Annotated in this window: 46 protein-coding genes (2 of these 46 running past the window's edge); 18 read left to right on the top strand and 28 right to left on the bottom strand. The window is 71.1% G+C overall.

Annotated features, from left to right (window positions below; all coding sequences use genetic code 11):
• The 4 genes from IG08_RS0120900 to IG08_RS0120885 all read left to right on the top strand — a co-directional run.
• A protein-coding gene (locus IG08_RS0120900; RefSeq protein WP_043454787.1) for a DUF4389 domain-containing protein crosses the window boundary here: on the top strand, positions 1-452 show its 3' portion. Its footprint begins 202 nt before the window's first position; only the last 452 of its 654 coding nucleotides appear in the window; its start codon lies beyond the left edge, outside the window; the stop codon is at positions 450-452.
• Between the two features lie 149 nt (positions 453-601).
• A complete protein-coding gene (locus IG08_RS0120895; protein ID WP_030604518.1) occupies positions 602-1,660 on the top strand; it encodes an NAD-dependent epimerase/dehydratase family protein in 1,059 nt (352 codons plus the stop codon).
• Between the two features lie 165 nt (positions 1,661-1,825).
• Positions 1,826-4,741, top strand: a complete 2,916-nt coding sequence (locus tag IG08_RS0120890; RefSeq protein WP_043454816.1) for a glycosyl hydrolase 115 family protein — start codon at positions 1,826-1,828, stop codon at positions 4,739-4,741.
• A gap of 146 nt (positions 4,742-4,887) precedes the next feature.
• Positions 4,888-5,673, top strand: coding sequence for a helix-turn-helix transcriptional regulator (locus tag IG08_RS0120885; RefSeq protein ID WP_030604514.1), 786 nt, complete (start codon positions 4,888-4,890; stop codon positions 5,671-5,673).
• A 1-nt stretch (position 5,674) separates the two neighbouring features.
• Here the strand turns inward: IG08_RS0120885 and IG08_RS0120880 are convergent, their stop codons facing one another.
• The 4 genes from IG08_RS0120880 to IG08_RS0120865 form a co-directional block, all read right to left on the bottom strand.
• Positions 5,675-7,156 carry an MFS transporter gene (locus IG08_RS0120880; protein WP_030604512.1) on the bottom strand — a complete coding sequence of 494 codons (1,482 nt, stop codon included), beginning with the start codon at positions 7,154-7,156 and terminating at the stop codon, positions 5,675-5,677.
• 190 nt (positions 7,157-7,346) lie between these two features.
• Positions 7,347-8,813, bottom strand: coding sequence for an alpha-amylase family protein (locus IG08_RS0120875; protein ID WP_030604509.1), 1,467 nt, complete (start codon positions 8,811-8,813; stop codon positions 7,347-7,349).
• Complete coding sequence (locus tag IG08_RS0120870) at positions 8,810-11,533, bottom strand: MGH1-like glycoside hydrolase domain-containing protein (RefSeq protein ID WP_030604504.1); 2,724 nt, start codon at positions 11,531-11,533, stop codon at positions 8,810-8,812. Before IG08_RS0120870 ends, IG08_RS0120875 begins: the two co-directional genes overlap by 4 nt.
• Positions 11,534-11,678: 145 nt before the next feature.
• Positions 11,679-15,056 carry a pyruvate carboxylase gene (locus IG08_RS0120865; RefSeq protein ID WP_030604496.1) on the bottom strand — a complete coding sequence of 1,126 codons (3,378 nt, stop codon included), beginning with the start codon at positions 15,054-15,056 and terminating at the stop codon, positions 11,679-11,681.
• A gap of 159 nt (positions 15,057-15,215) precedes the next feature.
• Here IG08_RS0120865 and IG08_RS0120860 point away from each other — a divergent pair, with 159 nt between their 5' ends.
• Complete coding sequence (locus IG08_RS0120860) at positions 15,216-16,037, top strand: DUF1684 domain-containing protein (RefSeq protein ID WP_030604494.1); 822 nt, start codon at positions 15,216-15,218, stop codon at positions 16,035-16,037.
• Between the two features lie 3 nt (positions 16,038-16,040).
• Here IG08_RS0120860 and IG08_RS0120855 read toward each other — a convergent pair whose 3' ends face one another.
• From IG08_RS0120855 to IG08_RS0120790, 14 genes are read right to left on the bottom strand one after another with little or no spacing between them, the layout of a single operon-like run.
• Positions 16,041-16,838, bottom strand: a complete 798-nt coding sequence (locus IG08_RS0120855; RefSeq protein ID WP_030604491.1) for a DUF427 domain-containing protein — start codon at positions 16,836-16,838, stop codon at positions 16,041-16,043.
• Complete coding sequence (locus tag IG08_RS0120850) at positions 16,835-18,061, bottom strand: cysteine desulfurase-like protein (RefSeq protein WP_030604487.1); 1,227 nt, start codon at positions 18,059-18,061, stop codon at positions 16,835-16,837. Before IG08_RS0120850 ends, IG08_RS0120855 begins: the two co-directional genes overlap by 4 nt.
• 13 nt (positions 18,062-18,074) lie before the next feature.
• Positions 18,075-19,247, bottom strand: a complete 1,173-nt coding sequence (locus tag IG08_RS0120845; protein ID WP_030604485.1) for a cytochrome P450 — start codon at positions 19,245-19,247, stop codon at positions 18,075-18,077.
• Positions 19,244-20,734 carry an MFS transporter gene (locus IG08_RS0120840; protein WP_234342926.1) on the bottom strand — a complete coding sequence of 497 codons (1,491 nt, stop codon included), beginning with the start codon at positions 20,732-20,734 and terminating at the stop codon, positions 19,244-19,246. The genes IG08_RS0120845 and IG08_RS0120840 overlap by 4 nt, the downstream gene beginning before the upstream one ends.
• Positions 20,735-20,782: 48 nt before the next feature.
• A complete protein-coding gene (locus tag IG08_RS0120835; protein ID WP_030604479.1) occupies positions 20,783-21,604 on the bottom strand; it encodes a TauD/TfdA dioxygenase family protein in 822 nt (273 codons plus the stop codon).
• Positions 21,601-22,890, bottom strand: coding sequence for an LLM class flavin-dependent oxidoreductase (locus IG08_RS0120830; protein ID WP_052424807.1), 1,290 nt, complete (start codon positions 22,888-22,890; stop codon positions 21,601-21,603). The genes IG08_RS0120835 and IG08_RS0120830 overlap by 4 nt, the downstream gene beginning before the upstream one ends.
• Entirely contained in the window at positions 22,887-23,924 is a 1,038-nt protein-coding gene (locus IG08_RS0120825; protein WP_030604473.1) for an NtaA/DmoA family FMN-dependent monooxygenase, read from the bottom strand. Before IG08_RS0120825 ends, IG08_RS0120830 begins: the two co-directional genes overlap by 4 nt.
• Before the next feature lie 13 nt (positions 23,925-23,937).
• Positions 23,938-24,723, bottom strand: a complete 786-nt coding sequence (locus tag IG08_RS0120820; protein ID WP_030604472.1) for an ATP-binding cassette domain-containing protein — start codon at positions 24,721-24,723, stop codon at positions 23,938-23,940.
• A complete protein-coding gene (locus IG08_RS0120815; RefSeq protein WP_030604471.1) occupies positions 24,720-25,508 on the bottom strand; it encodes an ATP-binding cassette domain-containing protein in 789 nt (262 codons plus the stop codon). The genes IG08_RS0120820 and IG08_RS0120815 overlap by 4 nt, the downstream gene beginning before the upstream one ends.
• Positions 25,505-26,359: an ABC transporter permease gene (locus IG08_RS0120810; RefSeq protein ID WP_030604469.1), complete on the bottom strand. Its 855-nt coding sequence runs from the start codon at positions 26,357-26,359 to the stop codon at positions 25,505-25,507. Before IG08_RS0120810 ends, IG08_RS0120815 begins: the two co-directional genes overlap by 4 nt.
• Positions 26,356-27,306: an ABC transporter permease gene (locus IG08_RS0120805; RefSeq protein ID WP_030604467.1), complete on the bottom strand. Its 951-nt coding sequence runs from the start codon at positions 27,304-27,306 to the stop codon at positions 26,356-26,358. The genes IG08_RS0120810 and IG08_RS0120805 overlap by 4 nt, the downstream gene beginning before the upstream one ends.
• 7 nt (positions 27,307-27,313) lie before the next feature.
• Complete coding sequence (locus IG08_RS0120800; RefSeq protein WP_030604465.1) at positions 27,314-28,864, bottom strand: ABC transporter substrate-binding protein; 1,551 nt, start codon at positions 28,862-28,864, stop codon at positions 27,314-27,316.
• Positions 28,865-28,893: 29 nt separating this feature from the next.
• Positions 28,894-30,192 (bottom strand): O-acetylhomoserine aminocarboxypropyltransferase/cysteine synthase family protein, encoded by a 1,299-nt coding sequence (locus IG08_RS0120795; RefSeq protein ID WP_030604462.1) that lies wholly within the window; start codon positions 30,190-30,192, stop codon positions 28,894-28,896.
• Entirely contained in the window at positions 30,189-31,214 is a 1,026-nt protein-coding gene (locus IG08_RS0120790) for an isopenicillin N synthase family dioxygenase (RefSeq protein WP_030604460.1), read from the bottom strand. Before IG08_RS0120790 ends, IG08_RS0120795 begins: the two co-directional genes overlap by 4 nt.
• A 557-nt stretch (positions 31,215-31,771) precedes the next feature.
• On the opposite strand from IG08_RS0120790, the gene IG08_RS0120780 reads away from it, so the two are divergent.
• From IG08_RS0120780 to IG08_RS0120755, 6 genes are all read left to right on the top strand, one after another.
• A complete protein-coding gene (locus IG08_RS0120780) occupies positions 31,772-33,133 on the top strand; it encodes a bifunctional o-acetylhomoserine/o-acetylserine sulfhydrylase (RefSeq protein WP_078655675.1) in 1,362 nt (453 codons plus the stop codon).
• Positions 33,130-34,299, top strand: coding sequence for a homoserine O-acetyltransferase MetX (metX, locus tag IG08_RS0120775; RefSeq protein WP_078655674.1), 1,170 nt, complete (start codon positions 33,130-33,132; stop codon positions 34,297-34,299). The genes IG08_RS0120780 and metX overlap by 4 nt, the downstream gene beginning before the upstream one ends.
• A gap of 90 nt (positions 34,300-34,389) precedes the next feature.
• On the top strand, positions 34,390-35,760 hold the full coding sequence (locus tag IG08_RS0120770) for a hypothetical protein (RefSeq protein WP_030604450.1): 1,371 nt from the start codon (positions 34,390-34,392) through the stop codon (positions 35,758-35,760).
• A 48-nt stretch (positions 35,761-35,808) separates the two neighbouring features.
• A complete protein-coding gene (locus IG08_RS0120765; protein WP_030604448.1) occupies positions 35,809-37,074 on the top strand; it encodes an AAA family ATPase in 1,266 nt (421 codons plus the stop codon).
• Complete coding sequence (locus IG08_RS0120760; protein ID WP_030604445.1) at positions 37,071-38,306, top strand: vWA domain-containing protein; 1,236 nt, start codon at positions 37,071-37,073, stop codon at positions 38,304-38,306. Before IG08_RS0120765 ends, IG08_RS0120760 begins: the two co-directional genes overlap by 4 nt.
• Before the next feature lie 77 nt (positions 38,307-38,383).
• Positions 38,384-38,764 carry a VOC family protein gene (locus IG08_RS0120755; RefSeq protein ID WP_030604442.1) on the top strand — a complete coding sequence of 127 codons (381 nt, stop codon included), beginning with the start codon at positions 38,384-38,386 and terminating at the stop codon, positions 38,762-38,764.
• A gap of 73 nt (positions 38,765-38,837) precedes the next feature.
• On the opposite strand, the gene IG08_RS61435 is transcribed toward IG08_RS0120755, so the two are convergent.
• From IG08_RS61435 to IG08_RS0120725, 6 genes are all read right to left on the bottom strand, one after another.
• A complete protein-coding gene (locus tag IG08_RS61435; protein WP_106980989.1) occupies positions 38,838-40,682 on the bottom strand; it encodes a serine/threonine-protein kinase in 1,845 nt (614 codons plus the stop codon).
• Positions 40,683-40,751: 69 nt separating this feature from the next.
• The gene (locus IG08_RS0120745) at positions 40,752-41,618 is read right to left on the bottom strand and encodes a MurR/RpiR family transcriptional regulator (RefSeq protein ID WP_030604435.1); all 867 of its coding nucleotides are present in this window, start codon (positions 41,616-41,618) and stop codon (positions 40,752-40,754) included.
• 5 nt (positions 41,619-41,623) lie between these two features.
• Entirely contained in the window at positions 41,624-42,556 is a 933-nt protein-coding gene (locus IG08_RS0120740; protein ID WP_030604432.1) for an ABC transporter substrate-binding protein, read from the bottom strand.
• A gap of 58 nt (positions 42,557-42,614) precedes the next feature.
• Complete coding sequence (locus IG08_RS0120735) at positions 42,615-43,289, bottom strand: ABC transporter permease (protein ID WP_030604429.1); 675 nt, start codon at positions 43,287-43,289, stop codon at positions 42,615-42,617.
• Positions 43,286-43,951, bottom strand: coding sequence for an ABC transporter permease (locus IG08_RS0120730; RefSeq protein ID WP_030604427.1), 666 nt, complete (start codon positions 43,949-43,951; stop codon positions 43,286-43,288). The genes IG08_RS0120735 and IG08_RS0120730 overlap by 4 nt, the downstream gene beginning before the upstream one ends.
• Positions 43,948-45,060, bottom strand: a complete 1,113-nt coding sequence (locus IG08_RS0120725) for an ABC transporter ATP-binding protein (RefSeq protein WP_030604424.1) — start codon at positions 45,058-45,060, stop codon at positions 43,948-43,950. The genes IG08_RS0120730 and IG08_RS0120725 overlap by 4 nt, the downstream gene beginning before the upstream one ends.
• A 184-nt stretch (positions 45,061-45,244) precedes the next feature.
• On the opposite strand from IG08_RS0120725, the gene IG08_RS0120720 reads away from it, so the two are divergent.
• The 3 genes from IG08_RS0120720 to IG08_RS0120710 are packed head-to-tail and all read left to right on the top strand — an operon-like array spanning position 45,245 to position 48,668.
• Positions 45,245-46,246 (top strand): ornithine cyclodeaminase family protein, encoded by a 1,002-nt coding sequence (locus IG08_RS0120720; protein WP_030604421.1) that lies wholly within the window; start codon positions 45,245-45,247, stop codon positions 46,244-46,246.
• Positions 46,243-47,769 carry an HAL/PAL/TAL family ammonia-lyase gene (locus IG08_RS0120715; RefSeq protein WP_030604419.1) on the top strand — a complete coding sequence of 509 codons (1,527 nt, stop codon included), beginning with the start codon at positions 46,243-46,245 and terminating at the stop codon, positions 47,767-47,769. Before IG08_RS0120720 ends, IG08_RS0120715 begins: the two co-directional genes overlap by 4 nt.
• The gene (locus IG08_RS0120710; RefSeq protein ID WP_030604416.1) at positions 47,766-48,668 is read left to right on the top strand and encodes an amidohydrolase family protein; all 903 of its coding nucleotides are present in this window, start codon (positions 47,766-47,768) and stop codon (positions 48,666-48,668) included. Before IG08_RS0120715 ends, IG08_RS0120710 begins: the two co-directional genes overlap by 4 nt.
• On the opposite strand, the gene IG08_RS0120705 is transcribed toward IG08_RS0120710, so the two are convergent.
• Entirely contained in the window at positions 48,652-50,313 is a 1,662-nt protein-coding gene (locus IG08_RS0120705; protein ID WP_030604413.1) for a urocanate hydratase, read from the bottom strand. The genes IG08_RS0120710 and IG08_RS0120705 overlap by 17 nt on opposite strands.
• A gap of 22 nt (positions 50,314-50,335) precedes the next feature.
• Here IG08_RS0120705 and IG08_RS0120700 point away from each other — a divergent pair, with 22 nt between their 5' ends.
• From IG08_RS0120700 to IG08_RS55895, 4 genes are read left to right on the top strand one after another with little or no spacing between them, the layout of a single operon-like run.
• Complete coding sequence (locus IG08_RS0120700; RefSeq protein ID WP_052424805.1) at positions 50,336-51,064, top strand: GntR family transcriptional regulator; 729 nt, start codon at positions 50,336-50,338, stop codon at positions 51,062-51,064.
• Between the two features lie 2 nt (positions 51,065-51,066).
• Positions 51,067-51,963, top strand: coding sequence for a 3-hydroxyacyl-CoA dehydrogenase family protein (locus tag IG08_RS0120695; RefSeq protein WP_052424804.1), 897 nt, complete (start codon positions 51,067-51,069; stop codon positions 51,961-51,963).
• Positions 51,960-53,480 (top strand): HAL/PAL/TAL family ammonia-lyase, encoded by a 1,521-nt coding sequence (locus IG08_RS0120690; protein WP_030604406.1) that lies wholly within the window; start codon positions 51,960-51,962, stop codon positions 53,478-53,480. Before IG08_RS0120695 ends, IG08_RS0120690 begins: the two co-directional genes overlap by 4 nt.
• A 39-nt stretch (positions 53,481-53,519) precedes the next feature.
• Positions 53,520-54,074: a cupin domain-containing protein gene (locus tag IG08_RS55895; protein ID WP_158812263.1), complete on the top strand. Its 555-nt coding sequence runs from the start codon at positions 53,520-53,522 to the stop codon at positions 54,072-54,074.
• Here IG08_RS55895 and IG08_RS0120680 read toward each other — a convergent pair.
• The 3 genes in view from IG08_RS0120680 to IG08_RS0120670 are tightly spaced (at most 32 nt apart) and all read right to left on the bottom strand, a layout consistent with a single transcriptional unit that may run on beyond the window.
• On the bottom strand, positions 54,040-55,266 hold the full coding sequence (locus tag IG08_RS0120680) for a cytochrome P450 (RefSeq protein WP_030604400.1): 1,227 nt from the start codon (positions 55,264-55,266) through the stop codon (positions 54,040-54,042). The genes IG08_RS55895 and IG08_RS0120680 overlap by 35 nt on opposite strands.
• A 32-nt stretch (positions 55,267-55,298) precedes the next feature.
• Positions 55,299-55,511, bottom strand: a complete 213-nt coding sequence (locus IG08_RS0120675) for an MbtH family protein (protein ID WP_030604398.1) — start codon at positions 55,509-55,511, stop codon at positions 55,299-55,301.
• On the bottom strand, positions 55,508-57,141 hold the end of the coding sequence (locus IG08_RS0120670; protein WP_030604389.1) for a non-ribosomal peptide synthetase. 2,248 nt of this gene lie beyond the right edge of the window; only the last 1,634 of its 3,882 coding nucleotides appear in the window; its start codon lies beyond the right edge, outside the window — the gene reads right to left on this strand; it ends in the stop codon at positions 55,508-55,510. Before IG08_RS0120670 ends, IG08_RS0120675 begins: the two co-directional genes overlap by 4 nt.

The following is a 57,141-nucleotide window of genomic DNA, read 5'->3' as shown; positions in this document are numbered from 1 at the left end:
GCCGCTACCCGCGCCCCCTGTTCGACTTCACCGTCGGCGTGCTGCGCTGGAGCTGGCGGGTGGACTACTACACGTACGCCGCTCTCGGCACCGACCGCTATCCCCCGTTCACCCTCGCCGACGTCCCCGACTACCCCACCCATTGGGACGTGTCCTATCCCGAGCAACTGTCCCGCGGACTCGTCCTGGTGAAGTGGTGGCTCCTGGCCATCCCGCACTACCTGATCCTGAACCTCGCGGGAGGCGGTATCCGTGCGCTCACCGGCCTGTTGGCCCTGTTCGCCGGGGTCTCCCTGCTCTTCACCGGGCAGTACCCGCGCGGCATCTTCGACCTCGTGATCGGGCTCAACCGCTGGACGCTGCGCGTGGCCGCCTACGCGGCCCTCCTGACCGACGAGTATCCGCCGTTCCGGCTCGACCAGGGCGGGGAGGAACCGCTGGCGCATCCCTGAGGAACCGTGAGTTCGTCAGAACCGTGGGCTCCACGATGTCACTCCGATTCCGTGTTCCCTTCCGGCCGGGGCATGCGCCACGCTGACCCCGGCGCGCGGATCTTCGCGCCCTCGGAGGGGAACGGTGCCCCGGATGGAGGAGTGACGTCATGGGTGGAGGCGGGGAGTTGCCCGTTGTGGTGACCGGCGGCAGCGGCTTCGTCGGCAGTCATCTGGTCCGGCGGCTGCTGGAGCGCGGCTATCGGGTGCACACCACCGTGCGCAGCCTCGCGCACACGACGAAGGTGCGGCCGCTGCGGGAGATGCAGGAGGAGTTCCCCGGCCGACTGACGTTGTTCGAGGCCGACTTGCTCACCGAGGGCTCCTTCGACGAGGCGCTGGAGGGCTGCCGGATCGTCTTCCACGTGGCGTCCCCGTTCTTCATGCCGGAGAAGATCAAGGACGGCCAGAAGGACATGGTCGACCCGGCGCTGCTCGGCACCCGCAACGTCCTGGGGAGCGTGGAGCGGACGCCGACCGTGGACAAGCTCGTGTTCACGTCCACCGTCGGCGCCATCTTCGGCGACTACGCCGACGTCGACGACATGGACGACCGCGTGCTGTCGGAGAGGTACTTCAACACCACGAGCACGGTGGCGAACAACCCGTACCACTACGCCAAGACGGTCGCGGAGCGAGCGGCCTGGGACGCGGAGGCAGCCCAGGACCGCTGGCGCATGGTGTCCGTCAACCCCGGCCTGATCCTCGGCCCTTCGCTCGCGCCCGCCTCGGAGTCCGGCAGCCTGTTCCTGCTGGAGGAGCTCTTCAAGGGCTACTTCTTCTACGGCGCCCCGGACTTCAGCTTCACGACGGTGGACGTACGGGACGTGGCCGACGCGCACATCGCGGCCGCGGAGAACCCCGACGCGAAGGGGCGTTACATCCTCGCGGCCGAGACGATGACGTCCTTCCACGACATGGCGCGCATCATCCGGGCCCGGTACCCCCGCGGTCTCCGCATCCCGCGCACCGCGCTCCCCCACTGGCCGGTACGCATCCTGGGCCCGGCCTTCGGTCTCACCCAGGACTACATCCGCAAGCACCTCGGCATCCGCTTCCGGGTGGACAACAGCAGGAGCGTGCACGAACTGGGCCTCACCTACCGCCCGGTCGAGGAGACCGTCCTCGATCACTACGAGGCGTGGCGGGGGCAGCGGAAGGTGAGCTGAGTCCCCGGCGCACGAGTCTGGACGCCCCGGGAAGGCCTCCCCTAGGGTCGGCGAGAAAGCGCTTTCTGGCCTGACCATGCCAACCCGCAGAGGGAGCGTCTCGTGCCGCACCACGAACAGCAGGGCCCGTCGCAGCCATGGACCCGCAAGTCGTTCCTCCGGGGATTGGCCGCCGTCGGAGTGGCCCCGTTACTCCCCGGCCTCCTCCCGACGACCGCCCACGCCGCCGCGGAGGACCGGCCCGACTTCCCACTGGTGCAGGCCGGCACCGCGGTCGACGTGTTCGTGGACGCGGCGGACGACCCCGCCGTGATCCGCGCGGCAGGCGACCTCCAGGCCGACATCGAGCGGGTCGGCGGAGCGAGACCGTCGCTGCTGCACACCCTGCCGGAGAGCGCCGCGCTGCTGGTCCTGGTGGGCACCATCGGTGCGAGCCCGGTCATCGACCGGCTCGTCGCGCAGGGGCGTCTGGACGTCTCGCGCGTGAAGGGCCGTTGGGAGGCGTCGGTGACCCAGACAGTCGACCGTCCGGTACCCGGGGTGGACCGCGCCCTGGTCATCGCGGGAAGCGACCGGCGCGGCACGATCTACGGCATCTACGACACCTCGGAGCGCATCGGCGTCTCCCCCTGGTACTGGTGGGCCGACGTCCCGGTCGAGCGCCGCGACACCGTGACGGTGCCCGCGGGGCCGTTCAAGCGCCAAGAGCCGTCGGTCCGTTACCGCGGCATCTTCATCAACGACGAGCAGAACCTGACCACTTGGTCCCACCGCACCCAGGAGCCGGACAAGAACATCGGCCCCGAGACGTACAAGCGGGTCTTCGAGCTCCTGCTGCGTCTCAAGGCCAACTACCTGTGGCCGGCCATGCACCCGTACTCCGACTTCTTCAACAAGTACCGGGAGAACCCCGAACTCGCCGACCAGTACGGCATCGTCGTCGGCTCCAGCCACCCCGAGGCCCTGTTGCGCAACGGTGTCCACGAGTGGGCGCCGTGGGCCGAGGAGCACCCGAACGCCGACGGCAGCCTGCCGGTCTACGACTACACGGTGAACCCCGCCGTCATCTCCGACTACTGGAGGGCCCGGGCGAGACAGAACGCAGCCTACGAGGGCAGCTGGACGCTCGGCATGCGCGGCCTGCACGACAGCGCGCTGGAAACGAAGTACGCCACCACGATCCCCGAGAAGGTCGTGGTGATGAACGACATCATCGCCGACCAGCGCCGGATCCTGGCCGAGGAGGTCGGTGCCGCGGCCGAGCCGCAGATCTTCATCCCGTACAAGGAGGTCCTGGAGCTGTACAACGCGGGCGTCCAGGTCCCCGACGACGTCACGCTGATCTGGCCGGACGACAACCACGGCAACATGCGCCAGCTGCCGAACGCGGCGGAGCGTGCGCGCTCCGGCGGCAACGGGATCTACTACCACCTCTCCTACTGGGGCCGCCCCAAGAGCTACCTGTGGCTGGACACCACCCAACTCGCCAAGGTCTGGCAGGAGTTACGGCGGGTGTACGAGCACGGCACCGACCGGATGTGGATCTTCAACGTCGGTGACGTCAAGTCGATCGAGACCGGGCTGTCCTTCGCGATGGACATGGCCTGGGACGTGGACCGGTGGGAGGCCGACGAGGTCGAAGACTTCCTGGCCGAGTGGGCCGGGCGGCAGTTCGGGCGGCGCCACGGCCGGGAGATCGCGTCGATCCGGACCGAGTACTACCGCCTCACCGCCGAGCTGCGCCCGGAGTTCATCGGCACTGGCATCGTCTCCGTGATCCACCACGGCGACGAGGCGGGACGCCGGATGGCGGCCTACGACCGACTGCTCCAGCACGTCCGGGCGGTGGGCGCCGAGCTGCCCGAGGCCTACCGGGACGCCTTCTACGAACTGATCGAATACCCGGTGCACGGCGCATACTTGATGCACCTGAAGTACTACTGGGCGGACCGCAACGCGCTCGCCGTCCGGCAGGGCCGCGGCGCCGGGACCAACCGCTTCGCCGACCTCGCGGAGGCCGCGCATGCGGCGGAGGTGGCGATCACCAAGCGGTACAACACCGAGGTGGCGGGCGGCAAATGGGACGGATTCATCAATCCGTACCCCTCCCAGATCCCGAAGGCACCGGGTCGCCCCGCTGTCACGCGGATCGCCCGGCAGGAGACCTCCGGGCTGGGCGTGGCGGCCGAGGGAAACGAGACAGGGACCGCCCGGCCGCTGTCCTTCTCCTCCTACACGCAGGACCGGCGTTTCATCGACGTCTTCAACACCGGTTTCCTGAGCGTGGATTGGGCCGCAGAGGCCGGTCAGCCCTGGGTACTGCTGAGCACGACCGGCGGCTCACTCACGGAGCAGAAGCGGGTGTGGGTGGAGGTCGACTGGGCCCGCGTTCCGGAGGGCACGCAGGACGCCGTGGTCTCCTTCACGGGTTCCGGGCAACGTGTCGAGGTGCCGTTGCGCGTGGTCAACGACGGTGAGCGCGGGCGCAGTCGAGCCCGAGGCTTCGTCGAGGCCAACGGGTATGTGTCGATCGACGCCGGGCACGCCGACCAGCGGGTGGCACGCGGCGGTGGCCGCTGGCGGGCCGTACGCGGGCTGGGTCGCCGTACGGGCGCAGTTGAGGCGGTTCCTTCTACGGCGGCTTCGATCACCGCCGACTTCGCGTCCCGCGCGCCCGAGCTGAGGTACCGGGTGCGCTTCACCACCGCCGGAACCTTCCCCGTCACCGTGTTCCGGCTGCCGTCGCTCGACGAGCGCGGCTACCGTCGGGTGGCCGTCGCCCTCGACGACCAGCCGGTCACCGTGCTGTCGGGTCAGTCTGTCGCGACCGGCAACCGAGGGGATGCCTGGGCACGCCAAGTGGAGGACGGGATCGAGAAGCTGACCGCGACCGTGACCGTCGCCGAGGCCGGTGAGCACGTGCTGCGGATCTTCATGGTGGACCCGGCGATCGCCGTCGACCAGATCGTCGTCGACACCGGCGGGCTGCCCGTCAGTTACCTCGCGCCGCCGGAAAGCTTCCACCCGGTGTTCAATCCGGACCCCGATCCGGGCACGAGCCTGGAGGCGCCCGACCAGTAGGCCGGGCAGATGAAGGCCGCCGGTCCCCCGCGCCGGCGGCCCCACCCCTCCCCCACGTCGGCCCGCCGGACTTCAATGTGCTGGAGTAATACGAGAACGTCGATGTTGCTCGGTTGAAGTGTGGGTCAGCGAGGGGCTGCTCCGGTATGGGTACAACTGCGTATGAGCGCATGCTCTCGGTCGCCGTCGCCGCACTCCACGAACGTGACCCCGAGCAGCTGTGGCCGCTGCTGGCGAGCGCGCTGCCGGAGCTGTGCGGCGGCGAGGCCCTGATCTACAAGCTGGACAACTGGGACGAGAGCGAGGGCGCGCTCGGTCTGTCGCCGGGCGTGGCCGCGGAGTTCACCGTACTCGGGGACGAGGCCGCGAGCCTGCTGCGCGCGGGGTATCCGCTGGCGGAGCATTACGCGAACTCTCCGGACCGGGCACCGGTCACGGCCCGCCGGGTGGCCGGTCGTTCATGGTCGGCGAGCCCTACCGCACGGCTCATCGACGACATCCTGGACGTGGACCACGTGCTGGGCATTCCGCTGCCGCAGTCGACCGCGCCGATCACCGGGTGCCTCGTGTACCGCTCCGGTCGGGATTTCAGCGACGACGAGATGCGCCTCGCGCAGCAGTTCCAGCCCCTGCTGGCAGCCGTCGAGCAGCAGCGTCAGCTTCTTGAACGCTGGCGGCAGTTGCGTGCGCCTCACACTTCCGACGGGCCGGCTCCCGAGCTCACGCCCCGGGAGACGACCGTGCTGCTCCTGCTCAGCGACGCCCTGACCGCCGTATCCATCGGCCGCCGCCTGGGCATCTCCGAGCGTACGGTCCACAAGCACATCGCGAACATCTACCGCAAGCTCGGCACACACGACCGGATCAGCACGGTGCTCCGGGCCCAACGGCTCGGCCTGGTCCCGGCTCTCCACGAGCCGAGCGGGGTCTGACTCAGACCGGACCCGGGCCCGTCCCACCCTTGAGGCGTTCCAGGTCGGAGGGGCGGACCTGGATGACCACGACGGCGATCAGCGCGGCCACCAAAGTGAAGATCGCCGCCATGACGAAGGCGGCCGACACCCCGGCGGTGAGGACCTCGTCGCCCCAGCGCCCGGGGAGTTGCCCGGTGCGTTCGAACTGCAGACGCTCGGCCGGGGTGGCCTGGGACTGGAAGAGCGGGAGCTGCTTCTCGAACTCGTTGGTGCTGGCCGTGCCGAACATCGTGACCAGGATGGACAGCCCAAGTGAACCGCCCACCTGCTGGGTGGCGTTGAGGAGTCCGGAGGCCGCGCCGGTCTCCTCGGTGGAGACGTTGGAGAGCGCCATCAGAGTGAGCGAGACGAACTCCATGCCCATGCCCAGGCTGAAGACGAGAATCGGGCCGAGGACACTGCCCGCGTAGGTCGAGTGGACGTCGGTCAGGGTCAGCCAGGCCAGCCCCGCTGCGGCGAGGATCGCGCCCACCACCATGAAGGGCTTGGGGCCGTACCTGGGCAGGAACTTCGAGGCCAGCCCGGCGCCGATCGCGATGACCGCGCTGACCGGCAGGAAGGCGAACCCGGTTGCCAGCGGGCTGAAGTCCAGCACGTTCTGCGTGAAGAGGGTGAGGAAGAAGAACATGCCGAAGATCGCGGCGGCGAGACAGAGCATGATTCCGTAGGTGCCCGCGCGGTTACGGTCGGCGAACATGTGCAGCGGTGTGATCGGCTGCCGGGAGCGCCGCTCCACGAGGATGAACCCCGTGAGGATGACGACGGCCGCGGCGAACGAGGCCAGCGTGAGCGCGTCCCGCCAGCCTTCCTGTGCGGCCCGGATGAACCCGTACACCAGCAGGACCATGCCCACGGTGGAGGTCAGTGCGCCGGTGATGTCGAAGCTGCCCGGATGGCGTTCGGACTCCTTGATCCAGCGGGGCGTGGCGAGGGCGATGAGCAGTCCGATCGGGACGTTGACGAAGAGCACCCACCGCCAGTTCAGCCACTCGACGAGGATCCCGCCCGCGAGCAGTCCGATCGCGCCGCCGCCCGCCGAGACCGCGGCGAAGACACCGAAGGCCCGGTTCCGCTCGGGGCCTTCGCGAAAGGTCGTACTGACCAGGGAGAGGGCGGTCGGGGACGCGATGGCGCCGCCGACGCCCTGGAGGGCCCGTGCGGCGAGGAGTTGGGCCTCGTTCTGGGCGAGCCCGCCGAGCAGGGAGGCGAGTACGAAGAGCAGCACGCCGAAGACGAACATCCGCCGTCTGCCGAGGATGTCACCGGTCCGGCCGCCGAGCAGCAGCAGACCGCCGAAGGTGAGGGTGTACGCGTTGACCACCCAGGCCAGGCTGGTGGTGGAGAAGTCCAGGGAGCGCTGGATGTCGGGCAGTGCGATGTTCACGATGGTGATGTCCAGCACGACCATGAGCTGGCACGACGCGATGACCAACAGGGCCATGGCGTTTCCGCCACCACCGGTCTCCCCGGTGGTGGACTGCGGTGCGGAGGTCGGCTGCGGGCTGCTGCTCATAATGAACGGTCCCGTCCACTGCTGTGTCCGTCGTTCGACCGTACGCCCGCGTCCCGGCCGCTACCACTCGAACACCGGACCACCGCCGGACGGTGTCAGGAAGTGACAGAACGCGTACTCATGGTGCCGGGGAATGACCGTTCACGACGAAGACGTGGCACTGCCAGGCCTCCAGGGACACGAACAGGCCCGCGTCGGCCAGTTCGTCGCCCCGCCGGTCGTACGTCCCGTCCGTGAGCAGGTCTGTCAGGCGGTGCTCGTGGCCTCTGAGGCCGTCCCACGGCAGGGGCAGGCGTGCCTGGGCCGGGCGGTCTGAGTAGTTGACGACGACCAGGTGACGCGCGTCCTCGTGGGTCCAGGTCCAGGCGAGCAGGCTGCGGTGGGTGTCGTTGTCCGGCCAGCCCGTCGGCGTCAGCGGCCGCCAGTCGCCCCGGCGTACGGCGGCCGCGGCCGGCAGCAGACGGCCGTAGAAGTCTCGCAACGGCGCGTCGGCCGGCTCCCGCGGTCCGCGGGAGAGGAAGACCGGCAGGCGCACCCGGCGGCCCTCGAACTGGCCCTCGTGCCAGAGCGTCGCACCGGGCAGGGTCGCGACGGCCACGGCTGCCGCGCGTTCCCGCGCCCCGGGGAGGGTGGCCGCGGCCCGCGGTTCGTCGTGGTTCTCCAGGAAGCGGACAAGGCCTTGCTGGTAGGCGATGTCGGCCTGCAGATGGCCTCGGACGGAGTCGGCGTTCTCGTGGAGCAGGCGGTCGTAGAGCCGCTTGTCGTAACAGTGGTCGAAGCCCTGCTCCTGGAGGGAGTGTTCGAGGTCCCAGTACGCCTCGGCGACGAACAGGAGGTCCGGGTGGTGTGCGCGCACCCGAGGAATGACGTGCGGCCAGAAGTCCTCCGCGGGCAGCTTGCCCGCCCGGTCTCCCCAGGTCTTCGCGAAGATGTCGTTCATCAGCAGCATCGCCATGTCGCAGCGCACGCCGTCCGCCTGGTCGCCGATGGAGACCAGGGTGTCCACCGTCGCCGCGCGCAGCTCGTCGCTGAAGGCGTTCAGCTGGACCACGTCCGGCCAGGGCGGGAAGTACGGGTCGCGGCCACGGGCGTAGATCTGTCCGCCGGCCTCGAGGAAGGCGTTCGGCGCGTGGGCCAGGTCGTCCGCGGTGCCCTGGACGAGGTGGTCGGGGTGTGCGGTGAGCCAGGGGTGGTCGGGGGCCACGTGGTTGGGGACGTAGTCGAGGATCAACCCGAGCCCGCGCGCAGCCAGTTGGGCACGAGCGGCGGCCAGTCCCTCCGGTCCGCCGAGGGACGCGTCGACGACGTAGTTCCGTACGCAGTACGGGGATCCGGCGATGTCCGCCTCGGTGACGTCGGGCAGGGCCTCGTGGAACGAGGCCCGTAGCCCCTCGTCACGCAGGGCGATGTGCAGGCCGGCCGGGCTGCGCTCCCAGACGCCCATCAGCCAGACCGTGTCGATGCCCGGCAGGGCGATCTCGTCCCAGACCTCACCGGGAACGTCACCCAGAGTGGTCCGGCGCCCGTACCGTGCGCTCAACTCGCCCAGCCAGACAAGGGTGTTGATCTCGTAGATGACGGTCATGAGAGGGGCTCCTCGCGATCACCGATGGACCCTTCGTCCACGGGCCGCAGCGACTCCCGCCCGCCCCGGTGCCACTCGTCGGCGCTGATGGCGTGGAACAGTGTCGCGGTGGCGGCCACCAGCCCGGTCCAGCCGGTCTGGTGGGAGGCGCCGAGCCCCGCGCCGTTGTCGCCGTGGAAGTACTCGTAGAAGAGGATCAAGTCCTTCCAGTGCGGGTCCTTGGCGAACTTGGCCTGCGCGCCGTGCACCGGGCGGTGGCCGTCGGTGTCGGGCAGGAAGGTGGCGGTGAGCCGGTCGGAGATCTCGCGGGCGACCTCGTACAGGTTCAGGTGCCGTCCGGAGCCGGTCGGGCACTCCACGGTGAAGTCGGGACCGTGGTAGCCGTGGAGGTTCATCAGGGCGCGGATCAGGAGGAGGTTTATCGGGAACCACACCGGGCCGCGCCAGTTGGAGTTGCCGCCGAACATGCCGGAGTCGGACTCGGCGGGCAGATAGCCGACGCCGTACGTCTCCCCGTGCACCTCGAAGTGGTACGGGTGCTCCGCATGGTGGCGAGAGAGGGACCGGATGCCGTGCGGCCCCAGGAACTCGTCCTCGTCGAGCATGCGGGCCAGGATGCGGCGCAGCCGGTCCTCGCCGAACAGGGCGAACAGATACCGGCCGTCGGCGGTCGGGTCCGCGTTGGCGTGCTGTGAGATGAAGGCTTCGACAGCCGGGTGCCGCTCGATGAACTCCTGTGCTCCCTCTACAAGTTCGGGGAAGGTGCGGTCCGCTCGACCGCCGATCACGCTGGTCGCCGCCAGTGGTATCAAACCGACCAGGGACCGCACCCTCAACCGGGTCGCGCTGCCGTCGGGCAGCCGCAGCACGTCGTAGAAGAAGCCGTCCTCCTCGTCCCACAGGCTGGCGTTGTCCTTGCCGATGCGGTTCATCGCCACGGCGATCCACGCGAAGTGCTCGAACAGCATCTGCGCCTGCTCGACGTAGACCGGGTTGTCGACGGCGAGTTCGATGGCGATGTCGAGGAGGTTCTGGCAGTACAGCGCCATCCACGCGGTGCCGTCCGCCTGGTCGAGGTGGCCGCCGGTGGGCAGGGGGGCGCTGCGGTCGAAGACGCCGATGTTGTCGAGGCCGAGGAAGCCGCCCTGGAAGACGTTGTTGCCGTCGACGTCCTTGCGGTTGAGCCACCAGGTGAAGTTCTTCATCAGCTTCTGGAAGGCGTTCTCCAGGAAGGCGCGGTCACCGTGCCCGGTGCGGTGCTTCTCCAGCTCGTAGACGAAGAGGATCGCCCAGGCGTGCACGGGCGGGTTGACGTCGCCGAAGTTCCATTCGTACGCCGGGATCTGGCCGTTGGGATGCAGATAGAGGCGGCGCAGCAACAGGTCCAACTGGCCCTTGGCGAAACCGATGTCGACCATGGACAGGGCGAGGGTGTGGAAGGCGAGGTCCCAGGCCGCGAACCACGGGTACTCCCAGGTGTCCGGCATCGACATGATCTCGTCGTTGACCATGTGGTACCAGGCGCTGTTGCGGACCCGGGGGTCGGCGGCGAGCGGGTCGACGCCGTGCTCGGCCAGCCAGCGCTCGACGTCCAGGTAGTAGTACTGCTTGCTCCACAGCATCCCAGCCAGTGCCTGCCGCACCAGGCGTCGCTCGTCCTCACCCATGCCGTCCGGGGAGAGACCGGCGTAGAACGTGTCGGCCTCGGTGCGGCGAGTGTCCAGCACCTCGGTGAAGTCCCGCCAGGGATCGGCGAGTTCGGCGTCGGTCAGGCGCAGGCGGATGGTGGCGCTGTCGCCGGCGGGGACGGTCAGGACCTGGTGTACGGCCGCCTTGGTACCCGTGCGTTCCGGGTTGACGGCACCGGTCTCGCCATGGACGACGAACCGGTCGATGCCGTCCTTGACGTACGGCGTGGTGTTGGAGCTGCCGAAGATGCGCTCGTTGTTCGTCTCGTTGTCGGTGAAGAGCGTCTCGCCGCCCTCGAAGTAGAGCCTGCGGGTGCCGAGTTCCTCGTGGTCGGCCAGGACGGCGCCGTCCTCGCCGCGCAGGCTCGGCACCGCCGTGCCGCCGGCCCACGACCAGGTGTGCCGGAACCAGAGAGTCGGCAGCAGGTGGAGTGTCGCCTCGTCGGGCCCGCGGTTGTGCGCGGTGATCTCGATCAGCAGGTCTTCCGGTCCCGCCTTCGCGTACTCGACGAAGACGTCGAAGTAGCGGTCCTCGTCGAAGATGCCGGTGTCGAGCAGCTCGTACTCGAAGTCGCGGCGGCCACGGGCCTGGTTGCCGGCGACGAGGTCGCCGTAGGGGAACTCGCCCTGCGGGTACTTGTAGAGGTACTTCATGTACGAGTGCGTGGGCGTGTTGTCGAGGTAGAAGTAGTACTCCTTGACGTCCTCGCCGTGGTTGCCCTCCGCGTTGGTCAGGCCGAACATCCGTTCCTTGAGGATCGGGTCGCGGCCGTTCCACAGAGCCAGCGCGAAGCACAGCCGCTGCTTGTCGTCGCTGACGCCGGCGATGCCGTCCTCGCCCCAGCGGTATGCGCGGGAACGCGCCTGGTCGTGGGTGAAGTACGACCAGGCGTCGCCGTTGTCGCTGTAGTCCTCCCGGACGGTGCCCCACTGACGCTCGCTCAGGTACGGACCCCAGCGCCGCCAGGGCACCGCCCCCGCGTCGGCCTCCGCCAGCCGCCGCCGTTCGGCGTCCCCGCCGTCAGTCGTCATCGCCCGTCCCTCTCGCCGCCCGGCACATGCGTCCAGACTCGAACGGGTCCGACTTGACCGCAATGGCTATGACCCGTCCGGAAACGGGCGTCACCGTTCCGGCTCAGGCGATCGGGCTCAGACGATCCGCCTCAGACGTTCCGACTCAGGCGATCTCGACCAGCAGGTCGCCGCCCTCCACCTGCTGGATCTTGTTGATGGCGAGCCGGGAGACCCGTCCGGCCTTCGCCGCGGTGATCGAGGCCTCCATCTTCATCGCCTCGATGGTGGCCACCGTGGCACCGGCCGCCACCTCGTCGCCCTCGGCGACCGCGAGCGTGACCACGCCGGCGAACGGGGCGGCGACATGGCCGGGGTCGGAGCGGTCGGCCTTCTCGGTCACCGGTACATCGGAGGACGCGGCGGCGTCACGTACCTGGATGGGCCGCATCTGGCCGTTCAGGGTGGACATCACGGTGCGCATGCCGCGCTCGTCGGCCTCACCGATCGCCTCCAGTGCGATGAGGAGCCGTACGCCGGGTTCGAGGTCGACGGCGTACTCCTTCCCGGGCCTGAGGCCGTAGAAGAAGTCCTTGCTGTCCAGCAGGCTGGTGTCGCCGAAGCTCTGGCGGTGGGTCTCGTACTCGCGCGTCGGGCCGGGGAACAGCAGCCGGTTGAGGGTCGCGCGCCGGTCCTTCTCCAGCCCGGTGCGGTCCTCGGCGTTCAGCTCCTGGACGGGCTTGGCGTCGGCGCGGCCTTCCAGCGCCCGGCTGCGGAAGGGCTCCGGCCAGCCGCCGGGCGGGGTGCCGAGCTCGCCGCGCAGGAAGCCGATGACGGAGTCGGGGATGTCGAAGCGGTTCGGGGTCGTCTCGAACTCCTGCGGTGTCACCCCGGCGCCGACCAGGTGCAGGGCAAGGTCGCCGACCACCTTGGACGAGGGGGTGACCTTCACCAGGTGGCCGAGGATGCGGTCGGCGGCCGCGTACATCGCCTCGATCTCCTCGAAGCGGTCTCCGAGGCCGAGTGCCACGGCCTGGGTGCGCAGGTTGGAGAGCTGGCCGCCGGGGATCTCGTGGTCGTACACGCGTCCGGTCGGGGAGGCGAGGCCCGCCTCGAAGGGGGCGTAGATCTTGCGGACGCTCTCCCAGTACGGCTCCAGGTCGCCGACGGCCCGCAGGTCGAGGCCGGTGGGCCGCTCGGAGTAGTCGGTCGCGGCCACGATCGCCGACAGCGAGGGCTGCGAGGTGGTGCCCGCCATGGACGCCACCGCGCCGTCCACGGCGTCCGCGCCGGCCTGGATCGCGGCCAGGTAGGTGGCGAGCTGGCCGCCCGCCGTGTCGTGGGTGTGGATGTGGACGGGAAGGTCGAACTCCCTGCGCAGCGCGGAGACCAGCTTCGCGGCGGCGGGGGCACGGAGCAGTCCCGCCATGTCCTTGACGGCCAGGACGTGCGCGCCCGCCTCGACGATCTGCTCGGCCAGCCGGAGGTAGTAGTCGAGGGTGTACAGCTGCTCCGACGGGTCGGACAGGTCGGAGGTGTAGCAGAGGGCGACCTCGGCGATCGCCGTTCCGGTCTGCCGTACGGCGTCGATGGCGGGGCGCATCTGGCCCACGTCGTTGAGCGCGTCGAAGATGCGGAAGATGTCGATGCCGGTGTCCGTGGCCTCCTGCACGAAGGCGTCGGTCACCTCGGTCGGGTACGGCGTGTAACCCACGGTGTTACGGCCGCGCAGCAGCATCTGGAGGCAGATGTTCGGGACGGCCTCACGCAGGGCGGCCAGGCGCTCCCAGGGGTCCTCGGCGAGGAAGCGCAGGGCGACGTCGTAGGTGGCGCCGCCCCAGCACTCCAGGGACAGCAGCTCGGGCAGAGTCCGGGCCACGACCGGGGCGACGGCGAGCATGTCCTTGGTGCGGACCCGGGTGGCGAGCAGCGACTGGTGGGCGTCGCGGAACGTGGTGTCGGTGACGCCGATGGTCGGGGACTCGCGCAGCCAGCGGGCGAAGCCCTCCGGGCCGAGCTCGGTGAGCTTCTGCTTCGAGCCGGAGCGCGGCTCGGTGTCGGCGGCGATCCGCGGCAGCTTGGTGGTGGGCTCGATCAGCTCGGGCCGCTCGCCGTGCGGCTTGTTCACCGTCACGTCCGCCAGATAGGTGAGCAGCTTCGTGCCGCGGTCGGCGGAGTGGCGGGAGGTGAGCAGGTGCGGACGCTGCTCGATGAACGACGTGGTGACGTGGCCCGCCTGGAAGTCCGGGTCGTCGAGGACGGCCTGCAGGAACGGGATGTTCGTGGCCACACCGCGGATGCGGAACTCGGCCACGGCACGCCGGGCCCGGTTGACCGCGGTGGTGAAGTCCCGGCCCCGGCAGGTGAGCTTGACCAGCATCGAGTCGAAGTGCGCGCTGATCTCCGTACCGGCGTGGGTGGTGCCGCCGTCGAGCCGGATGCCCGAACCGCCGGGCGAGCGGTAGGCGCTGATCCGGCCGGTGTCGGGGCGGAAGCCGTTGGCGGGGTCCTCGGTGGTGATACGGCACTGGAGTGCGGCGCCGTGCAGCTTGACCGTCTCCTGAGAGAGCCCCAGGTCGGCGAGCGTCTCGCCGGCGGCAATGCGCAGCTGGGCCTGCACGAGGTCGACGTCGGTGACCTCCTCGGTGACCGTGTGCTCGACCTGGATGCGCGGGTTCATCTCGATGAAGACGTGGTTGCCGTCGCGGTCGAGCAGGAACTCCACGGTGCCGGCGTTCCGGTAGCCGATCTCCCGGGCGAACCGTACGGCGTCGGCGCAGATCTGCTCCCGCAGCGCCGGGTCGAGGTTGGGCGCGGGCGCGAGCTCGATCACCTTCTGGTGGCGGCGCTGCACCGAACAGTCACGCTCGAAGAGGTGGATGACGTTGCCCTGCCCGTCGGCGAGGATCTGCACCTCGATGTGGCGCGGCTCGACGACGGCCTTCTCCAGGAAGACGGTGGCGTCACCGAAGGCGGAGGCCGCCTCGCGTGCGGCCGCCTCGATGGACTCCCGCAGCGTGGCCCGGTCCTCGACGCGGCGCATGCCGCGCCCGCCACCACCGGCGACCGCCTTCACGAACACGGGGAAGCCGACGTCCTCGGCCGCCCGCACCAGCTCGTCCACGTCGGTGGAGGGCGCCGAGGAGCCCAGCACCGGCACGCCGGCGGCGCGGGCGGCGGCCACCGCGCGCGCCTTGTTCCCGGTCAGCTCGAGGATCTGCGCGCTCGGCCCGACGAAGGTGATGCCCGCCTCTTCGCAGGCCCGTGCGAGCTCGGGGTTCTCGGAGAGGAACCCGTAGCCCGGATAGACGGCGTCGGCACCGGCCAGCCGGGCCGCGCGGATGATCTCGTCGACCGAGAGGTAGGCCCGGACGGGGTGCCCCGGTTCGCCGATCTCGTAGGCCTCGTCGGCTTTGAGCCGGTGCAGCGAGTTGCGGTCCTCGTGCGGGAAGACGGCGACGGTCCGCGCGCCCACTTCATAGCCGGCGCGGAACGCGCGAATCGCGATCTCACCACGGTTGGCGACCAGTACCTTGCGGAGCATTCCCGATCCCTTCGGCCTGCCGGTGACGGACACCATGGTCGCGGCAATGTCCGCGAGGTGCCATGAGAGCCGGGTCACGTGGGGATGGCTGGTTCGGGATGATCTGGGCCGGTACGGCGGTTGCACGGAGAACAACCAGAGCAGCGCGAGGGAGCGGACATGACCGTCCAAGGCGTCGACCGGGTGAGCTTCGTCCAGGAATGGGAGGACTGGCACCGGCAGAAGGAGGCGGTGCTCGCCGGCCCGCACGGGTTCCTCGCGATCACCAGCCTCCACTGGCTGAGCGCGGAACCGGGCCGGTTCGAGGACGCCCCCGGAGCCTGGTCGAGCACCGCCGACGGGGTGGTGGTCCAGCTCGACGAGGGCGAGGAGCTGACCGTCGACGGGCAGCCGGTGCACGGCCGCCACGACTTCGGTGTCATCGCCGAACGGGACAGCGTGTACGTCGGCTCGGGCGACGCGCTGCTCGAGGTCGCCAAGCGCGGCGGACACGACATCCTGCGGCCCCGCCACCCCGGCAACGCCCTCCGTACGGCCTTCACCCGCACGCCGGCCTACGACCCCGACCCGCGCTGGGTCCTCTCCGGCCGCTTCCTCCCCTTCGACGAGCCGCGCCCGGTGACCGTCGGTGCCGCCGTGGAGGGTCTCGAGCACGTCTACGACTCCCCCGGCGAGGTCGAGTTCGAGCTGGACGGCGCTCGGCACCGGCTCACCGCGTTCAACGGCAGGACGCCCGGCGCCCTGATGGTGCTGTTCACCGACAGGACGTCCGGCGTGACCACCTACGCGGCGAACCGCGCCCTGCAGATCGCCGCCCCCGACGGCGAGGGCCGGGTGACGATCGACTTCAACCGCGCCACGAACCTGCCCTGCGCCTACACGGACCTGGCGACCTGCCCGCTGCCCCCGGCCGGGAACCGGCTGCCGGTCGCGATCGAGGCGGGCGAGAGGATCCCCCTGGAGCGCGGCGGCCAGCCCTGACGGTCACTTCGGTGACGGAACCGTCCTGGTGAACGGGGTGACGGGGCGCTCCTGGCGTTCGCCGTCGACGGTGATGTCGACCTCCTCGTTGTAGAAGGCGAGGAGGTCCTTGACCGCGCCCACGGCGGGCAGCGGGTCCGGGTAGCTCCAGACGATGTTCGCCTGAGTCCGCGACGACCGGTACCGGGCAGTCCCCTTGTACGGGCAGCCGGTGTGGTGGTCGGTGGGTTCGAGCAGGTCGAGGCGGACGTCCTCGCGCGGGATGTAGTACCGCGTCGGAAGGCCTGTCTCGAAGAGCAGGACGGGGCGGTGGGTGTCGGCGACCACCGTGCCGTCGATCTCGACCACGACGTGACGGCTGCTGGGGATGGCGTCCACCCGTTTGTGCGGGTCACGGGGGTGGATGAAGATCTCTTCCTCCTCCTCGTACCAGTGGTCCAGGCCCCGGCCGACGCGCCGGAACCACTCGAAGGCGATGTGGTCGGCGAGGTCGGCGGCAGGGAAGGTCCAGGCCGCGTTCGCCACCAGATGGCCGTCGACGTCGAGGTCGTAGAAGATCCGTGATCCGGTGTGCGTGCCCGTCGGCGGGTTCTTGGCCGGGCGGAGCAGGTCCTCGCGGACCTCCTGGCGGGGGAAGGCGTACGTCGGGACGGGGATGCCGGGTTCCCAGACGAGGACGGGGTGCCGGCTGTCGACGACCGTCACCTCGCCCTTGCGGCCGCGCACCCAGCGTGCGCTGGGCTCCCACAGGAGGCCTTCCGTGGTGGTCCTGACGGCTCGCTCGGTGGGGAGTGTGCTCATGACCGGTTCTCCTTCGTCTTCGTCAAGAACTCGGACAACCCCGTCAGGAGCCGGTCGACGTCCTCCGCGCTGCTGTAGGGCGCGAGGCCGACGCGGAGCCCGCCGGTGTCGCCGAGGCCGAGCCGGCGGGAGGCCTCGACGGCGTAGAAGGACCCCGACGGGGCGTGGACGCCGCGCTCCGCGAGGAAGCGGTACGCGTCCACCGTGCTGCGTTCCTCGAAAGTGAGCAACAGGGTGGGGGTGCGGTCGGCCGCCCGGGAGTGGATCGTCACGCCTTCGAGCGAGGACAGGCCCTTGTCCAGCTGGGTGCGCAGGGTCTCCTCGTGCGCTTCCAGTGCCGCGAAGGCCGCGATCAGGCGCTGTCGTCGGGTGCCCGTGGCGCTCGTGTCCAGGTGGTCGGCGAGGAAGTCGACCGCCGCCCGGGTGCCTGCGAGGAACTCATAGGGCAGGGTGCCCAGTTCGAAGCGCTCGGGGACCGCGTCGGTGGAGGGCAGGAGCTTGTCCGGGCGCAGGGTTTCCAGCAACTCCGGCCGGGCGGCGAGGACTCCGTGGTGCGGGCCGAGGAACTTGTACGGGGAACAGACGAAGAAGTCCGCGCCGAGCTGTTCCAGGTCCACGAGCGCGTGGGCGGCGTGGTGGACGCCGTCGACGTAGGTCAACGCCCCCACCTCGTGGGCCAGTCGGGAGATCTCGGGGATCGCTGGACGCGTCCCGATCAGGTTGGAGGCGGCGGTGACGGCGACCAGGCGGGTGCGCTCGGACAGCACGGCGCGGATGTCGTCGACGCTCAACTCCCCGGTGGCGGGGTCGAAGTCGGCCCAGCGCACGGTGGCACCGGCCCGTTCGGCGGCCTGCACCCAGGGACGGATGTTGGCGTCGTGGTCGAGGCGGGTGACGACCACCTCGTCGCCGGGCGACCACGTGCTGGCGAGGGTGCGGGAGAAGTCGTAGGCGAGCTGGGTGGCGCTGCGGCCGAAGACGATCCCCGACGGCTGCGCGCCCAGCAGGTCGGCCAAGGCCAGGCGTGTCCCGGTGACGATGCCTTCGGCGTTGTGCTCCCCCGGGGCGATGCTGCCCCGGTTCGACAGCGGGTGCGCGAGCGCGTCGGCGATGGCGTCGATCACCGGTCGGGGCGTCTGGGTGCCGCCGGGGCCGTCGAAGTGCGCGATGCCGGCGCTCAGGGCGGGGAAGTGGGAGCGGATGGCGGTGATGTCGTACGTCACGTAGGTGCTCCTGTCAGGTGGCCCTGTCCCACAGCACATGCAGGGCGGGCGGCTTCCGGAAGACCAGGCCGTACGGCGCGGTCGGGTGGTTCGGGTCGAGGCGCAGGGCGGGAAGACGTTCGAGGAGACGTTGGAGCGCGATGCGGGTTTCCAGGCGGGCGAGGTGTGCGGCGAGGCAGTAGTGCGGGCCGTGGGCGAAGGCCAGTTGGAGACGGGCGTTCTCGCGGCGGACGTCGAAGCGGTCGGGGTCGGGGAAGACGGCCGGGTCGCGGTTGGCGCCCGTGAGGGAGACGGTGACCAGGTCGCCCTTGCGGATCGTGGCGGGGCCGAGGACGGTGTCGCGGGAGGCGTAGCGGTCCACGACGGCGGCGCCGGGTTCGAGGCGCAGCGACTCCTCGATCGCGCCGTCCAGCAGGCCGGAGTCGGCCCGGACGAGGGCGAGTTGGTCGGGGTGCCGCAGGAGGTGCAGCAGCGCGTTGGTGATCATCGCCTCGGTGGTCTCGATGCCGCCGAACATCAGGACCGCGGCGTTGGACGCCACCTCGGGCAGGGCCAGCCCGACGGCAGCGGAGACGAGGAGCGAAGCGCCTCCTTCCGCGATGGTTGCTTCCACGGCCGCCCGAAGCTCCGCGTACGCGGCGGCACCCGCCTGCCCCGCCTCGACCCCGGCGGTGATGTCCGAGACCGACCGCACGATGGCGTCGTACCAGGACAGGACCGTGTCGGCCGTGGTGCCTGCCAGCCCGAGTGCCTCCGTCACCACGGCGACGGCGAGCGGGCCGGCGAAGGCGCGGCGCAGTTCGGCGGCGCCGGACGATTCGAGTGCGGTGACGAGCCGGTCGGTCTCCCCCTCGATGAACGAGGCGAAGCCGTCGTGCACCGCGCGGGGGCGGAAGGGCGCGGTGAAGGGCTCGCGATGGCGGGTGTGCTGCTCGCCGTCGAGGGAGAGCATGCTCGGTCCGACGACCTGTGCGGTGGAGAACCGGGGGTCGTCGACGGTGAAGGTCTCGGCGTCCCGCATCACGCTCAGCGCGAGGTCGCGCCGGGTCACCAGCCAGCCGTCGAGCTCGGGCAGCCAGGACACGGGTTCGTGCGCGCGCAGCAGCGCCAGTCGGGGGTGCGGGTCCTCGGCGAGTTCGGCGAGGGTGGTCGCGGCGCCGAGCGGGAACGCTTCGACGACGCTCATGACGAACTCGGGCCGGGTATCAGGAAATCGATCACAGCCAAGGCTAACAATCGCTCTCGGGGCGAGGCGGCTCGGCGTGCGGGACCGCTTCCTTGGGGGCGGGGGGGAGTGCCTTTTGCCGATGCGGGTGTCGACGGACCGGATGGTGTGGCGGCCCGGCGCAGCAGCGACAGCACCAGCGCTACGGCGAGCAGGCCCGCGCAGACGCAGGAGGCCAGCGCGTATGCGGCGCGCGGGCGACCGTCCCCCGAAGCTGTGTGCCAGTACACCGCCGGTACGGCACTGAGGCAGACCGCCGCCGCGATGCGCTGGGCCATCTGCAGGATGCCGCCGCCCACTCCGGCGGCCTCCGCCGGGGCGTGCCGGAGCACCTCGGTCTGGTTGGGCGAGACGCTGAGCCCTCCGGCGACGCCGGACAGCAGTTGCGTCGCGGCCAGGGCGATCGGCAACCCGGCACTCGGCACCTGGAGCGCGACGGCGGCTCCGGCCAGGGCGGCGCCGATGCCCAGGGTGAGGCCGACGGTCACCGTGCGCGGTCCGATCCGCCGCACGAGCCGCCAGGCGAGCGCCGAGGAGACGCCCATCGCGGCTGCCGCGGGGAACGCGACCGCGGCCGTGAGCAGGGCGGACAGCCCGAGGCCGTCCTGCAGAAAGACGGTGAGCACGAGCGTCGCGGCGATCGAGGACCCGAACTGGGCCATGGCCACACCCGTGCCCAGCACGTAGTGCCTGGAGGACGTCAGCGCCGGATGCACGAGCGGTTGCCGGCCGCCGCCCACCCGCAATCGTTGGTGCACGACGAGGGCGGCTGCCAGTGTGCACACCGCGACGCCCCAGCCGAGCGCCTCTCCGCCGCTGCCCGGGGTGCGGATGAAGGGCACCATCAGCGTCAGCGTGCAGCCGCAGGCCAGGCCCAGACCGAGGATGTCCAGCCGCGAGTCGCGGGCGGTGCGCCGGGGCGGTGGCAGCCAGCGGGCCGCGAGGGTCAGGGTGGTGACCGCGCAGGGTGCGCTGAGCAGGAGGCAGCACCGCCAGCCCGCCTCGGGGCCGAGGCCGGCCACGAGCACACCGCCCAGCGGCGGGCCGAGCGCCGAGGCCACGCCGGCCGTGACCGCGTAGAGGCCCAGTGCCCGCCCGCGGTCCACACCGGGGAACACGTCCTGAAGGGTGCCGATCACCTGGGAGTTGACCAACCCTGCCGCGGCGCCCTGCACCAGCCGCGCGGCGATCAGGGTCCCCGGCCCGCCGCCGCTCGCGGCCGTCCCCCCGGCGAGCAGGAAGACGGCCACGCCGACGAGGAAGAGCCGCTTGCGCCCGTGCAGGTCACCGAGGCTGCCCCCGGGCACGAGGGCCAGACCGAAGGCCAGTGAGTAACCGGCCACGATCCACTGGACGTCCGCCGCGCCGGCCCCGAGCGACTGCCGCATGCTCGGCACGGCGATGTTCAGAACTGCCTGGTCCAGCAAGGTGGTTGCGCCGGCGGCCATGCAGACGAGCAGCACCCGCCGGGCGGTGCGGTTCTCTCCCGGGAGCATTCAGGCGTGCCGCTCGGTGACGGCCGCCTCCGGCTCCACTCCGATCACCTTGCGGTAGACGCGCGCCCCGTCGCCGTAGTCGTCCACGGCGTAGTGCCAGGTGGCGCGGTTGTCCCAGAGGACGAAGTCGCCGGGCCGCCAGCCGAAGCGGATCGTGTAGTTCGGCGACGAGGCATGCCGGAGCAGATGGTCGAGCAGCACCTTGCTCTCCGCCGGGGTCACGCCCGTGAGGCCGGTCGCCGAGGTGCTGATGAAGAGTCCCTTGCGGCCGGTGGTCGGGTGCGTCAGGACGACCGGGTGCTCGGTGGTCGTGCCGGTGGCGGTCTTCCTGCTGCCCTGCGCGTAGTTCTCGGCGTTGCCGTCGTAGACCGCGCTCACCGTTTCGAGCAGCGCCTTGAACGGCTCGGACAGGTCGTCGTACGCCGCCTGGAGGTCCGCCCACAGGGTGTGGCCGCCCAGCTCGGGCACCACCTCGTACGTCAGGGACTCGATCGCGAACACGGGGTCGCGCCACAGCCCGCCGATGTGCCAGGTGGAGGCCTTGCCGGTCTGCCGCACGTTGTACGGGTAGACCAGCGGGTTCGACGGGTCCTTCACGGCGGTCGGATGGTCGAAGGGCTCGGCGAAAACGCGTACGGCGGCTACGTGCTGATCGGGCGTCAGGTGCTGGCCCCGGAACACCAGGACCTTGTGCTCCCGGAACGCCCGCCGCAGTTCGTCGGCGGTCGCCTCGTCCACGGGGGCCGACAGGTCGACGCCGGTGATCTCGGCGCCGAAGCGCGGGCCTGCCCTGAGGATCTCGAGACTGGCGACAGTGGTCATGACGTCTCCTCCTTGTACGGTGCGGGTACGTGGCCAGGAGCGACTGAAGGTCCTGGCAGGCCCAGGTGTTCGCGCAGCGTGCTGCCCGTGTAGTGCGTGCGGAACAGGCCGCGGCGGCGCAGCTCGGGGATCACCAGCTCGGCGAAGTCGTCCAAGGTGCCCGGCAGATACGGGAAGACGACGTTGAAGCCGTCCGCGGCGCGGCCGTGGAACCACTCCTCGATGTGGTCGGCGATCTGCTGCGGCGTGCCGGTGATGGTGCGGTCGTCGTCGGCGACGCGCCGGACGAGGTCGCGGATGGTGAGGTTGTCGCGGCGGGCGTCCTCGTAGATCTGCTGCTGGGCGGTGTGCGACTGGTTGGAGACCGGGAGTTCGGGGAGAGGGCCGTCCAGCGGGTACGGGCTGAGGTCGAAGCCGCCGAGCCAGTACGACAGATCGGCCAACGCCACCTGCGGGGGCAGGAGTTCGGTGAGCCGGGCCAGTTTGTCGCGGGCCTCGGCCTCGGTGGGGGCGGTGATGACGGACAGGGCCGGGAGCACCTTGAGGTGGTCGGGGTCGCGGCCGTGGGCGGCGGTGCGCTCCTTGATCTCGGCGTAGAACTCCTGCGCCTTGGCCAGGTCCCTGATGCCGGAGAAGATCACGTCGGCGATGCGGGAGGCGAGGTTCTTGCCCGCCTCGGAGGCACCGGCCTGCACGATGACCGGGTGGCCCTGCGGAGGCGGGGCGATGTCGGAGGAGTCCCACAGCCCCGTCACCGTGTCGTAGAACTTCTCGGCGCGGTCGTAGCGCGTGGCGTGGTCGAGGTGGGCGTCGAGGCCGAAGTTCTGGGCCTCGCCGTCGTTGAGGGAGGTCACCACGTTCCAGCCGGCGCGCCCGCCGGAGATGTGGTCGATCGAGGCGAAGGTACGGGCCACCTGGTAAGGCTCGTTGTAGCTGGTCGACGCGGTGGCGATCAGGCCGATCCGGGAGGTTCTGGCGGCGAGCGCGGCCAGCAGGGTCGTCGGTTCGAAGGAGTCGTTGACGACGCTGACCCTGCTGAGGACGTCCTCGCTCGCGAACGGCACACCGACGAGGTCGGCGAGGAACACCGCGTCGAAGGCGGCCTGTTCGGCGGTCCGGGCGAAGGAGAGGACCTCCCGGATGTTCACGCCGGCGTCCGCCGCGGTGTCCGGGTGCCGCCAGGCGGCCAGGTACTCCCCCGGCGGTTTGAGGAAGGCGTTGAGGTGGAGCTGGTCGGTCCTTCGGCTTCGGTCGGTATGGCGGCTTCGGTCGGTACGGCGGCTCATCGGCCGGTCTCCTGGAGGTGTCGTGCACGGACGGCGGGACGCGGCAGTCCGAGGTTCTCGCGCAGGGTGGTGCCCTCGTACTCGGTGCGCAGCAGGCCGCGCCGCTGGAGGAGCGGCACGACGTGGTCCACGAACTCCTCCGCGGAACCGGGGAGTTCGAGGAAGGCGAGGTGGAAGCCGTCTGCCGCCCGTGCGTGGAACCAGGTCTCGATGTGGTCGGCGATCCGCTCGGGCGAGCCGTACGGGGTGAGCCTCGGCCAGACCAGGACATGGGCGGGGTCACGGCCCTGTCCGGCGGCACGGGCCTTGATGTCGGCGTAGAAGTCCTGGGCGGCGCCCAGCTCCTGTTCCTCGACGAACACGACCTCCCCGTGCCGGACGGCGAACTCCCGTCCCGTCTCGGAGGATCCGGCCTGGAAGATCACCGGGTGCCCCTGGGGCGGACGGGAGATGTTCAGCGGCCCCCGCACGGTGAAGTGCTCGCCGCGGTGGTGCGGTGTGTGCAGCCCGGCCGGGTCGTAGTAGCGGCCGGACTCCTTGTCCCGTACGACCGCGTCGTCGTCGAAGCTGTCCCAGAGGGCCTTGACCACCTGGACGAACTCGTCGGACTGGCGGTGGAGCAGTTCGTGTTCGGAGATGACGATGTTCCAGCCGGCCCGGCCGCCCGAGATGTGGTCCAGGGACGCGAACTTCCGGGCGATGTGGAACGGGTGGTTGTAGGTCGTGGCCGCCGTCGCCGCCAGGCCGATGCGCTCGGTCACCAGAGACAGCGCGGCCAGCAACGTCAGCGGTTCGAAGCGCTCGGTACGGGAGGGCTCCGTGCGGGAGTACTCCGTGCTGAAGTGCTCCGTGCTGGAGTGCTCGTGCTCCTGGGCCGTGACGGCGTCGGCGTCGGCGTCGGCGACGAACAGTGCGTCGAACCGGCCGCGTTCGAGAGTACGGGCAAGGTCGGCATGGAAGGCGAAGTCGAGCTGTCCGCCGGAGCCGTGGACGAGGGCTCCCAGGCCGAGCCGGCGTGCGGGGTCTGTGGTCATGCGGTCCTCCCGGTCATGCGGGCAGCCGGGGTACGGCGGCCAACAAGCGGCGTGTGTACGGGTGTTGGGGGTCGGCCAGGACAGAGGCGGCCGGGCCCTGTTCGACGGCGAGGCCGTCCTTCATCACCAGCACGTCGGTACACAGATGGCGGACGACACCGATGTCGTGCGAGACGAGCAGCAGCGTCAGGCCGTACGCCTCGGTGAGGTCGTTCAGCAGGGCGAGGATCTGGGCGCGCACCGACACGTCGAGGGCGCTGAGCGGTTCGTCGCCGACGAGGACCTTGGGTCCGGGGGCGAGGGCGCGTGCGATGGCGATGCGCTGCCGCTGCCCGCCGGAGAACTCGTGCGGGTACCGGCCGCGCACGGACGGGTCCAGGCCGACGGAGCGCAGCAGTTCGTCCACCCGGTCGTCGTGGTCGCCGGGCAGCCGCAGGCACTCCAGCGGCTCGGCGACGATGTCGCGGACGGTGGCGCGCGGGTCGAGGGAGCCCATCGGGTCCTGCAGGACGACCTGGACCTCGCGCCGGAACCAGGTCAGCTTGCGGGGCGCGCCCGGCCGTACCTCCCGGTCCCGGTAGTGCACCGTCCCGGAGTCGGGCCGGTCCAGGGCGAGCAGGAGCCGGGCCAACGTCGACTTCCCGGAGCCGGACTCCCCTACTATCCCCAACCCGGCGCCTTCCTTCAGGTCCAGGGACACGTCCCGTACGGCGTCGCGGTGGACGGCCGGTGCGAACAGCGAGGTGCGGGGCAGCCGGAAGCTGCGGCTGAGTCCATCCGCCCTGAGCAGCGACGTCATCGGGCCACCTCCTCGGAGCCCGTCGCGCGGGCGGCCTCCACGAGCCTTTGCGTATACGGGTGTTGGGGTGTTCGTACGAGCGTGTCGGTCGTGCCCTCCTCGACGAGCCGCCCGTCCTTGAGTACGGCGGCTCGTTGACACAGCTGGGCCACCACGGCGAGGTCGTGGCTGATGAACAGCAGTGCGGTGCCGTGCTGTTGGACGAGGTCGTCCAGGAGCCGGAGCATGTCGGCCTGGACCGTGACGTCGAGGGCGGTGGTGGGTTCGTCGGCGATGAGCAGTGCCGGGCGGGTGGCCAGCGCCATGGCCAGGCCGACGCGCTGCCGTTGGCCGCCGGAGAGCTGGTGCGGCCAGGAGCGGACGATGAGTTCGGGGTCGGGCAGTCCGACCTGTGCGGCGAGTTCGACGGCGGCGGTCGACGCTTGGCGGCGGTTCAACCCGCGGTGCAGCCGCAGGGGTTCGGCGAGCTGCTTGCCGATGCGCATCAGCGGGTTGAGCGCACTCATCGGCTCCTGGAACACCATGGCCATGCGCTCGCCGCGCAGCCGGGACAGCTCCCGGTCTCCGAGGCCGAGCAGTTCCTGCCCGCCGAGCCGGATGCTGCCGGTGACCTCGGCGCCGCCCGGGAGCAGTCCCATGACGGCGAGGGCGGTGAGCGACTTCCCCGAGCCGGACTCGCCGATCAGCGCGAGCCGTTCACCGGGGTCGAGCGCCAGGCCGACCTCGTCGACCACGGTCGTACCGCCGATCCGCACGCTGAGGTCGGTGATCTTCAACAGGCTCACGCCGCCACCTCCCGCACCCGCAGACGCGCATCCGTGGCCTCGCGCAGACCGTCGCCGAGCAGGTTGAAGCCGAGGACGGAGGCGGCGACGGCGAGGCCCGGCCAGATGACGAGAAGCGGGCGCGCAGTGACGTACTGCTGCTGCTCCTGCAGCATGCGGCCCCAGGAGACCGCGGGCGCCGGAGTGCCGAACCCGAGATAGGACAGGGCCGCCTCGGCGAGCACCGCCACGGACAGCACGAGTGAGAGCTGCACGATGAGCGTGGGCGCGATGTTCGGCAACAGGTGCTTGCGTACGGTGCGCCAGGTGCCCGATCCCGCGGCGTGGGCGGCGAGCACGTAGTCCGTACCCAACACCCGGCCCGCCTCTGCACGGGCCACCCGGGCGAGGTTGACGCCCGCTCCGACGCCGATCGCGGTGACCACGGTCCAGGTGGAACCGCCGTGGACCGCGGTGAGGATCATCGCGATCAGCAGGACGGGGAACGCGATCAGTACGTCCGTCAACTGGACCACCACGGCACCGAGTCGGCGCGGCGTGAGGACTGCCGCGAACGCCAGGGCGAGCCCGACGGCCGCAGCGATCGCCGCCGCGAGCAGGGCGGTCGACAAGGTGCTGCGGGCTCCGGTGAGCAACTGGCTGAGCTCGTCCCGGCCCAGCCGGTCCGTGCCGAGGACGTGACCGCCGGAGAACGGCAGCAGCCAGCTGTCCTGCGGACGCGCGAGCGTGGGGTCGTACGGCGTCCAGACGAGGGAGACCAGGGCGGACAGCACGAGGAGGCCGACGAGGACGGAGCCGGCGAAGCCGCTGCGGCTCCTGAGCAGTGCCCGGACGGCACGAGAGAACTTCATACCGCGCTCCGCAGCCGGGGATCGATCAGCCGGTGTGCGAGGTCGACGAGGAACCCGATGACCAGCACCGCACCCGTGAGCAGCAGGATCTCGCCCTGCACCTTGTCCAGGTCCCGGTTGCCGACGTCCGTGATCAGCATCTGGCCGACGCCGGGCAGCACGAACACCTGCTCCACGACGACCGCGCCCGCGATCAGCGCGGCGATCTGCAGCCCGAGCACCGACACGACCGGTACGGCCGCGTTGCGCAGCCCGTGCCGCACCAGTGCGCTCGTGCGGGTGCGGCCCTTCGCCCGGGCGGTCCGCAGCCAGTCCTGGTGCAGGACGTCCAGTACGGCGGACCGTACGAACCTCAGCAGTACGGCGCCCTCCGCGAGGGCCAGGGTCAGCCAGGGCAGGACGAGGCTCTTCACAGCCTGGCCGGGCTCGTCCCAGCCGTCGACGGGAAACCCCTGCGCGGGCAGCCAGCGGACCTGGACCGCGAACACCACGACGAGCAGCAGTCCGACCCACAGGGTGGGCAGCGCGATCCCGAGCTGCCCGAGGGCGTTGACCGCACTGCCCAGCCGGGAGTCACGGCGGACGGCGGCCAGGACGCCCAGCGGCACGGCGAAGGCGAGTGCGAGGACGATGGCGCCCACGGCCAGCGGACCGGTCACCGCGAACTTCTCGGCGAGCTGTCCGGACACCGACGTGCCGTCGAGCACCGACCGCCCGAAGTCGCCGGTCACCACTCCGCCGATCCAGCTGCCGTACTGCGCGGCCAACGGCCGGTCCAGGCCCAGGTCGTGGCGGACGGCCGCGACCTGGGCCGGGGTGGCCCTGATGCCGCCGATCGTCTGGGCGACGTCACCGGGCAGGAGCCGTAGCACCAGGAAGATCAGCACGCTGGCGGCGAGCAGGGACACCACCAGGAGCCCGGCCCGGCGCAGCAGATAGAGCGTCATGCCGGGCTCACTTCTTCGCCACGGCGAGATCCGCGAGGGAGTAGCGGTTGCTGGTGAAGTTGCGCGGCACGCCGGTGACTCCGCTGCGGACGACGGTGAGGGTCTGGCTGACGAACAGCCAGTCCGCGGCGGCGTCCTCGGAGACCTGCCGGGCCGCCTTCTTCAGCAGCGCGTCGCGCTGGGAGTCGCTCGATGCGGTCTGTGCCTCGCCGTACCACTTCTGGACGTCGGCGTTGTCGTAGCCGAAGTAGTAGTCGGGGTCGGCGAAGTTGTAGAGGTCGCGGGCCTCGGCGTGGTCGACGAGGCTGAGCTGGTAGTCGTGCTTGGTGTAGACGGCGTCGAGCCAGGTCTGGAACTCGACCTGCCGGACGGTGAGTTGGATGCCGACCTGCTTGAGCTCGGAGGCAAGGTAGTCGCCGATCTCGGTCGGGTAGATGTTGGGGATCTTGACGGTGAGCTTCAGGCCGTCGCCGTAACCCGCCTGCTTGAGCAGCTTCTTGGCGCTGTCGGGGTCGTACGCGTCGATCGAGGTGAGGTCCTCGTAGCCGGGGTCGGTGGCCGGAACGGGCCCGCCGACCTCCTTCGCGGCGCCGCCGAGGGTCTTGATGAGGCCCGCGTTGTCGATGGCCTGGCGGATGGCACGCCGAACCCTTACGTCCTTCGTCGGGCCCGAGGCGTTGTTGAGCGCGAGGGTGAACTTGTCGGTGGTGTCTCCGCGCAGCACCGTGTACTTGCTCTTGTCGGAGAACGGCTGGAGCAGGTCGGCCTGGGCCGCCGTCTCGATGTCGGTCTGGCCGGTCTGCTGCGCGTTGTTGGCGGAGTTGTCGTCCTTGATGTAGTGGAAGACGACCTTGGCGACCTTCGCCTTCGTGCCCCAGTAGGCGTCGTTGCGCACGAAAGTGATGGACGAACCGCGCTTCCAGCCGGAGAGCTTGAAGGGCCCGGTGCCGTTCTCCTTGCCGGCGAGCGAGGAGAAGTCGGTGCCCTTCTCGAAGACGACGCCCGCTCGCCCGGTCAGGCCCCAAGTGAAGCCGGTGTCACGGTGCTTGAGCTTGACGACGACGGTGTGGTCGTCGGACGCGGACACACTCTTCACGGAGGCGAGCGCGGCCGCGTCGGGGTTCTTCGAGCCCTTGGCGGTGACCTGCTGCAACGACCAGACCGCGTCGGCGGCGGTGACCTTCGTGCCGTCGTGGAAGGTCGCGTCCTCGGCGAGGTGGAAGGTGTAGGTGAGCCCGTCGGAGGACTCCTCGTACTTGGTCGCCAGGCTCGGCCGGATCTTGTTGTCCTCGTCGCGGGTCAGCAGGCCCTGGTAGATGTTGTCGAGCAGGACCTGGTCGAGCGCCGCGCCCGCCGTGGACGCGATGTCGAGGCTGGTCGGCTCCAGCACGAGGCGTACGTCGACGGTGGCGCCGCTGTCGATGGCGGCTGGCTCGGCCGCCTGGCTGGTCTGTCCGGCGTTCGCGGGGTCGTCGGCCGAGCCGGTGCCGCACGCGGTCGCGGCCAGGCCGGCGAGGACTGCGGTGGCGGCGAGCCGGAGGGTGGTGCTGCGGCGCATGGTGGATCGGGCTCCTTGGGTGTCGGGCTTCATGGGGTAGCTGCTCGCAGTCCGGTCTCAAGGTCGGCGATGAGGTCATCGACGCCTTCGATGCCGACCGACAGCCGCACCAGGCCGGGCGTGACACCGGCCGCGGCCTGCTGACGGGCGTCCAGTTGGGCGTGGGTGGTCGATGCGGGGTGGATGACGAGACTGCGAACGTCGCCGATGTTGGCGAGATGGCTGAACAGCCGGACGCCCTCGACGAAGCGCCGCCCCGCCTCCAGCCCGTCCGCGAGTTCGAAGGAGAGGACCGCTCCGGCGCCGCGCGGCAGGTATTGCTTGGCCACGACGTGCCACGGGCTGGAGGGCAGTCCGGCGTAGTGCACCCGCGACACCTGCGGCTGCTGTTCGAGCCACTCGGCGAGCAACTGGGCGTTGGCGACGTGCCGTTCGATGCGCAGGCTGAGCGTCTCCAGTCCCTGGAGGAGCAGGAAGCTGTTGAAGGGTGAGACGGCCGGTCCCAGATCCCGGACCAGCCGGGTGCGCAGACGCAGCGCGTACGCAAGGCCGAGGTCGGAGAAGGAGTCCCAGAAGGACAGCCCGTTGTACGTCGGATCCGGGCGGGTCAGTCCCGGCCACCGGTCGGGATCGGCACCGAAGTCGAAGCGCCCGCTGTCGACGACGGCCCCGCCGATGCCGGTGCCGTGGCCGGACAGGAACTTGGTGGTGGAGTGCACGACGATGTCGGCGCCGTGCTCGATGGGCCGCAGCAGATACGGCGTGAGCACGGTGTTGTCGACGACGAGCGGCACTCCGACCTCGTGGGCGATGTGGGCCACCGCTTCGAGGTCGAGGAGATTGCCGCGCGGATTGCCGATGGTCTCGCCGAAGAACGCCTTGGTGGTGGGGCGTACGGCCGTGTACCAGGCGCCCAGGTCGTCCGGGTCGTCGATGAACGTGACCTCGATGCCGAAGTCGGCGAAGGTGTGCTCCAGGAGGGTGCGGGTGCCGCCGTAGAGCGAGGACGAGGCGACGATGTGGTCGCCGACGCGGGCCAGGTTCAGCAGTGCGAGCGAGGTCGCGGCCTGGCCGCTGGCCACGGCGACGGCCGCCGAACCGCCCTCCAGGGACGCGATCCGCTCCTCGACCACGGCGGTGGTCGGGTTCGAGAGCCGTGTGTAGGCGTGGGTGGTGAGGTCGGAGAGCTCGAAGGCCGCGGCGGCGTGCGCGGTGTCGCGGTAGACATAGCTGGTGGTCTGGTGGATCGGCACCGCCCGCGCGCCGGTCGTGGGGTCGGGGACGGCGCCGGCGTGCACCTGCCGGGTCTCGAAGGCCCGGGCGGTCATCGGCCCTCCTCCTTCGCCAGGACGTCGGACCACCAGCGCTCGGCCACCCTCGGATGCGAGCGGAGCCAGCCGACCACGGCGTTCTCCCCGAAGGCCGCCAGGAGCGGGTTGTCCGGGTCGTCGGTGACACCGCGACTCAACTCAGCCAGTTCAGGAGGCAGTTGGAGCGGCTTGACGACCGCGTCGAGGCGCGGCCCGAGGAAGAAGGGGATGGAGTAGCGGTGGACGCCCGACCGCGGACTGACGACCCGGTGCCGGGTGGCCTTCAGATAGCCCTGGGTGGCGATCTCCAGCATCTCGCCGATGTTGAACACGAAGGCCCCGGGCACGGGCCGGGCATCGATCCAGCCGCCGTCCTCGCGCTGCACCTGGAGCCCGCCGACCTCGTCCTGCTGCAACAGGGCGAGATAGCCGTAGTCCTTGTGCGCGCCGACTCCCTGGTCGGCGTCCTCCGCGGCGCGCGGCGGGTAGTGGACGATCTTCACGTGGACGGCCGCCTCGTCGTCGAACCACCGGTCGAAGTAGCCCTCGTCCTGTCCGAGCGCGGCCGCGAGCGCCCGGAGCACCTCGCGGCTCACTCGCAGCGCCTCCGCCTGCCAGCGCAGGACGATGTCCCTCAACTCCGGTAGTGCGGACGGCCATTGGTTGGGGCCGACAAGCCTGAGATAGTCGGGGTCGCCCGGTCCCGTGACGACCGCCTCGCGTTCCGGACCGATGTCGATCTGCTCCCGCCAGTCGGCGCTGCCCGCCGTGTACTCGGTCCCGGTGCGCGTATACCCCCTGAACTGCGGGGAGTTGAGGTTCTCGATCTCCAGTCGCCGCTCCTCGGGGAGCGCGAAGAAGGTGCGCGCCGCGCTCAGGACCTCGTCCTGCAGCGAGGCGGTGACGCCGTGGCCGGTGACGTAGAAGAAGCCCACTTCGTGGGCGGCGGCCCGGAGTTCGGCGAGGAAGGTGCCGCGGTCCGCGTCCGGTGCGCGGAAACGGGAGATGTCGATGACGGGCAGGGCTGTGGGCTGGGCCATGAGCTGTCCTTCGCGGCAACAGCGGACGCCCTACGGCAACTGACCTACAGGTGTGGCCGGTTGAGGGCAGAGGGGTGCGCCGGGAGCAAGTCGGAAGAGGGGGTGGGGCAGGGGACTGCGGGCCGTGGAGCGGCGATCAGCAAACAGTGATCAACAACAGACCTGGTCGAACTGGTCGGCGCGGCGGCTCACCCAGAACGGGTCGAGCAGCACCGTGTGTGCCTGGCCAGTGGTCTTCATGGCCCGGATCAAAGCACACGCGGGAAGGTGCGTCCACCACGCGTCTTGACCGGTGAGACAACCAGGTCACCCTGGTGCATGCGGCCTCGGCTGTGGTTATCTGGCCCCATGACCGTGCTCGTGACCCGCCGCCACGTTGACTACGTGCGTGTCACCACCACGGGTTGTCCCGCCGCGAGCTGACTCCGCGCCCCGGCTTCTGACCAGCCCTTTTTCCACCGCCGCGTACTGACCGCTGCCCGCGTTCCGGGCGCGCTCCCAGTCGCGCGGTTCCTCCTGCATCCCCTTCTCCGCCCTCCGCACAAGGGAGCTCCGCCATGAGCCAGCCCATCGACTCCGTCACCGCCGGCCACACCCCCGAGGACGAACCCACCGGGCCCGACACCTCGGCCTGGTCCTTCGAGACCAAGCAGATCCACGCCGGGGCCGCGCCCGACCCGACGACCGGCGCCCGGGCCACCCCGATCTACCAGACGACGTCGTTCGTGTTCCGGGACACGCAGCACGCCGCCGACCTGTTCTCGCTGGCCGAGCCCGGCAACATCTACACCCGCATCCACAACCCCACCCAGGACGTCTTCGAGCAGCGGATCGCCGCCCTGGAGGGCGGGATCGCGGCCGTGGCACTGTCCTCGGGGCAGGCGGCGGAGACCCTGGCGATCCTCACGCTGGCGAGCTCCGGCGACCACATCGTCTCCAGTACGTCGCTGTACGGCGGCACGTACAACCTGTTCCGGCACACGCTGCCCAAGTTCGGCATCGAGGTGTCCTTCGTCGACGACCCGGACGACTTCGAGGCCTGGCGGGCGGCGATCCGGCCGAACACCAAGGCACTGTTCGCGGAGACGCTGGGCAATCCGCGCGGCAACGTGCTCGACGTGCGGGCGGTCGCGGACGTGGCGCACCAGGCGGGCGTGCCGCTGATCGTGGACAACACCGTGCCGACTCCGTTCCTCCTGCGGCCTCTTGAGCACGGAGCGGACATCGTCGTGCACTCGGCGACCAAGTTCCTCGGCGGGCACGGCACGACCATCGCGGGCGTCGTCGTCGACGGCGGCACCTTCGACTTCGGGGCGCACGCCGAGCGGTTCCCGGACTTCACCGAGCCCGACCCGAGCTACCACGGTCTGCAGTACTGGCCCGCCCTCGGCCCGGGCGCCTTCGCCATCAAGCTGCGGGTGCAGTTGCTGCGCGACCTGGGCCCCGCTCTCTCTCCGCACTCCTCCTTCCTGCTCCTGCAGGGCGTGGAGACGCTGAGCCTGCGCATCGAACGGCACTCGGCGAACGCCCAGGCGCTGGCGGAGTGGCTGGAGCAGCGGGACGAAGTGGCAGCCGTCCACTATCCGGGACTGGAATCCAGCCAGTGGTACACGGCGGGGCAGAAGTACCTGCCGCGCGGTGCCGGTGCCATCGTGTCCTTCGAACTGCGGGACGGCATCGAGGCGGGCAAGCGGTTCGTGGACGCCGTCGAGTTGTTCAGCCATCTCGCGAACATCGGTGACGTACGCAGCCTCATCATCCACCCGGCGTCCACGACCCACAGCCAGCTGGACGAGGGGCAGTTGGCGGCCACCGGCACCTCCGCCGGCCTGGTGCGGCTGTCGGTCGGCATCGAGAACCTCGCCGACCTCAAGGCGGACCTGGAGGCCGGGTTCCGCGCGGCGAAGGGCGCGTCCTGAACACCGTACTGACGCCTTCGGCAGTCCCCCTCCCGCCGGCCTCCGGGGCCTGGCGGGAGGGGGACCCGCCCGGACGCCGGCAGTGGTACGTGCGCGAGCGGCCGCTTCCCCTGGAGGCGGGCGGTGAACTGCCGGGCGTACGGCTCGCGTTCGAGACCTGGGGGCGGCTGGCGCCGGACGCGTCCAACGCCGTCCTCGTGCTGCACGCTCTCACCGGTGACAGCCACGTCGTCGGCCCCACCGAGCCGGGGCATCCCACCCCCGGCTGGTGGGACGGGCTGATCGGACCGGGGCGTGCCCTGGACACGGACCGCTGGTTCGTCGTGGCTCCGAACGCGCTCGGCGGCTGCCAGGGCAGCACCGGGCCGTCGTCCCTCACCCCGGACGGCCGCCGCTGGGGAGGCGACTTCCCGTTTCTGACGCAGCGTGACCAGGTCGCCGCCGAGGCCGACTTGGCGGACGCGCTGGGCATCGGCCGCTGGGCCCTGGTGGTCGGCGGTTCGATGGGCGGGATGCGGGCGCTGGAATGGGCCGTCTCGCATCCCGGACGCACGGACGCGCTCCTGCTGCTGGCCACGGCGGCAGCGGCGAGCGCCGAGCAGATCGCCTGGGCGAACATCCAGCTCCACGCCATCCGTTCCGACCCCCACTGGCACGGCGGTCACTACCACGACACCGGCGAGGGCCCCCACGCCGGCCTCGGCCTGGCCCGACGGCTCGCCCACGTCACCTACCGCAGCGAGCCGGAACTCCAGCTCCGCTTCGGCCGCTCGCCCCAGGGCACGGAGGACCCTTGGTACGGCGGACGGTACGAGGTGGAGTCCTACCTCGACCACCACGCGACCAAGCTGGTGCAACGCTTCGACGCCGGCAGCTACGTCGTCCTGGCCGAGGCCATGAACAGCCACGACGTCGGCCGCGGACGCGGCGGCCTGCGCGCCGCCCTGAGCCGTGTGCGCGCCAGGACGCTCGTGGCCGGCGTCGACTCCGACCGCCTCTACCCACCGTCCCAGCAGGCGGAGTTGGCGGCGGGCATCCCCACGGCGGACCGCCTCCGGACCATCGAATCGCCGTACGGCCACGACGGCTTCCTCATCGAGGTGGACCAGGTCGCCGCGCTGGTGGCCGAACTCGTCGGCCCGCCCGGGAAGTCGAATCTCGGCTGACAGACCGAAGTGGGGGAGGATATGCTCCGCGGCGATGACGACTCATTCTGTTCACAGATCGGGGGTTCCGTCCGCGCAAGGTGAGTGCTGATGCTCACTCATATCGCGAACGGGGACTCCTCCCTTTCCTTCTGGCCGCGCGTGCGCGAGTTCGCCGTGCCGCCCTCCATGATCGAGACCGCGACCGCCCGCCGACGCGTCGGTGACTGGGCGGGGGCGTGTGCCGCTGCGGGCATCGATATCGATCTCGATCTGCGTGCCGTGGCGCGTACTCATGGCCGGGATCTGGCGTGCCGGCTCCGGGCCGATCTCCGCCATCTGGCTCCCGACCTGCTGCGCTGGCACATGCCGAGGATCGCGCCCGACGGGCTGCTGCGGCCGGGGCTGACCCTCTCTCTGGCGCGGTACGAGGCCGCCGGTCGTGACGCCCCGGTGCACCTCGTGGTCCGGACCCCGCCCGCCTGGGCGGACGCCGGTCAGCGGATCAGCCTCGCGCTGTGGGACGGCTCGCACTCGGCGGGCGGCGCCGGCGGGCATCCGCATCCCTGGCCCAGCCGCCGGTTCCGCCTCGATCTGCACCGCCACCTGTGGGACGTACGCAGGACCGACGAGCTGCGGACCCGGTCCGGGGCCGCACGGCCGCTACCGGACCCCGATCTGCCGGAGGCGGCAACTCACGGGCGGCGCTGTGCCGTTGACCGGTGGGCGGTCGAGGCGAGGATCCTGCTGCACGCCGAAGGGCGGTCCGCCGGGCCCGTCGTCGTGCGGCTCGGGGCCCGGCGTCGGCTGGTCCTGGAGGTGGTGGACGACGTGGGCCCGCCCGCACTCCGTATCGCGGCGGCGGTGGCCCGGGGCGATACCTCCGCGCTGCCGGTCCTGCCCGACGCGGCGACCTGGGTGCCGCCCGACCTGGAGCTGATCCGCAGCGGTGCGATCGAGCTCGATCGGCTGCACCCGCTGGTCGTCCCGGCACTGGCACCGGATCACTCGTCGGCCGGACCGTCCCGTGCCCCGGACCTGACGGGGCAACCGCGGCTCGTGGAGTGCCGGGGAGCCCGGCACCGGATCGGCCTCGTCGACGGGGTGCTGGTCCCGCTGGACCACGACCCGGCCGAGCTCCGGCGGGAGGAGCTGTTGGTCGCCCTCACCGGCACACCGCTCCCCTGTCTGCAGGCGATCGACGAGGCACACCGGCGCCCGGACTGCCTCACCGGCGTCCGGGAGCGCCTGGACCACGGCGACATCGCCGGTGCGCTGGCCGTCGTCGAGGCTCTGCTGGGCCCCGACGCGGTGCTGCGCGACGGCCCGCTGCGGGACGAACTCGAGGCGGCCGCGGAACGGCGGATCACCTACGGGCTGTTCAGGGCAGGCATGGTCGGCCCCGGACCCGGGCGCATCCGCCCGGGCGAGCGCCGGCCCCGTCACCACCGCTCGCATCCGCGCCATACGACCGGTCGCTGACCCGCGCATCTCTCCCACACACGCCCACTAGTCAAAAGGTGATCCCACATGCCCACATGCACTTCGTCCGCTGCCCCCTCCGCCACTTCCCACGACTCCCAACTCGACGTCGCCGGCGAGTTGTTGACCCTGCTGCGCGACTCCGCCACCGAACCGCGCCCCGACATCCAACTCGAGGCCCTCACCCTGGCCGTCGCCGCCGATCTGCCCGTCCTCCTGTGGGGTGAGCCGGGGATCGGCAAGACCGCGGCCCTGACCCAGCTCGCCGAAGCCCTGGACCTTCCGCTGACCACGGTGATCGCCAGCGTGCACGAGCCGTCCGACTTCTCGGGGCTGCCCATCGTCGGGGACGACCCCGCGGAACAGGGCGTGCCGATGGCCCCGCCGGACTGGGCGGTACGCCTGGTGCGGGCCGGCCGGGGGCTGCTGTTCCTGGACGAGCTGTCCACCGCACCGCCGGCTGTGCAGGCCGCTTTGCTCCGTCTCGTGCTGGAGCGACGGATCGGTGCCCTGCAACTGCCGCCCGGGGTCCGGATCGTGGCCGCCGCGAACCCCCGGTCCTCGGCGGCCGACGGCTGGGAGCTGAGCCCGCCGCTCGCCAACCGTTTCGTCCATCTCCAGTGGACCCACGACCACGAGGTCGTCGTACGCGGCCTCGGCGGTACCTGGCCGCGGGCCACCCTGCCGCGGCTCGATCCGGAGAAGCTGTCCCGGGCCGTGGACTTCGCCCGCCGCGCGGTGTGCGGGCTCCTCGCCGCCCGCCCCAAACTCGTGCACCAGCTGCCGAGCAACGAGACGCGCCGGGGTGGCGCCTGGCCGTCACCCCGGAGCTGGGAGATGGCGCTGTGCCTGATCGCCTTCGCGACCGCGGCCGGCTCCTCCCGGGAGGTGCTTTCCCTGCTGGTCCGAGGCACCGTCGGGGACGGTCCGGGGCTGGAACTGCTGGCGAGCCTGGACCGGATGGACCTCCCCGACCCCGAGACGGTGCTCGCCGACCCGGCGGGGGCCGTCCTTCCCGAGCGGGGCGATCTGCGTCAGGCCGTGCTCGACGGTGTGGTGGACGCGGTCCGGGGGCGCCCGGACAAGTCCCGGTGGGACGCGGCGTGGGCGCTCCTGGTCCGGGCGATGGAGACCGGTGCCCCGGACCTGGTGGTCGTCCCCGCGACCACACTCGCCTCGCTGCGCCAGGAGGACTGGGACGTGCCGGCGTCGATCGAGCGGCTCGCCGGTGTGGTGTCGCTGTCCCGGCGGGCCGACCAGGCGGCGGAACGCGCGGCGGCCCGGGGTGCCGTCGGTGCGAAGGTCCGCCGATGAGCGCGGGCGCACCGGGGGCACTGGACCTCGACAAGCTGTTCGCCGCCCGACTGCACGCCGCCCGGGTCCGGCCCTACCTGGCCACGGCGCTGTTCGCCCTGCACCCCGTCGAGTCGCGGCGGGTGCCGACCATGGCCGTCGACCGGCACTGGCGGTGCTACGTCTCGCCGGCTTTCGTGGACCGGACGCCGGTGGAGGAGCTGGCGGGGGTGTGGGTGCACGAGGTGTCGCACCTGCTGCGCGATCATCACGGGCGCGGTGACCGGGTCGCGCGGGAGCGCGGGCTGACCGGCCCGGGGGAACGACTGCGGATGAACATCGCCGCGGACTGCGAGATCAACGACGATGTGTTCGGCGACGGGTTGACCGAGCCCGAAGGTGCCGTCCGTCCGGGGTCCCTGCAACTGCCCGAGGGGCAGCTCATGGAGGACTACCTGCGCCAGTTCCGGCTCGGGCCGCGCACGCAGGACCTGTCCTGGCTGGACTGCGGCAGCGGCGCCGACGGGATGGAACGGGAGTGGGATCTGGGCCCGGACGGCGCGCACGGGCTGAGCGAGCAGGAGCGGGACGCGGTCCGGTTCCGGGTCGCACAGGGCATCACCGGGCGCCCCGGCAGCGTCTCGAAGAAGTGGCGGCGGTGGGCGGAGGAGGCGTTCCATCCTCCGCAGCCGTGGCGGGAGTTGCTGGGAGCGGCGATCCGCTCGGCGACCTCCGGAGCGGGCGCGGGCGAGGACTACTCCTACGGCCGTCCCGCGCGGCGCTCGGCCGGGATGCCCGGCGTCGTCCTGCCGAGCCTGCGGCGCAGGCCGCCCCAGGTGTCCGTGGTCGTCGACACGTCCGGGTCGGTCAGTGACGCCGAACTGGGCAGCGCGATCCTGGAGGTCACCGCCATCTCCCGTGCCGTGGGCGGCCGTCGGGACCTGGTCACCGTACTGCCGTGCGACGCCGCGGCCCGGATCGTGCACCCGCTCTGCCGGGGCGAGGGCATTCCGCTGCTGGGCGGTGGGGGCACGGATCTGCGCACCGGCTTCGCCAGGGCGCTGCGTACGCGGCCCCGGCCCGACGTCGTCGTGGTCCTGACCGACGGGCAGACACGGTGGCCGGCCACGCGCCCCGCGTGCCGGACGGTGGTGGGGCTGTTTCCTCGACAGCGGAGGTCATGGAACGAGAACGACCCCGACTACGTGCCGGACTCGCCGCCCGACTGGGCACGAGTGGTCGACATCGGCTAGCTGAAATCGTTTCGCCCGTGCTCGCCTCGTCCGGTACGGTCGCGGGATTGTTTTCACTGCTGAGAGCAGGTTTCGTCATGGCATGTCGTATCAGTGAACTCGTGCTCGGTTGCCGCGACCCTGAGGTGCTGGCGCGGTTCTGGTGCGAGGTCCTGGACTTCGTCGTGCTCGATCGCGAGGACGACGGCACGTTGGAGATCGGGCCGCGCGAAGGGTTCGGCGGTCCGCAGCCGACGATCATCCTCAGTCGCAGGGATGAGCCGGAGAAGGGGAAATCCCGGCTGCACATCGACGTCAACGCCACCGACCGCGATCAGGACGCCGAGCTCGAACGCCTTCTGAAGCTCGGTGCGCGCCCGGCCGACATCGGCCAGACAGGGCAGGAGCCGTGGCATGTCCTGACCGACCCCGAAGGCAATGAGTTCTGCCTGCTCAAGGCCCGCCTCAACCCACTCTGATGCTCGTCGGTCACGCCTCGACACCAGGTACCCGGGGTCTGCCTCGAAGTCCGGTGCCGCCTTGCGCGGTGCCTCACTTCACGCGAGTGAGGCGTATCGCGATGCTCTCCGGGTAGCGCATCTCGAGTTCGTTCTCCGACTTCCAGGTGACGGTCGTGGGCACGCCATGCGGGCAACTGATGTTCCGCGGTGTCGAGGCGTCGAGTTCCGTCGGGCTCAGCGACACACTGTTCTCGGAGGCCGACACCAGCTCCGCGGATCCGTTGCAGCGCCAGTCGATCGACCACCCGGTGAACTTGCCGGCCCTGGTGCCCACCGCGCCCTGCTTGATCGTCAGGGTGCCCTGGACCTCGGACCGCCAGGTACCGAGGAACTTCGCGGGGACGGGCCGGCTGCCGGTCTTCGTCACCGGCTTCAGATCGGCCTCCATGTCCCCCATCGTCCAAGTGAGCTTGCCCGCCGAGGACTTGAGACCGTTCGACCGGCTCAGGTCGCACGTCCCCTCGGCGGCCGTCGCCGGGACGGCCTTGACCACCTCGAAGGAGGCGAGCGTCATCGTGTCGCCCTTCCTCGACCCGAGCGTGGACTCGACCTTGCAGTAGGTGTCCTTGCTGAGGTACAGGAAGTCGGCCGCCTTCTCGCCGGGCCGGGCGTCCCCGTCGACGTCGATCCGCAGGTACTCGTGCTCGTCCGCGACGGAACTGTCCGTGCGCTGCACGATCCCTGCCCAGGCCCCGCCGAACGTGTCGGCTGCGCTGCTGCTCTCGCTTTCGGTGGCCGAGCCGCCGTCGGCCGCCTGTCTGCCGTCCTTGTCGTCGTTCGTCGTCCGGTCGGACAGCTGAGTGACCACGACGGCGGTGGCCGCCGTGACGGCGACGGCGGTCGCGGCCGCGATCCATCCGGTACGGGTTCGGCGCCGGGGTCGCTTCGTCGGGCCCTCGACCGCTCCCCCCGTCGGGCTCGGCGGCCGCGGCGGCGCGATGCGTACGGTCGGCGGGTGTGGCGGGTGCGCCGGGGCGTCCGCGTCCAGGAGCTGGGCCGCGTGCCGCCCGAGCCGGGCGAGGAGCGGGCCCGGTAGCCAGGGGTGGCCGTTCCTGATGTCCGCGTCGTCGGTCCACGCCAACAGGTGTTCCACCGCGGGCCGTTCGGACGGCTTCTTCTGCAGGCAGGCCCGCACGAGGTCGAGGATCCCGTACGGAACGCCGTCCAGGTCCGGTTCCTCCTCGGCGATCCGGAACATGACGGCGTGCACGCCACTGTCCGCCGTACCGAACGGCATCCGTCCGGTCGCGGCGAACGTGAGGACGGAACCGAGGCAGAACACGTCGGAGGCCGGGGCGAGTTGCTGCCCGCGCACCTGCTCCGGCGACATGAATCCCGGCGAGCCGATGACCGCTCCGGTGCGGGTCTTGATCCCGTCGGCCATGCCGTCCAGGGCCCTGGCGATACCGAAGTCGATGACGCGCGGCCCGTCGACGGTGAGCAGGACGTTGGACGGCTTCAGGTCGCGGTGGACGAGCGCGGCACCGTGAATGGCCCGCAGGGCGTGCGCCAGACCGTTCGCGAGGGCACGCACCGAGTGCTCGGGCAGCGGGCCGTACTCGTCGGCGACCACGCTGTGCAGATCCGGACCCGGTACATAGCCGGTGGCGACCCAGGGGGTGGCCGCGTCGGTGTCGGCGTCCAGGACGGGCGCCGTCCAACTCCCGCCGACGCGCCGGGCGGCGGCCACCTCGTGCGCGAACCTCCGTCTGAATTCCGGCTGTTGGGCGTACTCGGCCTGAACGACCTTCACAGCGACCGTACGCCCGCCCTCGGAACGTGCGAGATACACGCGGCCCATGCCGCCCGCACCGAGACGGGCCAGCATGCGGTAGGGGCCCATGCGGGGCGGATCTTCAGTTGTCAACGCGTCCACCCGGCAACCCTAGACCAGACGGGAACGGGTGAGTGTGAAGGGACGGGAGATGTACGAGACGCCCTGCGATCAGTCGACGAACAACCCCCGCGCCGCCGCCCGCGCGTCGAACTCCTCCAGGTGGGCCTGCGCGTCCGGGAGGGCATCGCACATCGCCTCCAGGAGGACCTGCCCCAGCAGCATCGGAGCGCTCACCGTGTCGAAGACGAGGCCGGTGCCGACGGCTGCCGGAAAAAGCAGGTCGCTGTGGGCGGCCACCGGGGCGAACGTGCCGTCGGCGATCGTCACCACCGTCAGCCCCGTGGCGCGGGCGTGGGCGAGCGCGTCGAGGACCTCGCGCGGGTGGCGCGGCAGCGCGAAGCACAGAAGCGCGCTCGCACCGGCCTGCCGGGCCGTGTCGATGCGGTCGGCGAGCAGCGAGCCGCCCTCGTCGAGCAGGCGTACGTCGGGATGCACCTTCGCGGTGAAGTAGACGAAGCCTCTCGCCGGGGCGGCGGAGGCGCGCAGCCCGAGCACCGGCAGCGGCCGGGAGGCGGCGAGCAGCCGGCCCGCGTGTGCCACGGGCCCGGGGTCCGCGAGCAGGTCCGCCAGGTGCCGCAGGTTGTCGATCTCGGCCCGTACGGCTTGCTGGTACGGGTTGTTCGGGTGCGCCTCCTCCTCTGGGCCGACGGGTGCGAGTTCCCGCACGTGTCTGCGGAGCGCCGGATATCCGTCGAAGCCGAGGGCGACCGCGAAACGGGTCACCGACGGCTGGCTCACACCGGCCAGTTCGGCCAGCTCGACACTCGACAGGTAGGGCACGGAGGCCGCCTGCCGGACCAGACAGTGGGCGATCCTGCGCTGGGTCGGGGTGAGCCGCCGCCCCTCGAAGAGCTGATGCAGTCGTACGGAGGCGCCGGCCCGACCAGGCCGGTCGGTGCCGGCACCGTCACTCATCGCGGTCAGCTCACCAGGCCGGCCGACGTCAGCCACTCCTTCGCGACTGCGGAGGCGTCCTCCTTGTCGGTGACGAGCTTCTTCATCATCTCCACCAGGTCCTCGGTGGTGAGCTTGGCCGAGATGCCGTTGAGCGCCGCCTTGGCCGTGTCGTTGACCGCGGACTTGTAGACGAGCGGCGTGACGTTCTGCGAGGAGAAGAGGTTCTTCGGGTCCTCAAGGACCACCAGCTTGTCCTCGACGATGGCGGGGTCGGTCGTGTAGATGTTGGCCGCCTGCACCTTGTCGTCGTTCAGCAGCTTCAGCAGGGTGCTCTGGGCGCCCGCGTCGAGCGGCTGGAACTTCCCGAACTCGACGCCGTAGACCTTCTTCAGACCGACCCAGCCCTGCGTACGGGTCTTGAACTCCGAGCCGGCACCGATCGTCCAGTCCCCCGCGACCGGCTTGAGGTCGGCGAGGGTCTTGAGGTTGTACTTCTCGGCGGTCTCGGCGGTGACCGTGACCGAGTCCTTGTCCTCGGCCGCGGCGGAGTCGAGGATCTCCACCGCCGACGGGAGCTTCTCCTTCAGCTCGGCGTTGATGTCGTCCGTGCTGGTCGCGGTGCTGGTCTTGTCGACCGCCGTCGCCAGCAGGGCGCCGTTGTACTCCGGGAAGACGTCTATGCCGCCCTTGACCACCTGGTCGTAGTAGACCTCGCGGGCTCCGATGTCGAACTTGCGGGTCACCTTCAGGCCCTTGGCCTCCAGGGCCTGGGAGTAGATCTCCGCGAGCAGCTGGTTCTCGGGGAAGTTCGCCGAGCCGACGACGAGGGACTTGCCGTCCGAGCTGTCGCCGCTGCTGCCCGTCAGCGGGTTGTCGTCGCTGTCGCCGCTGCCGCAGGCGGTCAGCGAGAGCGCGGCGATCAGTCCGAGGGCGGCGGCGCGGTAGGTGCCTCTCATGGGTGGTTCCTTTCTCAAAAGACTCAGAACTGGTGTCAAGAACTCAGGACTTGGCTGCCTAGACCCTCAGGCCCGGCGAGACGACGACGCGCCGCAGCGCGGTGAACAGGATCTGGACGACGAGCGCCAGGACGACCACGACCGTGGAGCCGCCGATGACCAGCTCGTAGTCGTTGCGGGAGAGCCCGTCGACGATGAAGCGGCCGAGGCCCCCGAGACCGGGGTAGGCGGCGACGGTCGCGGTGGCCACGACCTGGATCGCGGCGATCCTGAGCCCGAGGAGGATCAGCGGCAGCGCCATCGGCACCTCCACCCGCAGCAGGACCTGCCACTCGGTCATGCCGACGCCGCGCGCGGCGTCCCTGGCGGCGGGGTCCACGCCCCGGACCCCCTCGAAGGTGTTGATGAGGATCGGCGGGATCGCGAGCGCGACCAGGGCGACCAGCACGGGCGTGGTGCTGAGGCCGGCGAGCGTGACGACGAGGACCACCAGGCCGAAGGTGGGGATCGCCCGGGCGAGGTTGACCACGCTGGCCACGGCGAACGCGCCACGGCCGGTGTGCCCGACGAGCAGTCCCAGCGCCAGCCCGATCAGGGCGGCGAACAGCAGGGACAGGCCGCTGTAGGTGAGGTGTTCCAGGAGCCGCTGGGGGATTCCCTCGTCGCCGTGCCACTGCTGCGAGGACGTCAACCAGTCCCCGATGAGCCGGAGTTGGTTCAGGAGATCGTTCATGACGACGTCACCTTGCTCCGGGACCAGGGGGTGAGCAGCCGCTGCGCCAGCACCAGCAGCGCGTCGGTGGCGAGCGCCAGCAGCATGATCAGCACGATCGCGGTGACGATCGGGGTCGGGAAGTCGAGCTGCAGGCCGCGGGTGATGTAGTAGCCGAGACCGCCCTGTCCGATCAGCTGCCCCACGGCGACGAGGCTGATGGAGGAGACGGCGGCGACGCGTACACCGGCGATGACGACGGGTACGGCGATGGGCAGTTCGACCTGGACGACCCGGCGTACCGTGCCGAAGCCCATCGCGGTGGCCGCCTGTCGGACCGGTTCGGGGACCGAGGCGAGGCCGTCCACGACGTTGGGTACCAGCACCGACAGCGTGTAGAGCGTCAGCGGGATCATCACCGTCTGTTCGGTCAGCCCCGTGTACCGCACGAAGATCATGAACAGGGCCAGCGACGGGATCGAGTACAGGATGTTGGCCACGGTCAGCACCGGTGGGTACACCCAGCGCCAGCGGTGGCACAGGATCCCGAGCGGCACCGAGACGATCAGCCCGAACAGCACCGGGAGCAGGCCGAGTCTCAGGTGGACACCGGTGTAGTCGGCCAGCTCACCGGCGTGATCGCCTATCCAGTCCCAGCGGACGAGCGGCTCTCCGTCGCTCATTGCCCACCACCGCCCGCGTTCTCGGCCGCGGCGATCACGGCCGACAGTTCGTAGGCGTCCGCGACGCCGATGACCGCGCCGTCCGCGTCCACGCCCACCGCGAGCCGGGAGGGCGACAGGAGTGCCGAGTCGAGGGCGGCGCGCGCCGAGTCGCCGACGAGGCTGAACGTGTGGCCGAGCGGCACCAGAGACGCGTCCGCGAGCGTGCCGCTCTGCGGCAGATCGGCGGCCGCGGCCCAGCCGAGCGGCCGCCGGCCGTCGTCGACGACGAGCACCCAGGGCTCGTCCGCCGCGCGGGCCCGCGCCACGGAAGTGGTCGCCGGCAGCACCGGTCCGTCGCGCAGCGGCACCTCGGCCGCCTTGACGAAGGACAGCCGGCGGATGCCCCGGTCCTGTCCGACGAAGCCGGCCACGAAGTCGTCGGCGGGATGGGCGAGCAGGCGCTCGGGGGTGTCGAACTGGGCGAGCCTGCCGCCGGTCCGGAACACCGCGATGTTGTCGCCGAGTTTGATCGCCTCGTCGATGTCGTGGGTGACGAACACGATCGTCTTGTGGAGCTCCTTCTGCAGCCGTATGAACTCCGCCTGCAGCTCGGCCCGGACGATCGGGTCGACCGCGCTGAACGGCTCGTCCATCAGCAGTACCGGCGGGTCGGCGCCCAACGCCCTTGCCACACCGACGCGTTGCTGCTGCCCGCCGGAGAGCTGGTTCGGGTAGCGCTTGGCCATCTCGGCCGGCAGCCCCACCAGTTCCAGCAGCTCGGCCGCCCGCGCCCGCGCCTTCTTCTTGCTCCAGCCGAGGAGCAGCGGAACGGTCGCGATGTTGTCGAGGATGGTCCGGTGCGGGAACAGTCCCGCGTGCTGGATCACGTACCCGATGCCGCGGCGCAGCTCGGGGGCGTGGACCTCCCGGATGTCCTGCCCGCGCAGGCTCACCGTGCCGGCCGTCGGCTCCACCATGCGGTTGATCATGCGCAGGGTCGTGGTCTTGCCGCAGCCGGAGGGGCCGACCAGGACCGTGATGCCGCCCTCGGCCAGCTCCAGGGACAGGTCGTCCACGGCTGTGGTCCCGTTTGGATAGTTTTTGCTCACCGCGTCGAATCTGATCAAGGCTGCCCCTTACCCGACTGCATATGGTCATGCAGAGTTGTCGGTGACTGAATGGCAGTCAATGGCCAGCTGTAAACGGCACGTTACGTTCGTACGAAATCAGGCCAGGGGTGCCCGGAATCTTCATGTTCTGTGGCTGATGTGCCCTTAACAATTGGCCAGCTCAGACGTAGGGAGACGCCCCATGGAACCGGTCCGGTTCACCTTCCTGAACGGCTCGGACATCGAACAGCTCGAGCTGACCGACACCGAGATACTCGACGCCGTCGAGGCCGGGCTGCGCGCCCAGGGCCTCGGCGAGACGGTCGTCGAACCGCGCGTCCACCTCACGCCCGACCCCGCCTTCAACGGACACTTCAACGTCCTGCGCGGCTATGTCGCCCCGCTCGCCCTGGCCGGTGTCAAGATCGTGGGCGACTACGTCGACAACTACCGGCAGGGCCTGCCCTCCGAGATGGCGCTGCTCAACCTCTTCGACCCCCGCACCGGCATGCCGGTGGCCGTGCTCGACGCCACCGCCATCACCGAGATGCGCACCGGCGCCCTCACCGCGCTCGGGGCTCGCCACCTGGCCCGCCCGGACGCCAAGGTGCTCGGACACATCGGCGCCCGCGCCACCTCGTACTGGAACGTCCGCCTCCTCGACCGGATCTTCGACCTCAGCGAGATCCGCGTCCACTCGCGCCGCCCCGAGAGCCGCGAGGCCTTCGCCGAACGGCTGGAACGGGACCTCGGCAAGCCCGTGATCGTGACCGACGACTGGAAGACCTGCGTCCAGGGCGCGGACATCGTGGTGGAGGCGTCCCGCCTCGAACGCCCGGAGCCGCTCCTGAAGACCGAGTGGATCGCCCCCGGATCCCTGGTCGTGCCCTACGGAACCAACAGCGCGGTCGAGCTCTCCCTCACCGACATCATGGACAAGATCGTCGTCGACGACTGGGGCCAGGCCCACGCGGGGCCGTTCGGCGCCCTGCGCGCCCACGTCGACTCCGGAAGGCTCGACAAGTCCACTCTGCACGGCGAGCTGGGCGAGATCGTCGCAGGCCGCAAGCCCGGCCGGGAGAGCGCCGACGAGACCAACCTGTTCTGGCACCGCGGCCTCTCCCTCTCCGACATCGCCCTGGGCGCCGCCATGCTGAAGAAGGCCGAAGAGCGCGGTCTCGGCCAGAAGCTGCGGTTCTCATGACGGGGGTCGTCGTCGACGGGAGAACGTTGTCCTACGACGATGTCGTCGCCGTCGCCCACCATGGCGCACACATCGTCCTCGCGGACGAGGTACTCCCCCGACTGGCACGCGACCGCGCCGTCGTCGACGACATCGTCGACCGCCAGGTGCCCACGTACGGCCTGACGACGGGGCTCGGCACCCGCGCGTCGTTCGCCCTGCCACGCGACGAACTCGAGCTGTTCAGCGTCCGCACGGTCCGGGGACGGGCCGACGCGGTCGGCGATCCGCTGCCGGTCCCCGTCGTACGCGCCGCTCTCCTCGCCCGTGCCAACGGCATCGCGGGCGGGGGCAGCGGGGTACGGCCGGAGATCCTGGAGCTGCTCGTCGGCATGCTCGACGCCGGGGTCCATCCCGTGATCCCCGAGGTGGGATCGATCGGCGCCGCCGATCTGGTCCAGATGGCCCATGTCGGCCTCGTCGTCATCGGGGAGGGAAGCGCCGAGTACGGCGGCGAGGTGCTCGACGGCGCCACGGCACTGCGCCGGGCGGGCCTCATTCCGGCCGAACTGGGCCCGAAGGACGGGCACGTGCTGTGCAGCGCGAGCCCGTTGGCCGCCGGACAGGGTGCTCTCGCCCTGCACGAGGCGGCCGCCGTCCTGACGCTGGCCCAGGCGGTCACCGCGCTGACCTACGAGGGCTTCCGGGCGAACACGAGCCCGCTCGACCCCCGGGTGCTGGACCTGCGCCCCGCTCCCGGTCAGGCCCGCGCGGCGAGCGAGTTGCTCGCCCTGCTGGAAGGGGGTGAGCTGGGCGACCCCCGCAACGCACGGCGGGTTCAGGACCCCCTCAGCCTGCGCTGCGCCGCCCAGGTGCACGGCGCCGCGTACGCGGCCCTGGACTTCGCCGACTCCGCGCTGGCTCCGGAGCTGAACGGCTGCGGCGACAACCCGGTCGTCCTGCCCGACAGCGGCGAGATCCTCTCGTCCGGCAACTTCCACACCCCGGCCCTCGCTCTCGCCTTCGACACCCTCGCGCTGGCTCTGACGCAGACCGCGTCGATCTCCGCCGAGCGCATGCGACGACTGCTCGACCCGACCGTCAGCGGACTGCCCGCGAACCTCTCGCCGTACGGTCCGGAGCGCTCGGGCTTCGCGCCGCTGACCAAGACGGCGCAGGCCCTGGTCGCCGAGATCCGCATGCTGTCCGTCCCGGTGAGCACCGACCCCCGCCACGGCGCACACGCCGTCGAGGACGACTCGACCAACGCGGCACTCGGGGCACGGCGGCTGTCCACGTTGCTCGTCCGGCTGCGCCAACTCCTCGCCGTGGAGGCCGTGGTGGCCGCGCAGGCGGTGGATCTGGCGGCGCCGTCCACCCTGGGGCGGGGACCGGAGTTCCTGCACCGCGCGATCCGGAAGATCGTGGCCCGCCTGGACGACGACCGGCCCTGCGGGGTGGACGTGGAGGCGGTCGGCCACGACATCCTGGGGTCCGACGATGTCCGGGGCACACTGCGTGCCCGGGCGGGAGGAGCGTCATGACCAATGTCGACGTACACCAGCATCTGTGGAGCCCTTCGCTGGTGGCGGCCTTGCGCTCCCGCCGCGAACCGCCGTACCTGGACGGCTGGACCCTGCATCTGGACGGCGAGCCGCCCTACGACGTCCCGCCCGCCGACCACGACATCGCAGGGCGTGCGCACCTCGCCGCCACCGACGGCCTCGGCCGGGCGCTCGTCTCGCTGTCCGCCCCGATCGGCGTCGAGTGGCTGCCCGCGAGCGAGGCACAGCCCCTGCTCGACGCCTACCACGAGGGCTCGGCCTCGCTCCCCGAGCCGTTCGGGGCCTGGGCCGCCGCCTGCGTCAGGGACATCGACGCCAAGGCGACGGCCGCCGTACTCGACCAGGGCTTCGTCGGTCTCCAGCTCCCGGCCAACGCCCTTGCCGACGCGGCCGGTTACGCGCACTGCGCCCCGCTGCTCGACCTCCTCGAACAGCGCGACCTCCCGCTGTTCGTCCACCCGGGACCCGCGCCCGGCGCTTCCGGGGGACCCGGCTGGTGGCCCGCAATGGTCCCCTACGTCCAGCAGATGCACGCCGCCTGGTTCGCCTTCCGGGCCTTCGGCCGGCCGCGCCACCCACGGCTGCGGGTGTGCTTCGCACTGCTGGCCGGGCTCGCCCCGCTGCACGGGGAGCGGTTCGCCGCGCGGGGCGACGGGAGCAGTGCCGGGGTGGACCCGGACGTGTTCGTCGAGACGTCCTCGTACGGTCCGACCGCTGTCGACGCGGTCGTCCGTGCCCTCGGTGTGGGCGCCGTCGTCCAGGGCTCGGACCGCCCCTACGCCGAGCCTCCTCAGTACCCCGGCTTCGGTCTGGGCGGAGCCGCGGCGCATGCCTTCCGCATCGCCAATCCGCGGCGACTGCTCACGGGGAAGGGCTGATGCCCAACGTGCCCGGAGTGCCGAGATCGAGTCCCGCCTCCCGGGCCTTCTCGGCGGCCTCGTCGTACCCGGCGTCCGCGTAGCGGGCCACGCCCAGCGCGGGGTCGGTCCAGAACACCCGGCGGATCTTGCGTTCCGCCAGCTCGCTGCCGTCGGCGACCACGGTGATTCCGGTGTGGATGCTGCGGCCCACACCGACACCGCCGCCGTTGCCGACGGACACCCAGGTCGCGCCCTGCGCCGCGTTGAGCAGCGCGGCCAGGACGGGCCAGTCGGCGATCGCGTCGCTGCCGTCGAGCATCCCCTCGGTCTCCCGGGAGGGTGAGGCGACGGCGGCGGGGTCCATGTGGTCCCGGCCGAGCGCCAGCGGGCCGATCTCTCCGCGCCGGACAAGGTCGTTGAGGCGCAGACCGACCTCGTGCCGCTCCCCGAGGCCGAGCCAGCAGATGCGAGCCGGCAGCCCCTGCGGGGCGACCCGGGCGCGGGCGAGCTTGAACCACCGCTCCAGGGACGGCGATTGGACGACTTCGAGCACGGCGTCCTCGCTGCGGCGCAGGTCTTCGGGGTCCCCGCTCAGGCACACCCAGCGGTACGGCCCCACCCCGCGCGCGAAGATCGGGCGTACGTACTCGGCCACGAATCCGGGGAGTTCGGCGGCTCGGGCGGCTCCGGCCGCCACCGCCTGGGCGCGCAGGCTGTTGCCGTACTCGAAGACGACCGAGCCGCGCTCGCGCAGGGCCAGCAGCGCTTCGGCGTGTGCGCGCAGTGAAGCCTCTACAGCCGCACGGTAGGCGGGATCGGGAGTGCGTGACTGATCCGGCTTGTATCCGATGGGCACGTATCCGTGGTCGAGGTCGTGCGCCGCCGTCTGGTCCGTCGCTATGTCCACGGCGACCCGGTCGGCCACCAGCCGGGGCAGGATCTCGGCGATGTTGCCGACGAGGGCGATGGCGGCGGGGGCGGCCGAGGCGGTGAGGTCGGCGACCGCCGCCGTGTAGTCGGGCGCGATGCGGTCGACCCAGCCCGCGTCGAGTCTGCGCCGCGCGCGCTCGGGGTCGGCCTCGACGATCAGGCCGCGACCGCCGAGGTTGGCGATGGCCAGGCCCTGCGCCCCGCCCATTCCGCCGAGTCCGGCCGTGACCACCCGCCGACCGGTGAGGGTGCCGTCGAAGTGGCGGCGGGCGATGGCGGAGAGGGTCTCGTGGGTGAAGCCGAGAACGCCCTGGGTGCCGATGTAGAACCAGGCGGCGGCTGTCATCTGCCCGTACATGGTGAGTCCGGCGTCTTCGAGGCGACGGAACTCCGCCTCGTCCGACCAGGCCGACACGACCATCGCGGTCGAGATCAGCACGCGCGGCGCGTCCGGGTGCGTCGGCAGCACGGCCACCGGTTTGCCCGACTGGACCAGCAACGTCTCGTCGGGGCCGAGCCGTTCGAGGGCGGCGACGATCGCGTCGTACGCCTCCCAGGAGCGGGCCGCCCGGCCGCGCCCGCCGTAGACGACGAGGCGGGCGGAGTCCTCGGCGACGGCGGGGTCGAGGGTGTTGAGGAAGCAGCGCAGGACGCCCTCCTGCTCCCAGCCACGACAGCGGAGTTCGGCACCCGTGGGCGCCGGTGCACCAAGCCTGCCATTGATTGGATCCATGGATCCAATCTAGTATCCGGGCATGTGCCCGCCACCGTCCTCCGCTCCAACTCCCCCTGAGACGCTCGCCGTCACGAGCCTCGCCGACCAGATCGCCTACCGGCTGCGCGCCGACATCCTCGACGGGAAGCTGCCGTTCGGCGCCCGCCTCCAACACGAGGAGCTGGCAGCGCGGTTCGGCGTCAGCCGGACGCCCATCCGGGAGGCACTGCGGCAGTTGCAGGCCCTCAACCTGGTCGAACTGGCTCCCAACCGGGGCGCCACGGTGCGCACCCCGTCCCGGGCGGAACTCGTCGAGGTCTACGAACTCCGCGCCGAGATGGAGGGGTTCGCGTGCGCGCTGGCGTGCGAGCGCGCCTCCGCCGAGGACCTGGACGAACTGGAGCGGACACAGGAACGGCTCACGGAAGCCGTCGCGGCGGCCGGGCGCATCGACGACGCGGAACTCGACGCGGCCGTGACCGACGCGAACACCGCCTTCCACGACCTGATCCACCGATCCGCCGGCAACGGGCGCCTGACCGAGTCCGTCCAGGGGCTCCTGCACGTCTTCCCCCGCGACCTGGTCTGGCGGGTCATCGCCCATGACGAGACGGCTCTGACCACCATGAACGTGCACGAGCACCAGGCCATCGCCGCCGCGCTGCGCGCCCGCACCCCGGACACCGCGCGCACGGTGATGCGCGACCACGTCCGCGGCGCCGGCGAGATCCTCCTCGCCCACCTCGACGAGCAGAGATTCTGGGGGTGAGCGTGACCTTGGATCGTGTGCTGGTCATCGGCGGCGGCGCGATGGCCACCGGCATCGCCGCCCGTCTCGCCGCCGCGGACATCGAGACGGTCGTCCTCGTACGGCGGCGGGAAGCGGCCGCGCCGACCCGGGACGAGATCGGCAGGCGGGTGGGACAACTCGTCGGATCCGTGCGGCCGGTGACCGTGGTCGTCGGTGACGCGCCCGGTCCGTTCGCGCTGGCCGTGGAGTCGGTCGCCGAGGACGCGGACGCGAAGGGTGCCGTGCTGGCCCGGGCCGAGACACTGGTCGCCGAGGACGGGATCGTGGCGACCAACACCTCCTCGCTCCGGCTGGCGGATCTCGCCGAGGGCCTGAAGCGTCCCGAACTCTTCGCGGGCTGGCACTGGTTCAACCCCGCCGAACTCGTGCCGCTCGTCGAGGTGACGGGCGGACCGCGCACGGCGCCGGACACCCTGGAACGGCTCGCCTCCCTCTCGCGGGCGATCGGCAAGGAGCCGGTCACGCTCCGCCGCGACCACCCGGGTTTCGTGGCCAACCGCCTGCAGTACGCATTGCTGCGCGAGGCGTACGCGCTGGTCGAGGAGGGTGTCTGCGGGGTGGCGGACGTCGACCGGGCCGTCGTGGCCGGGCTCGGGGCGCGCTGGGCGGCGATCGGCCCGTTCGCTTCGATGGACGCGGCGGGACTGGACGTCCATCAAGCCGTGGCCGAGCGACTGTTCCCCCTGCTTTCCCGCGCGACCGAGGTACCGGCGCTGCTGCGGGAAACGCGGCGCAGTGGTGCGACCGGCATGAAGGGCGGCCGGGGGCTGCTGGGCGACCATCCGCCCGACGCCGTACGGGAATTCACATCGCGGCGGGACGCGGTGCTGGCCCTGCTGGCGGAGGCGCGGGCATGACGTCTCTCGCCGAGCCTCTGGCGGCCGTCGCCGCACCGGACGAGGACGCGCTCGTCCTGGGCGACCGTCCCCTGCTGCCGACCGACGTGGTGGCGGTGGCCCGTGGCCGCCGTGTCGTGCTCGGCCCCGCCGCGCGCGACCGAATGCGCCTCTCGCGCACCGCACTTGAGAAGATGCTGAGCCGCGGTGACTCCGTGTACGGGCTCAACACCGGTGTCGGCGCGATCAAGACCACGGCGATATCGGCCGACCGGCAGGCCGCCTTCCAGCCCCTCCTGTTGCGCGCGCACCGCGTGGGCCATGGGCAGCTCGCGCCCGCGGAGTTCGTCCGGGCCGCCATGGTCGTACGGGCCGCGGGGCTCACCGTGGGCGTGGCGGGCGTGCGGGCCGAGGTCGCCGACGCGTACTGCCGGGCCCTCGACACCGACGTGACGCCGCGTGTCCACCTGCTCGGTTCGATCGGACAGGCCGACCTGAGCCAGCTGGCCGAGATCGGGCTGGCGCTCATCGGTCACGGTGACGACGGCGCGGCACTGGTCGCACGCGGCTACACACCGATCGACCTCGGCCCGCGCGAGGCGGGTGCCGTCGTCAACAGCAACGCGTTCTCGGTCGGGATCGCCTGCCTCGCCCTGGAGCGCGCGACCCGGGCCGTCCGGGCCCTCGACGTGGCGGCGGCGCTCTCGCTGGAGGGCCTGACGGGAAACGTCGACGCCATCCACCCGGCCGTCGCCGGAGTGCGCCCGCACTCGGGTGCCCACGAGACGATCGGCCGCCTGCGCGCACTGCTGTCGGGCGGGGCCCTCCTGACCGGCGCCAGACCGGCCCGCGCCCTCCAGGATCCCCTCGCCTTCAAGGTGGTGCCGCAGACCCACGGTGCGGCCCGCCAGGCGCTCGCGCACTGCGCCGGCGCGGTCCAGGTCGAACTCGCCTCCTCCGGCGACAGCCCGATCACGCTCATCGACGAGGACCGCGCCATCTCGACCGGCAACCACGACATCGCCCCGGTCGCGATCGCGCTCGACTACGCACGGCTCGGACTCGCGCAGGCGGTCACGATCGCGGGCGAGCGGGTGCAGAAGCTGCTGGACACGGCCTTCACCGGCCTGCCGACCGGGCTCCGCGCCGATCCCACCACCCCCGACGACGGCCTGGCGATCGTCGCCAACGGCGCGGCGAGTCTGGCCGGCGAGGCACGCCTCCTCGCGCAGCCCGTCACCCTGGAACAGCCCACGAGCGCCATCGCGGCCGGTATCGAGGACCGCATCACCATGGCGCCCACCGCGGCCCGCCGCCTGCATGAAATGGCGGGCCTGGCACTGCGGTTGGCCGCCGTCGAGCTGATGTGCGGCGCCCAGGCGGTCGATCTGCGCGGACACGTAGGCGAGTTGGGCGACGGAACTCGACGTGCCCACGCGGCGACCCGGCGATCGGTGCCTTTCGTCGGCGCGGGCGAGGCGCCGGACGGCGACCTCGACACGCTGGAGGACTGGCTCGCCGGCGACGAACTTCCCTAGCGGATCAGTGGATCAGCGGATCGGACGAGAAAGATGACCATGAACCCGACAAACGCCACCGCCCTCGCCGAACTCGGCGTGTCCGACCGCCCGTTCCTGCCGGTCGAGTGTGCGGAGCGGGCCCGCCGTGCGGCGGCCTTCGTCGACACGGCCGCACTCGACCGCTCCGGCCCCGGCTCGTATCTGCTGCTCTGGCGGAACGAGAACTCCGAGGCGTGGCTGAACACTTGGTGGGAGTCCCGTGATACCGGCTACCACGACCACCAGGGTTCCTGTGTCGGCGTCCACGTCATCGAAGGCACGGCCTGGCAGGAGGGGTTGCCGGTGGCCGGCCCGCGCCGCGCCCGCCGGTACGGGCCCGGCGAGTCCTTCTCCTTCCCCGGCTCCGGCATCCACCGCATGGACCACGACGCCGGCGCCGTCACCATCCACGTCTACTCGCCGCCCCTGCAGGCCATCGGCCACTACGAGATCATCGACGGCGAGCTCCACCGCACCCCTGGCCCGGCCGACGAGGGCTCACCGGCGAGCCCTCATCTGCTGGACGCCCTCAACGCGCTCACGCGCCCTTCAGCGCCAACGGCAGTGAGCTGAGACCGCTGAGGAAGTTGGAGTAGACGGGCTTCGCCGGGCCCGTCTGTTCCATCTCCGCGACCAGGTCGCGCAGTCCGGCGAGGACGGCCCCGATCTCCGCCCGGGCCAGGTAGGCACCGAGACAGAAGTGCGGGCCGTAGGCGAAGGTGATGTGCTTGTTGGGGACGCGGTCCAGAAGCAGCGACTCCGGGGCGTCGAAGACCCGTTCGTCGCGGTTGGCGGAGGCGTTCCAGATGGTGACGATGTCTCCCGCGCGGATCCGCCGACCGCCGATCTCGGTATCGGCGGTAGCGGTGCGGCCCGAGTGCAGTGCGGGGGTCGTCCAGCGGAGCATCTCCTCGACCGCCGTGTCGATCCCGGCGTCGCCGCGCCGGAGCGCCTCCCACTGCTCGGGGTGGTCCAGGAGGGCGAGGGCGGCGCCGATCATGGACAGCCGGGCGGTCTCGTCGCCGCCGAGGATGAGGCTGTAGCAGTTGAGCATGATCTCGTCGTCGTCCAGCGGCAGCCCGTCCACCTTGCTGCCCGCCAGGAGCGCGATGACATCCGCGTGGCCGCCCTCACGCCGGTCACGGGCGAGCCCCGCGAAGTAGAGCAGGATCTCGCTCTTGGCGATCCACGCGTCGGCCGCCGTACTGTCGGCGTCGTGCGAACCCAGCGCCGACGAGGTCAGGCTGAGCACATGGGCCCGGTCGCCGTCGGGCACGCCGAGCAGGTCGCAGATGGCACCGAGCGGGATGCCCGAGGCCACGTCGGCGGCGAAGTCGCAGCTGCCCTTCTCGATCGCGTCCCGCAGCAGCCGGGTCACCGTGTTCCGCACGCTCTCGACGATCGGCTCCAGGGCGCGCGGCGAGAACGCGTGCAGCAGGATGCGGCGCAGTTCCCGGTGCCGTGCCCCGTCGGTGATCGCGAGCATGCGGCCGGCCGCGGAGTCGCCGCCGGCGAGCAGGGTCTCCAGGACGTTGCCGCCCTCGGAGGTGAAGGCCGTGTTGTCGCGGTACACGGAGGTGACGTCGGCGTGCCGGGTCACCACCCAGAATCCGGGGGCGGTGCCGGTGGCCGGGTTCCAGTGGACCGGCTCGTGCTCCCTCAAGTGGCGCCATACGGCGGACAGATCGCTCTCCGCGTGGAGGCGCGGGTCGGCCAGGTTCAACGTGTCGAGCTCTTCCGGAGCGATCGTCCGCCGCGTGGTCATTCCGTTCCCTTTCAGAGGCAACTCGGAGTCAGCTACTCGCCCATGGCCCGGATCAGGCTCTTCGGGCGCATGTCGGTCCAGTGCGCGTCGACGTAGTCCACGCAGGACTGACGGCTCGCCCGGCCGTGGACGACCGTCCAGCCGGCGGGGACCTCGGCGAAGGCGGGCCACAGCGAGTGCTGGCCTTCCTCGTTCGCCAGGACGTAGTGCTCGAGGGTGTCGTCGTCGAAGGGGTTGGTGGTCATGCGGGGTTCCTCCTGTGTGATGCGTTGGCGCGGAGTCGTTCGTCGAGTACGGGGCCGATCCGCTCCAGCGGTCCGGGCCGGGTCATCTCCCCGTGGGTGCAGGGGATGTCGTGGGGGTCGACGCGGCCGGTGACGTACGGCTGCCAGGAGCCGTGCCGGTCCGGGTGCGCGTCCGGATCATGGGCGGCGGTGAAGATCAGCAGGTCGCCGCGGTACGGCGCGGGGGCGAACTCCGTGAGCAGGCGCCGGTTGTTGGCCGTCACCTCGACCAGGGCGGCGAGTTCGGCGTCGTCCAGGCTGCCGGGCAGGTCGGGCACGCTGCGCACCAGTTCCGTGAACCGGGCGTCGGTCAACTCCCCCTCCGTTGCCGGGCGTCCGAGGATCGCCAGCAGACTGCGCAGCACGGCCGCTCTGTCGGTCGGGCTCGGCCCCTGGCTCGTCCACGCGCCGGGGAAGGAGTCCAGTACGGCGAGCAGGGCGACCTCCTCCCCCGCAGCCTGGAGCGTGGTGGCGACGCCGTGGGCGACCAGTCCGCCCATGGAGTAGCCGAGGAGGTGGTACGGCCCCTGCGGCTGGACCTCGCGGATCCGGGCCGTGTGCTCGGCGACCGTCTCCGCGAGACTGCCCGACAGTCGCTCCCCCGGCACCAGGCCGCGGGACTGCAGTCCGTACAGCGGCCGTTCGGCGTCGAGGTGACGGGTCAGTCCGGCGAAGCCCCAGGCCATGCCTGAGGCCGGCGGCAGGCAGAACAGGGGCTCACGGTCGCCGCGGGTGCGCAGCGGGAGCACCGGGTCCAGGGCCGCCGTACCGGAGTCGGAGGTGGCGCACTCCCGTGGGGCCAGCCCGGCCACGGTGGGCTGCGCGAAGACCGACCGCACGGGCATATCGGTGCCGAACTCGGTCCGGAACCGGGACGTCAGCACCGGCACCAGCAGCGAGTGGCCGCCGAGGTCGAAGAAGCTGTCGTGCACGCCCACCAGGTGCGGGGCGAGGCCCAGGACCTCGGCGACGATCGCGCGCAGCCGCACCTCCTGCTCCGTGCGCGGGGCGCTGCGCGTGGGCGCCGGTGTCCCGGGAGCGGGCAGGGCCTTGCGGTCCAGCTTGCCGCTGGCGGTGAGCGGGAGCGCGTCCAGGACGACGATCGCCGCGGGCACCATGTGGGCGGGCAGGGTCCGGGCCAGGTGGGTGCGGAGGCCGTCGGACGTGACGGTCCGGCCCGCGACCGGTACCGCGTAGGCGACCAGCTTCTGCTCACCGTGTACGGCGGCGGCCGCCTTGGCGACGTCCTGATGTTCCATCAGGACGGCCTCGATCTCGCCGAGTTCGATACGGAAGCCGCGGACCTTCACCTGGTGGTCGACCCGGCCGAGGAAGCGCAGCTGTCCGTCGGGGTCGCGCACGGCCAGGTCGCCCGTCCGGTACATCCGCTCCCCCGGCCCGCCGAACGGGTCGGCGACAAACCGCTGCCCGGTCAGACCGGGGCGGCCCAGATAGCCGCGGGCCGGTCCGCCGCCCGCCAGGTACACCTCGCCCGTCACTCCGTCGGGCACGGACCGCAGGGCCTGGTCGAGGAGGTGGAGCCGGTTGCGGGCGAGCGTGCGGCCGAGGGGCGGCGGGCCGTCCTTCGGGT

This window comes from Streptomyces fulvoviolaceus (assembly GCF_000718165.1).
GTDB lineage: Bacteria > Actinomycetota > Actinomycetes > Streptomycetales > Streptomycetaceae > Streptomyces > Streptomyces fulvoviolaceus.
This window is presented reverse-complemented; position numbering and strand designations above follow the sequence as displayed.

What these genes read in the sequence shown, in the direction of transcription:
- IG08_RS0120895 (WP_030604518.1), top strand. Translation starts at nt 602, where the DNA reads ATGGGTGGAGGCGGGGAGTTGCCCGTTGTGGTGACCGGCGGCAGCGGC.
- IG08_RS0120885 (WP_030604514.1), top strand. Translation starts at nt 4,888, where the DNA reads ATGGGTACAACTGCGTATGAGCGCATGCTCTCGGTCGCCGTCGCCGCA.
- IG08_RS0120880 (WP_030604512.1), bottom strand. Translation starts at nt 7,156, where the DNA reads ATGGCCCTGTTGGTCATCGCGTCGTGCCAGCTCATGGTCGTGCTGGAC.
- IG08_RS0120875 (WP_030604509.1), bottom strand. Translation starts at nt 8,813, where the DNA reads ATGACCGTCATCTACGAGATCAACACCCTTGTCTGGCTGGGCGAGTTG.
- IG08_RS0120870 (WP_030604504.1), bottom strand. Translation starts at nt 11,533, where the DNA reads ATGACGACTGACGGCGGGGACGCCGAACGGCGGCGGCTGGCGGAGGCC.
- IG08_RS0120865 (WP_030604496.1), bottom strand. Translation starts at nt 15,056, where the DNA reads ATGCTCCGCAAGGTACTGGTCGCCAACCGTGGTGAGATCGCGATTCGC.
- IG08_RS0120860 (WP_030604494.1), top strand. Translation starts at nt 15,216, where the DNA reads ATGACCGTCCAAGGCGTCGACCGGGTGAGCTTCGTCCAGGAATGGGAG.
- IG08_RS0120855 (WP_030604491.1), bottom strand. Translation starts at nt 16,838, where the DNA reads ATGAGCACACTCCCCACCGAGCGAGCCGTCAGGACCACCACGGAAGGC.
- IG08_RS0120845 (WP_030604485.1), bottom strand. Translation starts at nt 19,247, where the DNA reads ATGAGCGTCGTCGAAGCGTTCCCGCTCGGCGCCGCGACCACCCTCGCC.
- IG08_RS0120840 (WP_234342926.1), bottom strand. Translation starts at nt 20,734, where the DNA reads ATGGCCGCCGGCGCAACCACCTTGCTGGACCAGGCAGTTCTGAACATC.
- IG08_RS0120835 (WP_030604479.1), bottom strand. Translation starts at nt 21,604, where the DNA reads ATGACCACTGTCGCCAGTCTCGAGATCCTCAGGGCAGGCCCGCGCTTC.
- IG08_RS0120830 (WP_052424807.1), bottom strand. Translation starts at nt 22,890, where the DNA reads ATGAGCCGCCGTACCGACCGAAGCCGCCATACCGACCGAAGCCGAAGG.
- IG08_RS0120825 (WP_030604473.1), bottom strand. Translation starts at nt 23,924, where the DNA reads ATGACCACAGACCCCGCACGCCGGCTCGGCCTGGGAGCCCTCGTCCAC.
- IG08_RS0120820 (WP_030604472.1), bottom strand. Translation starts at nt 24,723, where the DNA reads ATGACGTCGCTGCTCAGGGCGGATGGACTCAGCCGCAGCTTCCGGCTG.
- IG08_RS0120810 (WP_030604469.1), bottom strand. Translation starts at nt 26,359, where the DNA reads ATGAAGTTCTCTCGTGCCGTCCGGGCACTGCTCAGGAGCCGCAGCGGC.
- IG08_RS0120805 (WP_030604467.1), bottom strand. Translation starts at nt 27,306, where the DNA reads ATGACGCTCTATCTGCTGCGCCGGGCCGGGCTCCTGGTGGTGTCCCTG.
- IG08_RS0120800 (WP_030604465.1), bottom strand. Translation starts at nt 28,864, where the DNA reads ATGCGCCGCAGCACCACCCTCCGGCTCGCCGCCACCGCAGTCCTCGCC.
- IG08_RS0120795 (WP_030604462.1), bottom strand. Translation starts at nt 30,192, where the DNA reads ATGACCGCCCGGGCCTTCGAGACCCGGCAGGTGCACGCCGGCGCCGTC.
- IG08_RS0120790 (WP_030604460.1), bottom strand. Translation starts at nt 31,214, where the DNA reads ATGGCCCAGCCCACAGCCCTGCCCGTCATCGACATCTCCCGTTTCCGC.
- IG08_RS0120780 (WP_078655675.1), top strand. Translation starts at nt 31,772, where the DNA reads ATGAGCCAGCCCATCGACTCCGTCACCGCCGGCCACACCCCCGAGGAC.
- IG08_RS0120770 (WP_030604450.1), top strand. Translation starts at nt 34,390, where the DNA reads ATGCTCACTCATATCGCGAACGGGGACTCCTCCCTTTCCTTCTGGCCG.
- IG08_RS0120765 (WP_030604448.1), top strand. Translation starts at nt 35,809, where the DNA reads ATGCCCACATGCACTTCGTCCGCTGCCCCCTCCGCCACTTCCCACGAC.
- IG08_RS0120760 (WP_030604445.1), top strand. Translation starts at nt 37,071, where the DNA reads ATGAGCGCGGGCGCACCGGGGGCACTGGACCTCGACAAGCTGTTCGCC.
- IG08_RS0120755 (WP_030604442.1), top strand. Translation starts at nt 38,384, where the DNA reads ATGGCATGTCGTATCAGTGAACTCGTGCTCGGTTGCCGCGACCCTGAG.
- IG08_RS0120745 (WP_030604435.1), bottom strand. Translation starts at nt 41,618, where the DNA reads ATGAGTGACGGTGCCGGCACCGACCGGCCTGGTCGGGCCGGCGCCTCC.
- IG08_RS0120740 (WP_030604432.1), bottom strand. Translation starts at nt 42,556, where the DNA reads ATGAGAGGCACCTACCGCGCCGCCGCCCTCGGACTGATCGCCGCGCTC.
- IG08_RS0120735 (WP_030604429.1), bottom strand. Translation starts at nt 43,289, where the DNA reads ATGAACGATCTCCTGAACCAACTCCGGCTCATCGGGGACTGGTTGACG.
- IG08_RS0120730 (WP_030604427.1), bottom strand. Translation starts at nt 43,951, where the DNA reads ATGAGCGACGGAGAGCCGCTCGTCCGCTGGGACTGGATAGGCGATCAC.
- IG08_RS0120720 (WP_030604421.1), top strand. Translation starts at nt 45,245, where the DNA reads ATGGAACCGGTCCGGTTCACCTTCCTGAACGGCTCGGACATCGAACAG.
- IG08_RS0120715 (WP_030604419.1), top strand. Translation starts at nt 46,243, where the DNA reads ATGACGGGGGTCGTCGTCGACGGGAGAACGTTGTCCTACGACGATGTC.
- IG08_RS0120710 (WP_030604416.1), top strand. Translation starts at nt 47,766, where the DNA reads ATGACCAATGTCGACGTACACCAGCATCTGTGGAGCCCTTCGCTGGTG.
- IG08_RS0120705 (WP_030604413.1), bottom strand. Translation starts at nt 50,313, where the DNA reads ATGGATCCAATCAATGGCAGGCTTGGTGCACCGGCGCCCACGGGTGCC.
- IG08_RS0120700 (WP_052424805.1), top strand. Translation starts at nt 50,336, where the DNA reads ATGTGCCCGCCACCGTCCTCCGCTCCAACTCCCCCTGAGACGCTCGCC.
- IG08_RS0120690 (WP_030604406.1), top strand. Translation starts at nt 51,960, where the DNA reads ATGACGTCTCTCGCCGAGCCTCTGGCGGCCGTCGCCGCACCGGACGAG.
- IG08_RS55895 (WP_158812263.1), top strand. Translation starts at nt 53,520, where the DNA reads ATGAACCCGACAAACGCCACCGCCCTCGCCGAACTCGGCGTGTCCGAC.
- IG08_RS0120680 (WP_030604400.1), bottom strand. Translation starts at nt 55,266, where the DNA reads ATGACCACGCGGCGGACGATCGCTCCGGAAGAGCTCGACACGTTGAAC.
- IG08_RS0120675 (WP_030604398.1), bottom strand. Translation starts at nt 55,511, where the DNA reads ATGACCACCAACCCCTTCGACGACGACACCCTCGAGCACTACGTCCTG.